Here is a 56,049-nt window from a genome sequence, read left to right as displayed (position 1 = left end):
TGCAGATAATGCACCGCCGGCACGCCGACCCTGCCGAATTCGCCATTAATCCGACCAACCTCGCGCTCGACCTTGACCCGAAGTGCCTGGTAGTGCTCGACCCGCTCGCGGCTCGGCGTGGCCACCTGCACCATGACGGCCTCCGGGACTGTCAGCTTTCCGTCAGCCAGCAGCTCGCGGAAGGCCTTGAGCCGCAACTCGATGCCCTTGGTGTAGTCGAGCCGGTCGACGCCCAGGATGATCGTCTTGGGGTTGCCCAGTTCCTCGCGGATCTCCTTGGCCCGGGCCTGCACCGCCGGGTCGGCGGCCATCCGTTCCATCTCCCGGGTGTCGATGCTGATCGGGAAGGCGCCGGCCTTCACCTGGCGCCCGTCGACCTGGATCATCTGCCCCTCGTAGCGGAGCCCGAGCAGGTGCCGGGCCAGCCGGACGAAGTTCTGCGCGGCCAGCCGCTGCTGGAAGCCGACCAGGTCGGCGCCGAGCAGGCCGCGCAGGATCTCGGTGCGGAACGGCATCTGCATGAACAGCTCGATCGGCGGGAACGGGATGTGCAGGAAGAAGCCGATCCGCAGGTCCGGGCGCAGTTCCCGGAGCATGGCCGGCACCAGCTGGAGCTGGTAGTCCTGCACCCAGACCGTGGCGCCCTCGGCGGCGACGTCCGCCGCGGCCTCCGCGAACCGGGCGTTGACCAGCCGGTACGCCTCCCGCCAGCGCCGTTTGTAGGCCGGCGTCTCCACGGCGTCGTGGTAGAGCGGCCAGATCGTGGCGTTGGACTGCCCCTCGTAGTAGCGCTCCAGCTCCTCGGCGCTGAGCGGCACCGGGTGCAGCCGGATGCCCTCCAGGTCGAACGGCTCCGGGGCGGCGCCCGTGCCGCCGGCCCAGCCGACCCAGGTGCCCTGGTGCTCGGCGAGGACGGGGTGCAGGGCGGTGACCAGCCCGCCGGGGCTGCGTCGCCACTGGCGTCCCTCGGGTGTGCTCACCTCGTCGACCGGCAAGCGGTTCGCCACTACGACAAAGGAGCTGCGGACGGTCACGTTCGGCCACCTCCGGGTGCTGACGGGTCAACCGCATGAGCGTACTGAGCGTAGCTGCGGCGTCTGGGGCCCCGTGCCGGAGTTCCCTACCCGTCCCACCGGCGCCGAACCCTGGAGGTGATCTTGTCAACAGACCGGCCGGCGGACCGCCCGCCGGCACGCCCGCGGCGGGGTGATGTGGGCGTCGCGACGCGTACCTGTCAGGATTGACAGCGGCGTGCGTGCGGCCGGCCCCGGCCGGCGGCCGCGGGTGACGACCAGCCCGCGCCCTCGCCCGCCGGCTCCCAGTCGCAACCTACGGAGGTAGCCCGCACCGTGGCCCAGTACATCTACGTCCTGGAAAAGGCGCGCAAGGCGCACGGCGACAAGGTCGTGCTCGACAACGTGACGCTGAGCTTCCTGCCGGGGGCCAAGATCGGTGTGGTCGGCCCGAACGGCGCCGGTAAGTCCAGCCTCCTCAAGATCATGGCAGGGTGGGACCGGCCGAGCAACGGCGAGGCCCGGCTGATGCCCGGCTACACCGTGGGCATGCTGGCCCAGGAGCCGCCGCTCAACGACGCCAAGACCGTCCTCGGCAACGTCGAGGAGGCGGTCGCCGAGATCAAGGCCAAGCTCGAGCGGTTCAACAAGATCGCCGAGCAGATGGCGACCGACTACTCCGACGAGCTGATGGAGGAGATGGGCAAGCTCCAGGAGGAACTGGACAACGCCGACGCGTGGGACATCGACTCCAAGCTCGAACTGGCCATGGACGCGCTGCGCTGCCCGCCGCCGGACGCCGACGTCACCAAGCTCTCCGGCGGTGAGCGCCGCCGGGTGGCGCTGTGCAAGCTGCTGCTGGAGGCGCCCGACCTGCTGCTGCTCGACGAGCCCACCAACCACCTGGACGCGGAGAGCGTGCAGTGGCTGGAGCAGCACCTGGCCAAGTACGCCGGCACGGTGATCGCCATCACCCACGACCGGTACTTCCTGGACAACGTGGCCGGCTGGATCCTGGAGCTGGACCGCGGCCGAGCCATCGGCTACCAGGGCAACTACTCCACCTACCTGGAGAAGAAGGCGGCCCGGATGGCCGTCGAGGGCCGCCGCGACGCCAAGATGAAGAAGCGCCTCGACGAGGAGCTGGAGTGGGTCCGCTCCAACGCCAAGGCCCGGCAGACCAAGTCCAAGGCCCGCCTCGAGCGGTACGAGGAGATGGCCACCGCGGCCGAGCAGACCCGCAAGCTGGACTTCGAGGAGATCCAGATCCCGCCGGGCCCCCGCCTGGGCAGCACCGTGATCGAGGTCAACAACCTGGTCAAGGCCTTCGGCGACCGGGTGCTGATCGACGACCTGTCGTTCTCGCTGCCGCGCAACGGCATCGTCGGCGTGATCGGTCCGAACGGCGTCGGCAAGACCACCCTGTTCAAGACCATCGTCGGGCTGGAGGAGCCGACCTCCGGCTCGGTGAAGGTCGGCGACACCGTCTCGCTGTCGTACGTCGACCAGAGCCGGGCGGGGCTGGCCGGTGACCGGACGGTCTGGGAGACCGTCTCCGACGGGCTGGACCACCTCCTGGTCGGCAAGGTCGAGATGCCGTCCCGGGCGTACATCGCGGCGTTCGGGTTCAAGGGCCCGGACCAGCAGAAGCCGACCAAGGTGCTCTCCGGCGGCGAGCGCAACCGGCTCAACCTGGCGCTGACGCTGAAGATCGGCGGCAACGTGATCCTGCTCGACGAGCCGACCAACGACCTCGACGTCGAGACGCTCGGCAGCCTGGAGAACGCGCTGCTGGAGTTCCCCGGCTGCGCCGTGGTCATCTCGCACGACCGGATGTTCCTCGACCGGGTCGCCACGCACATCCTGGCCTGGGAGGGCGACGACCAGAACCCGGCGAAGTGGTTCTGGTTCGAGGGCAACTTCGAGGCGTACGAGAAGAACAAGATCGACCGGCTCGGCGCCGAGGCCGCCCGGCCGCACCGGGTGACCTACCGCAAGCTGACCCGCGACTGACGTGGCCGACCGGTTCGTCTACCACTGCACCCTGCGGTGGTCCGACCTGGACGCGTACGGCCACGTCAACAACTCGCGCTTCCTCACCCTCTACGAGGAGGCCCGGGTGGCGTTGATGTTCGCCGGCGGCCGGGCGTGGGGAGTGGGCTCGTTCGCCGACGGCGTGGTGATCCGCCGGCACGAGGTCGACTACCTGCGCCCGGTCGACTACGCCCTGGGCCGGGCCACCGCGGAGACGGCGCCGACCGTCCGGATCGAACTCTGGGTGGAGGAGATCCGGGCCGCCTCGTTCACCGTCGCCTACGAGTTGTACGACGGCGAGGTGCTGGCCAGCCGGGCCCGCTCGGTGCTGGTCCCGTTCGACCTCGACCGGCAGCTGCCGCGCCGGGTCACCGCCGAGGAGCGCCAGTTCCTCCTGGCGTACGCCCCGCAGGGCGCGGCGTGACCGCGGCCGGTCACCCGGTCGACGCCGGTGGGCACGGGATCGCCGACGTCGCCGACGCGGGCGCCTTCCTCGCCCGGCTGGTCCGGCTGGACCGGGGTGCCCTGGTCCGGCTCCGGCCGGCCGGCGCGCCGGGGCGTACCGCCCTCTGGGCCCGCCTGCCGTGGGGGGTGCTGGTGGTGCGCACGGTGGCCGGCACGGCGCCGGGCGACGTCACGGTGGGCGCGGGCGACCTGCTGGCGGCGCTCACCGAGGGGCGGGGGGAGTTGCCGGCGCGACGCGACGCGCAGTGGCGGTGGCCGCTGCCGCCGGCGGCCAGTCGCCGGGTGGAGACGCTGCCCGGTGGTGAGCTGCGCCGGATCGCCGAGGCGGCGGCGGGCACGCTGCGCGCCGCCAGCACCCACGGGGTGGCCGGACGGGCGGTGGGGCAGCGGGCGCTGCGCGACGCGCTGCTCGACCACGTGCCGGTCGTGGTGACCCCGGACGACCCGCCGGGCGAGCCGGTCGAGGTGACCCAGCGGCTGGTCCAGGGGCTGGTCCGGATGGGCTTCCTGGGCGCGCCGGGCGGCGGCTCCGGCGACACCGACGTCCAGGTGCGTACGGCCGGACGTTGGGTCGGCCTGGTGGGACCATACGGAGCGACCTGGTCGCAGACGGCCACTGATCTTGCCGTACGGCCCTCTGGTGGTCATCCGTTCGGCTGACCCCTGGTCATTCTTCTGGTTTGGGGCTCCCGTTGGGGGGATGCTTCAACCCGGCTGTCCGGGTACCGTCCATCCTCGGATCCAACGCACCGTAGGCGACTGGATCCGCTGGGGAGTGAGGTGCGCGAGCGATGCCGTGGTGGTCATGGCGCCCCGGTCCCGCCAACGGCGGCGATCCGGAAACTCGAAGCGGGATCACAGTGGAGGGCACCGTCCGGGTCGGGCCACCGACCCCCCGGCAGCCGGAGGACGACTCCCCGGCCGTCGACCGGCCCGCCATCCCGGAGATGCGAGCCACGGTCGAGCCGGTCACCCTCGGCCGGGTCTGCGAGGCGCTCGACCTGCTCGACGTGCGTTACCTGGCCGACGGTGACGGCAACCTGCTGGCCATGTGGGAGCGGCACGCGGTGCTGGTCACCCTCGAAGGCCCGGAGGACGAGATCCTGGTGATGCGGGCGCGTCCACACGCGACGGTCCCGCCCGACTGGGCCGACCGGGCCTACCGGGTGGTCAACGAGTGGAACCACACCCGCCGGTTCTGCAAGGCCTACGTCGGCGACCCCACCGAGCGCGGCCAGCTGCCCATCTACGCCGAACTCCAGGTGCCCTTCGGTGCCGGGACGCACGACGCGCTCCTGGTCGAGATGCTCGACTGCGGCGCCGCGGTGGCCACCAGCTTCGTCGACTGGCTGCACGACGAGGGCGCCCTGCTCTGACCGCCCGCCCGCCCGGGCCGCGGTCCGCCGGGCGTGGTCGCCTGTCTACCGGGCCGGCCGCCCGCCGGCTGGCCTACCCGGGCGTGGCTGCCGGGTCGCGAGGCGTGCCCGCCGCCGTGCCGACGGCTACGGCGTCCCGGCGGCCGGGTCCTCCATCACGTTGACCATGAAGTACGCGGCCCGCTCCAGGTAGTCCCAGAGCGCGGTGGCGAGCTCCGGCGGCAGGTCGAGGCGGTCGACGGCCGTGCGCATGTGCCGCAGCCAGGCGTCCCGCTCGGCCGCGCCGATCCGGAACGGCGCGTGCCGCATCCGCAGCCGCGGGTGCCCCCGCTGGGCCGAGTAGGTGTTCGGGCCGCCCCAGTACTGCATCAGGAACAGCGTCAGCCGGTCCGCCGCCGGGCCCAGGTCCTCCTCCGGGTACATCGGGCGCAGCAGCGGGTCGTCGGCGACCCCCGCGTAGAACTCGTCGACCAGCTTGCGGAAGGCGGGCTCACCGCCGATCGCCTCGAAGAGGGTCACCGAGGGCCGGGGACGGTCGGACTCAGCAGCGGGATTCACCGTTCCATCCTGCCAGGTGCCCCCGGGCCGAACCCGGGGGAGGGACCGGGGTACGGGTGTAAGTCAGCTCACCGCGTGCCGGGGCCGCCCCGGTTCGCCGGGCCGGCCGGCGACCGGACCGCCGCCCCCGTCCGACGGCCGTTCGCCCGCCCCGCCCTCGCCCCGGTCCGGCGCGCCGCCGGTCTGCTCCACGGTCGGGTCCTCGGCCGGCTCGGCGGCCGCGCCGCTCGCCCGTTCCGCCGCGGTGACCGCCGCGTCGACGCTGGCCCGGCTCGGCCAGCGCAGCGCCACCAGGGCCATCAGCAGGACGCCCGCCGCGCTCCACCACCCGACCACCGCCGGGATCGGGAACCGCTCGGCGAGCAGCCCGGTGGCCAGCACCGCCACGCCCTGGATCACCTGCACCCCGCTCGCCATCACGCCGAACGCCCGGGCCCGGAAGCCGCTGGGCAGGGCGCGCACGAACAGCCCGTTGGCCATCGGCAGCATGCCGGCGACCGCGAACCCGCAGGCGCCGGCGAGCAGGGCCACCACCGCCGGTGGCGGGTCGAACAGGGCGGGCACCAGCACCGCCGGGGCGAGCACCGCGAGCGGCCGCATCAGTGCCAGCCGCCGGTCCGGCCCGAACGCCCGGCCGACCACCAGCCCGCCGAGGATGAAGCCGACCGGGTTGGCGGCCATGATGACGGCCTGCGCGACGCCGGTGTCCATCCCCTCGCCGCCGTGCTCGCTCGCCCAGGCCGCGGCCAGCCCCTCGGGCACGATGGAGAAGAGCATGGCGCTGAACACCAGCACGGCGATGGCCCGCAGCACCGGGGTGCCGAACACGATCTGGAACCCCTGGCCGGTCTCCCGGAGCAGGTGGCTGCGGTGCGCGGCGGTCATCGCCGGCGGCCGGTCGGAGACCCCGAAGCGGGTCAGCGCGGCCGAGACGGCGAACGTCGCCGCGTTGATCAGCAGGGCGACGGCCGGGTTGAACGCCGCCACGGACGCGCCGACGAGGTAGCCGACGACCTGCGCGGCCTGGCCGGCGCTGGCGTTCAGGGAGAGCCCGAGGACGAGCCGGTCGCCGGTGAGCACCAGCGGCATCAGCGCGGACTTCGCGGCCTGGCTGGGCGGGTTGGCCAGGGTGGCGGCGAAGAGCAGCACCAGGATCGCGTTGACCGGCATGTTCGGGATGGCGATGACCGCCATCAGGGCCATCCGGATCAGGTCGCAGGCGACCATCACCTGCCGGTAGCGGTGCCGTTCGGCGAGGGTGGACAGCAGCGGGCCGCCGACCAGCCAGGGCAGGTAGCTGATCGCGAACGCGACGGCGGAGAGCGCCACCGAGCGGGTCTCCCGGTAGACCAGGAGGGTGACGGCCGCCTTGGCGATGTAGTCGCCGACCCAGGAGAGCGCGCTCGCCGCGAAGATCGCCCGATACTCGCGCTGGGCGAACACCTCGTGGAAGGTGGCCGGCCCTTCCCGAGAGGGTCGCTCGTCGGACACCGTCGCCTCCATCGTTTCCCGGGTGCAACCGCTCGTGGCGTACGCGCCCGGGAAACCGTCGTCAGATCTACGGATCAGCGAGGACGTGATCACGTTCCGGGGGGAACGCGTGCCCCGGATTCTGCCCGATCGTCTGACAACTGGCTAGGGCGAACGGCTTGATCGTCGCATCCCCGACTGAACGAACGGACGATACCCGAGGGGCCGGCCGGCCCGCGACCCCATGCTGCTCGGTCACCCGGCCACTCAGGTGGCGCCGCCCTGACCGGTCTCGCCGGGGCCGCCGGCGGCCATTCCCGGGTAGAGGCGGGCGGCCGCGATCCGGGCGGTGATCCCGGAGTTCTCCAGCGCCTCGGTGAGCCGGCGGCGCAGCTCGCGGCCGACCGCGAACTGCCCGTCGGCGGTGGTCTTGACGACGGTGCGGATCACCGCGCCCTCCACCGTCATCTGCTCGACCCCGAGCACCTCGGGCGCCTCGACGATCTCCGGCGACAGTTCCGGGTCGACCGCCACCGACGCGGCGGCGGTGCGCAGCACCGCGGTGGCCTCCTCGGTGCCGGCGAAGCCGATCGGCAGGTCGACCACGACCAGGGCCCAGCCCTGGCTCTTGTTGCCGACCCGGACGATCTCGCCGTTGCGGATGTACCAGAGCACCCCGCGCCCGTCCCGGACGGTGGTCACCCGCAGCCCGACCGACTCCACCACCCCGGTCGCCTCGCCCAGGTCGACCGTGTCGCCCACGCCGTACTGGTCCTCGATGAGCATGAACAGGCCGGCGATCAGGTCCTTGACCAGACTCTGCGCGCCGAAGCCGAGCGCCACCCCGGCGATGCCCGCGCTGGCCAGCAGCGGGGCGAGGTCGAAGCTGAACTCCTTGAGCACCATCAGCAGCGCGATGCCGAAGATGAACGCCGTGGTCAGGCTGCGCAGCACCGACCCGATCGCCTCGGCGCGCTGGCGCCGCCGTTCCGGCACGAACTCGCCCGGCTCGGCCGCGGCGGTGGGGATCCGCTCCCGCAGCGGCCGCAGCATGGTGGGCACCCCGGCGGCCGTGGTGGTGCGCACCAGCCGGCGGATCGTCCGGTGCACCAGCCACCGGGCGGCGACCGCCAGCAGCAGGATCAGCACCACGCGCAGCGGCTTGAGCAGGATCCAGTAACTGCCCTCGGCGAACCAGACCGAGTTGGTGATCTCCCAGGCCGCCTTGCAGAGCGCCTCCTCCAGGCACTGGGGGCTCGGCGTCGGGTCCGGGCTCGGCGCGGGTTCGGCGAGGAACAGGCTGACGGAACTCACCGTGTCTTCGTACCGCACCCCGGGTGGGCTCTCCGCGCCGACCCACCGCCGGGGTGACCGGTGCCGCCGGTACGCCCGCCCGCCGGGTGCGAAACCGGTCATCGTGGCGGGCGCGGAGGAAGCCTCACCGGGGGACCGGCGCCGTCGAGGCGGCGGTGGCCGGCTTCCTCGCCTCGTGCGGTGGCGCGTGCGACGCCGCCGCCACCGACCGGCCGGCGCCGCCGATCCCTACCCCGGCTCGTCGAGCAGCAGCGGCACGTCGTGGACGGACAGGTCCAACCGTGGACGCAGGTACCGGACCCCGTGCCGCCACCGGTGATGCTCGTACGCCGTGTCGACCTCGATCTCCGCCACCACGATCGGTTCCACCTGGGTGTACCGCAGGGGCTCGGGACGGTCGAGCTGGCCGGACCAGGCGGCGGGGAGCGGCTGTGGCCACGGGTGGGTCACCGGGCCGCCCGGACGCCGCGCCCGCGGGGGTGTGAGCAGGGCGCTCAGCTCGCGGCGCTGCCCCTCGCCCAGGGGGTGCGTCCGGCCGGTGTAGCGCAGCCGCCCGCGCCGGTCCAGGCGCCCCACCAACGCGCTCTCCGGAGCGTCGATCGTCCCCGTGACACCGCCGATCACCGCCTCGGTGGTGCAGTAGGCCCGGAACTTCCGCCAGCCCCGCCGGCCCGCCTCGTAGCGTCCGTCCAGCTCCTTGATCATGACGCCCTCGACGCCCGCCGCTGTCCAGTTGCCCAGCCACTCGGCCGCCTGGGCCACGTCGGTCGTCTGCGGCGACAGGGTGATCGCCGGGGGCGCTCCCGCCAGCAGGTCGACCAGGAGGGCACGACGATCGGCGAGCGGGACGTCGAGGAGCGGCCCACCCGGCGGCGCGCTGAGCACGTCGAACACGACGTAGTGAGCGGGGTGGCGGCGGGCGGTGGCGAGCAGCTGCCGGCCCGCGGTCACCCGACGTTGCAGCAGAGCGAAGTTCGTCCTCTCCCGCTCCCAGGCAACCAGCTCCCCGTCGAGCACCACACCGGGCGGTACGGCGGCCGGTACCGCCCGGGTGATGTCCGGGAAGTAGGTGCTGAGGTCGCGGCCGGCGCGGGACTGGAGGTGGACGCCGGCGGCCGAGCGGAAGGCCAGCGCTCGCCAGCCGTCCCATTTCGGCTCGTACGCCAGCCCGGCGCCCTCGGGTACGGCGTCGACCGCCACGGCGAGCATCGGCGTGATGGGCGGTCGTAGCGCCGCGCCGGCGGCCGGGCCCGCTCTGCGCCGGGCCGGGCTCACCGTGCCGGTGGCGCCGCCTGTCGGTCGCGAATCGCTGTCACCCCCGCCTCGGATACTCCAGGGTGCGGCTGCGCTCGCGCTGGTAGATGCGGAAGGTTGGATACCCGGCCCCGGCCACGCGAGCCCGACCCGGGCCGGGGCCGTCGAGGTACGGCGCGCAGCGGTGCGTCGAGGGCGCCACCGGTCGATCAGCGGTCGGTGCGGGACCGGTCCCGGGAGGTGACCCCGGGGGCGCGCTGGCGGTTCACCCGCACGCCGCCGGCTGGTCAGGGTGCCCGCCGGCCGTCGGTGGCGCGCCGGAGCACCTCCGCGGCGGCCAGCCGTCCGGCTGCCCGGTTGATCGCCGCCGACGAGTCGACGTCGTGGACCAGGATGCGGCGCAGCACGACCCGGACCGGGGGCGGCTGTCCGCCGCAGAGCCGGACCAACTCGGTCCGGATCCCGTCGGCGAAGCCGTCGACGCACTCCTGGCGCAGGTCGGCCGGGCCGGGTGGTCGTCCCTCGAACCGTGCGGTGAAGGCGTAGGCCGGATGTGGCTCGACGTCCGCGAGCACGACGGCGATCCCGCCGCAGGCCGTCTGGGTGCCGTGCCGCACGTGCACCGCCCGGATGGGGGTGGTCCAGTCCGGCTGGTCGGTCATCGCCTGATCATCGCAGCGGCCGTCCGGTCGGGGATCGTTCTGTCCGGGGTCATCGGCATCTTCGAGCCCCCTGGCCTGTCGTGGACGGCAGGGCGGCGAGCGAAAGATCATCGGGCCCGGATCCGGCGCACCTGACACCGGCAGGGGGCCGTCGACCGCTGTCCCGTGGCGGAAGAGTTCACCCAGGTCGGCACGGCGATCAGCCGCAGTCCGGATGATCTCTCTACCAGATGAGAGATTAGTACGTGCAATCCCGGTTCCGATCAGGGACTATTGGCGCAACGGATGTCGGTGATCCGGCCGGCGTCGGCCGCGGTGAGCGCTGTGCCCGATCCCGGTCGACGGTGGCGAGTGGGGCCGCTGGACCGGGAGGGTGAGCGCGATGCCTGACATACGACCCACGGTGGGCTCCGGCGCGCTGGTCCTCAACGCCACCTACGAGCCGCTGTGTGTCGTGTCCGTCCGTCGTGCCGCCATCCTCGTGCTCTCCGCCAAGGCCGTCTGCGTCGCCGACGGCGACGGTGTCCTGCACAGCGCCCGCAACGCGTTACCGGTGCCGTCGGTCGTCCGGCTCACCCGGTTCGTCCGGGTGCCCTACCGCACCCACGTCGGGCTGTCCCGCCGGGCCATCTTCGCCCGCGACGGCTGGCGGTGCGCGTACTGCCGGGGGCCGGCGGAGACCATCGACCACGTCTTCCCGCGCAGCCGGGGTGGCCGGCACGCCTGGGAGAACGTGGTGGCGGCGTGCGCCAAGTGCAACCACACCAAGGGCGACAAGACCCCGGCCGAGCTGGGCTGGCGGCTGCACGCGCTGCCGGCCGCCCCGAAGGGCGTCGCCTGGCGGGTGCTGGGCCACCGGGCGCCCGACCCGCGCTGGGCCGACTGGCTCGACCTGCGGGAGCCCGAGGCGGCCTGAGCCCCGCTCACCCGTCGCGCGCCCGCACCAGGGTGGCGAAGACGACCACGTTGTCGGCGTAGCCGGTCTCCCCGCCGACCCAGCGGCCGCCACAGGTGATCAGGCGCAGGTTGGGGCGGCTGAAGTCGCCGTACACCTCGTCCACCGGCAACCGCTCCTTGTCGAACCGCTCCACCGAGTCCACCTCGAAGACCGCCACCGAGCCGTCCTCGCGGCTGACCTCGACCGGGTCGCCGGCGCGCAGTTGACGCAACCGGTGGAACACCGCCGGCCCGGTGCTGGTGTCGACGTGCCCGACGATGACCGCCGGCCCGTACTGGCCCGGGGTCGGGCCCTGGTCGTACCAGCCGGCCTCCTGGGCGCGGTCGGCGTCCGGCACGGCGATGCTGCCGTCCGGGGCGATGCCGACGTTGTGCACGGGCGCCGCCAGGTCGATCGGTTGGCTGCTGATGCCCACCGGCCGGCTCGCCGGCAGCACCGGGAACTTCTTCGGTGGCGGCCGCAGGCTGGCGGTGAACCGGTCGGGCAGCATGCTGATCCCGGTGACCCGCTCCACCCCGAGCATCGCCACGATCAGCACCATCAGCGTGCCGATCACCAGTACCGGCAGGCCGGGGTTGGCCGCGGCCAGCCGTCGACCGGGCGCCCAGCGGTGCCGGGGTCGGGCCGGCAACGGCCGGGTGGCGGGGTCCGGCGTGGCGACGCTGGCCGAGACGGCCTCGCCGGCCACCCGGCGCAGCCGCCGGGTGGTGGCCACCACCGCCCGTCCGGACGCCCGCAGCGCCCGGCGGGCGGCCGCCCGGCCCGGTCGCGGGGTGCGCGCGCGAGAACCGGCCATGGCGGCGGGGGGTCAGGAGCCGGCCCCGGTCCGACGGCGGTTGCCGAACACCCCGAAGGCCACCACCACGGCGACCACGGCGACGCCGCCGACCAGCAGCAGCGAGCCGGTGCCCCGGCCGCCGGCGGTGGCGCCGCCCCCGGTCGCCGGCCCCTTGCTGGGCTGCTCCATGTTCAGCACGGTCAGCGTGGTGGTCGCGGTCTTGCCGTTCTGGCAGCGCAGGTCGACCGGGTAGTCACCGGGCTGTTTGTTGGCCGGGATGGTCGCCTGACCGGTCAGGAAGCCGTTGTCCGGTCGGAGCACCACCCGCCCGAACGCGTCGGAGTGCACCTCCGCCTGCCGGTTGTTGCCGTTGTCGCAGCCGGCCCGGATGCTCACCCGGGTGCCCGCCTGTGCGCTGTTCGGCGTCACCTCGACGAAGACGTTCTCGGCGGCCCGGGCCGGCGTCGCGCCGACCAGGACGAAGGCCCCGATCACGACGAAGACCCCGAGCAGCCGGATGATGGTCGACGGGGCGTGGAGCACGCCTCCGTCCGGTCGCAGACCCCGCATGATCCTCCCTCCCGGCACCGGTGTACCGGTCCTGCTGGGGCGACCCGGCGTGCTTTCCCCCTGGGTGCGGGGCTAACCGGGCCGGTCAGCGGCGCCGGGTGGCGGGGCCGTCGGCGGGCGGCAGCGGGGTGACCGGATGCCAGTCCAGCGGGGTGGAGAGCACCATCGTGCTGGACGGCTGGCCGTACGGGGCGAGCCGGTCGATCACCGCCTCGAACTCGTCGATCGAACCGGCCGCGACCTTGAGCATGCTGCACGCGTCGCCGGTGATCCGGTGGATCTCCAGGATCTCCGGCCACCCGGCGACCTCGGGGTCGTGCAGGATGCACCGGGCGCCGTAGCAGGACATCCGGATCAGCGCGACCACCGTGCGTCCGGCCCGGGTCAGGTCGACGTGCGCGTGGTAGCCGGTGATCACGCCGGACTCCTCCAGCCGGCGGACCCGCTCGGCCACCGCGGGCGGGGAGAGGTGCACCCGCCGGGACAGCTCGCTGAAGGAGAGCCGGGCGTCGGCCTGCAACTCCCGCAGCAGCGCCCAGTCCATGTCGTCCATGAGCAGACCTTACGTTCTCCAACCGGAACCGCCGAACCGCCTTCGCGACGGCAGGTCGTCCCGGCGCAGCGCCGTTGAACAGGCATTCCGTTCGCCGCTGTGACCGGGAGATCATGTCGCCACCCGGCTCACGGAGGAGACGACAGGTGAAGCAGACGGAGCTGCCGGCGCCCGCGCCGGCCGCGGTGGTGCGCCCCACCACCCCGCAGCAGCGGGCCGCTCGGGCGCAGCGCAACGGTGGCAAGCCGACGCTGGAGTTCGCCGAGCGGGTGCCGTACGACGCGTACGTCCGGGCCAGCACCCTGCACCGGTTGCAGGAGCCGCTCAGCGACGACCCGGGCGAGATGTCGTTCCTGGTGGTCAGCCAGATCATGGAGCTGTACTTCAAGCTCACCTGCCACGAGCTGCGGGAGACCCAGCGGCTGCTGCGCGCCGACCGGGTGTGGGACGCACTGGCCCCGCTGCGCCGGGCCGCCCTGCACCTGGAGGGGTTGAACGCGGCCTGGAAGGGGCTGCGCTGGATGACCCCGGCCGACTTCAACCGGTTCCGCAACCTGCTCGGCGAGGGCTCCGGCTTCCAGTCGGCGATGTACCGCCAGCTGGAGTTCCTGCTCGGGCTCCGGGACCCGGCGCTGATCCGGCCGTTCCGCCGGCAGACCGAGGTGTACGCCGAACTGACCGCCGCCCTGGCCGCGCCGAGCGTCTGGGACGACGTGCTCGCCCTGCTCGCCCGGCACGGCCACGACCTGCCGGCCGAGCTGCTGGAGCGGGACGTGGCCGTCGAGCACGAGCCGCACCCCGCGGTGGAGGCGGCCTGGGTGCGGGTCTACGCCGACGCCGGGCCGGAGAACCACCTGCGCCTGCTGGGCGAGGCGTTGACCGAGGTGGCCGAGCAGTTCGGCGACTGGCGGCAGCACCACGTCAAGGCCGTACAGCGGACAATGGGCGCCAAGGTCGGCAGCGGCGGCTCCGCCGGTCTGGCGTGGCTGCAGCGCAGCATGGCCCGGGTGGTCTTCCCCGAGCTGTGGTCGGCCCGGACCGCGATGTGAACCGGAGAACGAGACATGGACACCCCCGCACCCCTCGCCGCCGGTGAGGCCGAGGCGCGCCGCCTCGACGCCGCCGACCGCGGCCACCGCCACCTGTTCCACGTGCCGCCGGCCGAGGGCGGCCGCTACCCCGAGGTGGCCTACCTGGCCGGCAACTCGCTCGGACTGCAGCCCCGGGCCACCCGTACCGACCTGCTCGCCGATCTCGACGCCTGGGGCCGGCTCGGCGTCGAGGGGCACCTGGAGGCGGAGCGGCCCTGGCTGCCGTACCACGAACTGCTCACCGGGCCGGCCGCGCGACTGGTCGGCGCCCGGCCCGCGGAGACCGTGGTGATGAACTCGCTCACCGTCAACCTGCACCTGCTGATGGTCAGCTTCTACCGGCCCGCCGGCGCCCGCACCCGGATCGTCATCGAGGACAGCGCCTTCCCGTCGGACAGCTACGCGGTGCGCAGCCAGGCCCGGTTCCACGGGCTCGACCCGGACGAGACGGTGGTCCGGCTCCGGCCCCGTCCCGGCGAGGACACCCTGCGCACCGAGGACGTCACCGGCTACCTCGCCGCCGAGGGGGACCGGGTGGCGCTGGTGCTGCTCGGCGGGGTCAACTACCTCACCGGCGAGCTGATGGACATCCCGGCGATCACCGCCGCCGGCCGGGCCGCCGGGGCGACGGTCGGCTGGGACCTGGCGCACGCCGCCGGCAACGTGCCGCTGGCCCTGCACGACTGGGACGTCGACTTCGCCGCGTGGTGCTCGTACAAGTACCTCAACTCCGGCCCCGGCGCGCTGGCCGGCGTCTTCGTCCACGAGCGGCACCTCGGCGACCCCGACCTGCCGCGCTTCGAGGGCTGGTGGAGCACCGACGCGGCCACCCGGTTCGAGATGACCCCGGTCTCCCGGCCACCGGCCACCGTGGAGGCCTGGCAGATCTCCAATCCGCCGATCTTCGCGATGGGCCCGGTGCGGACCTCGCTGGAGATCTTCGACGCCGTCGGCATGCCCGCCCTGCGCGAGCGCAGCATCCGGCTCACCGGCTACCTGGAGCGGCTGCTCGACGAGGTGACCGCCACCCGGCCGCTGACCGTGGTCACCCCGCGCGAGCCGCAGCGCCGCGGCTGCCAGCTGTCGGTGCGGATCGGCGCCGGCAGCGCCGCCGAGCTGACCAAGCGGCTGCGCCACGAGCACGGCGTGATCGCCGACGCCCGGGAGCCGGACGTGGTCCGGTTCGCCCCGGTGCCGCTCTACTCCACGTACCACGACTGCTGGCGGGTCGCCGAGGCGCTCGCCGCGACCGTCGGGGAGGTGACCGCATGAGCGAGCGGAGCGCGCGAATCATCAGGCTCAGCGCGATGGCGCCTCATGGTGGCACGCAGCGGAGCGGAGGGCCGGCATGAGCGCCGAACGGGACGAGATCGCGGTGGTCGGCGCCGGCCTGGCCGGCTGTCTGCTGGCCTGCTTCCTGGCCCGGCGCGGCTACCGGGTGGCACTCTACGAGCGGCGGCCCGACCCGCGTACCGGGCGGGTGGAGCGGGGCCGCTCGATCAACCTGGCGCTCTCCGAGCGCGGCCTGGACGCGCTGCGCCGGATCGGGCTGGCCGAGCAGGTGATGGCGGACGCGCTGCCGATGCGCGGGCGCATGATCCACCCGGTGGACGGCGAGCCGCAGTTCCAGTCCTACAGTGCGACCGGCGACCTGGCGATCAACTCGATCAGCCGGGGCGCGCTGAACAACGCCCTGCTGGACGCCGCCGCCGCGCTGCCGGGGGTGCGGATCGCCTTCGACCACCGGCTGGTCGGCCTCGACCCGGCCAGCGGTGAGATGACCTTCGAGACGCCGGCGGGCAAGACGACCGCCAGCGCGCCGGTCGTGCTCGGCGCCGACGGCGCCGGTTCGGCGGTACGCGGCCAGCTGCTCGGTCACGGCCTGCTCACCGAGAGCCTGGACTTCCTCGACTACGGCTACAAGGAGCTGACCATCCCGCCGCTGGGCGGCGACTTCGCCCTCGACCCCGAGGCGCTGCACATCTGGCCGCGCGGCACCTCGATGATGATCGCACTGCCCAACCCGGACCGGTCGTTCACCTGCACGCTCTTCTGGCCCACCCACGGCACCGCGAGCTTCGCCTCGCTGGGCAGCCCGGCCGCGATCGAGCGGCACTTCGCCATCCACTACCCGGACCTGCCACCGCTGGCGCCGAACCTGGTCGACGACTACCAGCACAACCCGGTGGGCGTGCTCGGCACGGTGCGTTGCACGCCGTGGCAGGTGGACGGTCGGGTCGGGCTGCTCGGCGACGCGGCGCACGCCATCGTGCCGTTCTACGGGCAGGGCGCGAACTGCGCGTTCGAGGACGTGGTGGAGCTGGACCGCTGCCTGGACGAGTGCGCCGACGACTGGGCGGCGGCGCTGCCGCTGTTCCAGGAGCGCCGGCGGGACAACGCCGAGGCGATCGCCCGGATGGCGCTGACCAACTTCGTGGAGATGCGGGACAAGGTCGCCTCGCCGGTGTTCCAGCTGTGGCGGCGGGTGGAGCACGCACTGGAACGGGCGCTGCCCGGCCGGTACGTTTCGCAGTACGAGCTGGTCTCGTTCTCCACCACCCCGTACGCGGAGGTGCGGCGGCGGGTGCGCCGGCAGCACCGGGTGCTGGGGGCGGTGGCCGCCGGTGCGGTGGCGGCGCTGGTCGGTGCGGTCGGCGCCGCGGTCAGCCGAGGGAGGCGCTGATGACGGTGGTCTGGGATCCCCGGTTGATGACCGGGCGGGCGCCGGACGGGCCGGGCCTGCTGCGCAACTTCGTCGCCGGCGAGTTCGTCCCGGCCGGGAAGACCTTCACCAAGGCCAGCCCGGTGACCGGGGAGCCGGTCTTCGAGGTGGCCGAGGCCGACCGGTCCACGGTGGACGACGCGGTGGCCGCCGCCCGGGCGGCGCTGCGCGGGCCGTGGGGCCGCCTCGGCGAGCGGGAGCGGGCCGAGGTGCTGCGCCGGGTCGCGGACGAGCTGGAACGCCGCTTCTACGACCTGGTCGCCGCCGAGGTGGCCGACACCGGCAAGGCCATCTCGCAGGCCCGCACCCTGGACATCCCGCGCGGGGCGGCGAACTTCCGGGCCTTCGCCGAGATCGTGGCGACCGCGCCGACCGAGTCGTTCACCACTGTCACCCCGACCGGGGGCCGGGCGCTGAACTACGCGGTCCGCAAGCCGGTCGGCGTGGTGGCGGTCATCGTGCCGTGGAACCTGCCGCTGCTGCTGCTCACCTGGAAGGTGGCCCCGGCGCTGGCCTGTGGCAACGCGGTGGTGGTGAAGCCGAGCGAGGAGACCCCGGCCTCGGCGACGCTGCTCGCCGAGGTGATGGCCGCGGCCGGGGTGCCGGCCGGGGTGTTCAACCTGGTGCACGGCTTCGGCCCGGACTCGGCCGGGGAGTTCCTCACCCGGCACCCGGACGTCGACGCGATCACCTTCACCGGCGAGTCGGCCACCGGCAGCGCCATCATGCGGGCCGCCGCCGACGGGGTGAAGGCGGTCTCCTTCGAGCTGGGCGGCAAGAACGCCGGGCTGGTCTTCGCCGACGCCGACCTGGACGCGGCGGTGGCCGGCTCGGTGCGGTCCAGCTTCACCAACGGCGGCCAGGTCTGCCTCTGCACCGAACGCATCTACGTGCAGCGGCCGGTCTTCGCCGAGTTCACCGAGCGGTTGGCGAAGCGGGCCGGCGAGCTGGCGTACGGGTGGCCGGCCGACGAGGCCACGGCGAACATGCCCCTGATCTCGCACGCCCACCGGGACAAGGTGCTCGGTTACTACGACCTGGCCCGCACCGAGGGCGCCGGGGTGCTGACCGGGGGCGGGACGCCCCGCTTCGGCGACGCCCGCGACGGCGGGGCGTACGTGCAGCCGACGGTGCTCACCGGGCTCGGCCCGGACGCCCGGACCAACCGCGAGGAGATCTTCGGCCCGGTGGTGCACGTGGCCCCGTTCGACGACGAGGACGAGGCGTACGCGCTGGCCAACGGCACCGAGTACGGCCTGGCCGCGACGGTGTGGACCCGGGACGTCGGCCGGGCGCACCGGGCCGGGGCCCGGCTGGACGCCGGGATCGTCTGGGTGAACACCTGGTTCCTGCGCGACCTGCGCACCCCGTTCGGCGGGGTGAAGGCGTCCGGCATCGGGCGCGAGGGCGGCCTGCACTCGCTGGACTTCTACTCCGAACTCACCAACGTCTGCGTGGACCTGTCATGAGCGAGCGCAGCGAGCGAATCACCAGGCGCAGCGCGGTGGAGCCTCATGGCGGCACGGAGCGAAGTGGAGTGCCGACATGAGCGAGCGCAGCGAGCGAATCACCAGGCGCAGCACCGGGGAGCCGAGATGAGCGATTACGAGGCCGCGGCCCGGGAACTGGTCGAGGCGCGGGAGAGCGGCAAGCCCTGCCCGCCGCTGCGCGGGCGGCTGCTGCCCGAGGGGGACGTCACGTCCGCGTACGTGGTGCAGCAGCTCCAGGTGCGGCAGTGGCTGCAGCGGGGGCACCGGCGGGTGGGCGCGAAGATCGGGCTGACCTCCCGGGCGGTGCAGGAGAGCTTCGGCGTCTACCAGCCGGACTTCGGGGTGCTGCTGGACAGCATGGCGGTGCCCGACGGCGCGGAGGTCGGCCTGGACCGGCTGCTCCAGCCCCGGGTGGAGGCGGAGGTGGCCTTCGTGCTCGGCACGGACCTGCCCGACGAGCGGGTCACCACCGCCGACCTGACCCGCGCGGTCGACCACGTGCTGCCGGCCATCGAGATCGTCGACTCCCGGGTGGCCGGCTGGGACATCTCCATCGTGGACACCGTCGCCGACAACGCCTCCAGCGGGCTGTTCGTGCTCGGCACCACGCCGCGCCGGCTCACCGACGTGGACCTGCGGCTCTGCGGGATGGTGCTGGAACACGCGGGGGAGCCGGTCTCGGTCGGTGCCGGGGCGGCCTGCCTGGGCAACCCGCTGCACGCGCTGGAGTGGCTGGCCCGCACGATGGCCCGCTCCGGCGATCCGCTGCGCGCCGGTGACGTGGTGCTCTCCGGGGCGCTCGGCCCGATGGTGCCGGTCACCCCGGGCGCGGCGTACGAGGCCCGGATCTCCGGCCTCGGCTCGGTCCGGACCTGTTTCTCGTCCTCGGAGGGGCATCGTGAGCGCGAGGAGTGAGCTCGCGAGCCCGCAGTCGCGAACAGAGGGAGACACCGCATGACTGTCGGGGTGGCCGTGCTCGGGTCCGGCAACATCGGCACCGATCTGATGATCAAGGTGCTCCGGCTGTCGGAGTCGCTGCGGATGGTGGCGATGGCCGGCATCGACCCCGGGTCGGACGGCCTGGCCCGGGCCCGGCGGCTCGGCGTGGCCATCACCGCCGAAGGCGTGGACGGCCTGGTGGCGATGCCCGAGTTCGCCGACGTCGAACTGGTCTTCGACGCCACCTCGGCCGGCGCGCACCGGCGTCACCACGAGGTGCTGCGCGCGCACGGCCGGACCGTGGTGGACCTGACCCCAGCCGCCATCGGCCCGTACGTGGTGCCGCCGGTCAACCTCGACGAGCACCTGCACGAGGGCAACGTCAACATGGTCACCTGCGGTGGGCAGGCCACCGTGCCGATCGTCGCGGCGGTCGGCCGGGTCACCCCGGTGGTGTACGGGGAGATCGTCGCCTCGATCGCCTCAAAGTCGGCCGGGCCGGGCACCCGGGCCAACATCGACGAGTTCACCGAGACCACCGCCCGGGCGATCGAGGTGGTCGGCGGTGCCGAGCGGGGCAAGGCGATCATCGTGCTGAACCCGGCCGACCCGCCGCTGCTGATGCGGGACACCGTCTACTGCCTCTGCCCGGACGCCGACGCCGACCGGGCCGCGATCGCCGCCTCCGTCGCCGAGATGGTGGCGACCGTCCAGGAGTACGTGCCGGGCTACCGGCTCAAGCAGGACGTGCAGTTCGACCGGGTGGACAGCTACCTGCCGACGCTGGGCCGGCACCTGACCGGCCTGCAGGTCTCGGTCTTCCTGGAGGTCTCCGGCGCCGGACACTACCTGCCCGCGTACGCCGGGAACCTGGACATCATGACCTCGGCCGCGCTGCGGACCGCCGAGCGGCTGGTCGCCCTGCGGGCCGCCGGCACGACGGAGGTGGCCGCGCGATGACCGATCTCTACATCCAGGACGTGACGCTGCGCGACGGCATGCACGCCATCGCCCACCGCTACACCGTCGACCAGGTCCGCACCATCGCGGCCGCGCTGGACGCGGCCGGGGTGGCCGCGATCGAGGTGGCGCACGGCGACGGCCTCGCCGGGTCCAGCGTCAACTACGGCCACGGCGCGGCCAGCGACGCCGAGTGGATCGCGGCGGCCGCCGAGGTGCTGACCAGCGCGAAACTCACCACCCTGCTGCTACCCGGCATCGGCACCATCGCCGACCTGAAGGCGGCGAAGGCGCTCGGGGTGACCAGCGTGCGGATCGCCACCCACTGCACCGAGGCGGACATCTCGGCCCAGCACATCTCCTGGGCCCGGGAGAACGGCATGGACGTCTCGGGCTTCCTGATGATGTCGCACATGTTCGACCCGGCCGGGCTGGCCGGGCAGGCCAAGCTGATGGAGTCGTACGGGGCGCACTGCGTCTACGTCACCGACTCCGGCGGTCGGCTGCTGATGTCCGACGTGGCCGAGCGGGTCGACGCGTACCGGCAGGTGCTGGAGCCGGAGACGCAGATCGGCATCCACGCGCACCACAACCTGTCGCTGGGGGTGGCCAACAGCGTGGTGGCGGTGGAACACGGCCGGATCCTCGGCGCCGGGCCGCTGGGGTCGCCGCACGGCCGGACCGTCCGGGTGGACGCCTCGCTGGCCGGCCAGGGCGCCGGGGCGGGCAACGCCCCGCTGGAGGTCTTCGTCGCGGTCGCCGAGCTGCACGGCTGGAAGCACGGCTGCGACGTGTTCGCCCTGATGGACGCGGCCGACGACCTGGTCCGCCCGTTGCAGGACCGGCCGGTCCAGGTCGACCGGGAGACGCTCTCGCTGGGCTACGCCGGGGTCTACTCCAGCTTCCTGCGGCACGCCGAGCGGGCGTCCGCCAGGTACGGGGTGGACGTCCGGTCGATCCTGGTCGAGCTGGGTCGGCGCCGGATGGTGGGCGGCCAGGAGGACATGATCGTGGACGTGGCTCTGGACCTCGCCGCCAAGGAGGAGTCGTGATCGGGCCGGACATCGCGGGGATCGCCGAGAAGCTGGGTGCGGCCGCCGACACCGCCACCGCGATTCCGCAGCTCGCCGCCGAGACCGGATTGGACGTCGACGGCGCGTACGCGGTGCAGACCGCGCTGCTGCAACGCCGGATCGACCGGGGCGAGCGGCTGGTCGGGCTGAAGATGGGGCTGACCAGCAAGGCCAAGATGGCCCAGGTCGGCGTGGACGAGGTGATCTGGGGCCGGCTCACCGACGTGATGCGGGTGCCCGACGGGGGCAGCGTCGATCCGGCCGACCACATCCACCCCCGGGTCGAGCCGGAGGTGGCGTTCCTGCTGGACCGGCTGCCCCAGCCGGGCGAGCCGGTCGGCGAGTTCCGGGACGCGGTCCGCGCCGTCGCGCCGGCCATCGAGCTGATCGACTCCCGCTACGCGAACTTCACCTTCTCGCTGCCCGACGTGATCGCCGACAACACCTCGGCCGCCGCGTTCGTGGTCGGCCCGTGGTCCCCGGTGCCGGACGGGCTGGACAACCTCGGCGTGCTGCTGGAGATCGACGGCCGGGTGGCGCAGGTCGGCTCGACCGCGGCCATCCTCGGCGATCCCCGCCGGGCGCTGGACGAGGGGATCCGGCTGGCCGGCCGGCACGGGGTGCGGATGCAGCCCGGCTGGGTCTTCCTGGCCGGCGCCGCGACGGCCGCCGTGCCGTTGCGTCCGGGCGCCCACGTCCGGGCGGTCGTCGAGAAGCTCGGCACCGCTTCGCTCCGGGCGGCGTCGTGATCGGGCGGCGCGTCGGGATCGGCGTGGGGGGTTCCGGGCAGCCCACCCGGCTCCGGGTGAGCAGGCTTGATCCCTCCGCCGGGCGGGCTGCCCGGAACCCGGTCGTGGTCGCCGTCCGCGCGTCGGCCGGTGGGCCGCGTCCCCTCGCCGGGCGGGCTGCCCGGAACCCCGTCGTGGTCACCGTCCGCGCGTCGCTGCCAGGTGGTTGGTCATGAGCGGGGTCGAGGCGCGCGTCGTCGCCGGGAAGGCTGTGCCGCGGGGCGCGTTTCCGCACGTCAAGGTGGCCGGTGGGTTCGTCTTCGTCTCCGGTACGTCGTCCCGGCGGCCGGACAACACCTTCGCCGGTGTCGAGGTGGACGGGTTCGGCACCACCAACCTGGACATCCGGGTGCAGACCCGGGCCGTGATCGAGAACATCCGCGACCTGCTGCGGTCGGTCGGCGCCGAGCTGTCCGACCTGGTGCAGGTCACCTCGTACCTGGTGAACATGAACGACTTCGGCGGCTACAACGAGGTGTGGGCCGAGTTCTTCGACGCCACCGGGCCGACCCGCACCACCGTCGCCGTGCACCAGTTGCCGCACCCGCACCTGCTCATCGAGATTCAGGCAGTGGCCCTTCTCCCCTCAGGAGGTCAGTCGTGAGCGAGATCGCCGAACCGTTCAGCTTTCCCGGGTGGATCGCGGAGAACCAGCACCTGCTCAAGCCGCCGGTGGGCAACAAGGAGATGCTGCCGGGCAGCGACGACTTCATCGTCATGGTGGTCGGCGGGCCGAACCAGCGCACCGACTTCCACGTCGACCCGTACGAGGAGTTCTTCTACCAGGTCAAGGGCAACATGCACGTCAACCTGATGACCCCGGAGGGGCCGCGGACGGTGCACGTCCGCGAGGGTCAGATGTGGATGCTGCCGCGCAACACCCCGCACTCGCCGCAGCGGCCGGAGGCCGGCTCGATCGGCATGGTGATCGAGCGGGTCCGCGAGGAGGGCACCCTGGAGAAGTTCCAGTGGTACTGCCAGGAGTGCGGGCACAAGGTGCACGAGGTGGAGCTCCAGGTGCGCGACATCGCCGCCGACCTGCCCCCGGTCTTCCAGGCCTTCTACACCGACGAGAACGCGCGGACCTGCGACAACTGCGGCGCGCTGCATCCGGGGAAGGGCTGATGGCCGCTGCCGTCGAGGGCCGGCCGGGCCGGTCCCCGGTGGTGGACGTGCACACGCACGTCGTACCGAAGGGTTGGCCGGACCTCGGCGCCGCGTGCGGCGGGTCCGGCTGGCCGTGGCTGCGGGTCGACTCCGAACGCGCCGCCATGATCATGGTGGGCGAGACGGAGTTCCGCCCGATCGGCGCGTCCTGCTGGGACGCGCCGACCCGGCTGGCGGACATGGCCGCCGACGGCGTCGACCTCCAGGTCGTCTCGCCCACCCCGGTCTTCTTCGGCTACGACCGGCCGGCCGACCAGGCGGCGAAGGTGGCCCGGATCTTCAACGACCTCACCCTGGAGGTGACCGCGGCCGGCGGCGGGCGGCTGGTGCCGTTCTGCCAGGTGCCGTTGCAGGATCCGGCGGCCGCCTGCGCCGAACTGGACCGCTGCCTGGCCGCCGGGCACGCGGGCGTCGAGATCGGCAACCACGTGGGCGACCGCGACCTGGACGACGGCGGCATCGTCGAGTTCCTCACCCACTGCGCCCGGGTGGGCGCGCCGGTCTTCGTCCACCCGTGGGACATGCCCGGCGGCCCCCGGTTGGACCGGTGGATGGCCCGCTGGCTCACCGGCATGCCGGCCGAGACCCACCTGTCGGTGCTGGCGCTGATCCTCGGTGGCGTCTTCGACCGGGTGCCGGAGACGCTGCGGATCTGCTTCGCGCACGGCGGCGGCAGCTTCCCGTTCTGGCTGGGCCGGGCGGACAACGCCTGGCACCGCCGCGGCGACCTGGTCCGGGGCTCCTCGACCGCCCCGCCCAGCAGCTACGTCGACCGGTTCTGCGTCGACTCGGTGGTCTTCGAGCCGGCCGCGCTGCGGCTGCTGGTGGACACCATGGGGGAGGACCGGGTGCTGGTCGGCAGCGACTACCCGTACCCGCTGGGCGAACGGCCGGTCGGGCAGGTGGTCCGCAGGGCCGACTTCCTCACCGCCGACCAGCGCGACAAGCTCCTCGGCGGCAACGCCCTGCGCTTCCTCGGCCGGTCAGAGTCCGCCTGACCGGTCGTGTCTGCGTGCCCGGCGGCAGGTGGGCGGGCAGGATGAGGGGATGGCCGAGCCGCACGACCTGACCGCGCTGGAGCAGGCCGCCGCGATCGCCGGTGGCGAGCTGTCCAGCGTGGAACTCGTCGAGCACCACCTGCACCGGGTCGCCGCGCTCGGCGACACGGTCGGGGCGTTCGTCACCGTCACGCCGGAACTGGCCCGGGCGGCCGCCCGGGCCGCCGACGCGGTGCCGGTCGAGCGGCGCGGGCCGCTGCACGGCGTACCGACCGCGATCAAGGACCTCACCCTCACCGCCGGGGTGCGGACCACCTTCGGCTCGGCCGCCTTCGCCGACTTCGTGCCGCCGGTCGACGCCGACGTGGTCCGCTTCATGCGCGCCGCCGGGCTGGTCAGTCTCGGCAAGACCACCACCTCGGAGCTGGGCTGTTCGCTCTACTCCGAGGGGCTGGTCGCGCCGCCGGCCCGCAACCCGTGGCACCTGGCGTACACCGCGGGCGGCTCCAGCGGGGGCGCGGCGGCGGCGGTGGCGGCCGGGCTGGTGCCGGTGGCACAGGGCTCCGACGGCGGCGGCTCGCTGCGCATCCCGGCGTCGCTGTGCGGCCTGATCGGCTACAAGCCCAGCCGCGGGCTGGTCTCCGGCGGCCCGCTCGGCTTCGGCGCCTTCGGCCTGCCCACTAGCGGCCCGATCGGACGGACCGTGGCCGACGTGGCGGCCCTGCTCGACGTGCTGGCGCAGCCGGTGCCGGGGGAGCCGTACCTGCCGCCGCTGCCGCCGGCCGGCGGCTACCTGGCCGCGGCCCGGCAGGCCGCCCCCGGCCGGCTGCGGATCGGCCGGTTCACCGCCCCGATGCTCGCCGACGAACCGGTCCACCCGGACTGCGTCGCCGCCGTCGACCGGGCCGCCGCGCTGCTCACCGCGGCGGGCCACGAGGTGGTCGAGGTGCCGCCGCCGCTCGGGCCGGCGGCGTGGCCGCTGTTCGAGATCGTCTGGTACGTGCTGGCGCTCGCCCCGGTGCCGCCGGAGCTGGAGAGCCGACTGCTGCCGCTGACCCGCCACCTGCGGGCCCGCGGCGCGGCGATCTCCGCGGCCACCCTCACCACCACGCTCGGCGAGCTCCAGGCGCAGGTACGCCTCGGTGTGCACCGCACCGCCGGCTGTGACCTGCTGCTCTGCCCCACCCTCGCCGCGCCGCAGGCGCCGGTGGGCTGGTTCACCGAGGGCGGCGACCCGGCGGAGGATTTCGACCGGCAACGCCGGTTCTCGCCGTACTGCGCCATCTTCAACGTCACCGGCGATCCGTCCGTCTCGCTGCCGGTGGGCGTGACCGCCGAGGGTCTGCCGGTCGGGGTGCTGCTGACCGGCCGGTACGGTGACGACGCGCGGCTGATCGCCACGGCTGCGCAACTGGAGGACTCCAGTGGCGGGTGGGATCGCCACCCCGCAATCTGGCGGGCCGTCGGCTCCGCTAACGTGAATGGCAGCGGAGTCGGGCGGTCGGCGCCATGATCGTCCACCCGACCCGGATGCTCTGGTCTCTCTTTCCGCCTGGGGGCGTTGGGATTGTCTGTTACCGAGACGTTGCTGGTCTTCGTCGGCATCCCGGCGGCCGCGGTGCTGGTGATCGCCGGTCTGGCGTACGCCGGTAGTCGTGGCGGCGGTGGCGGCGCCAAGCGCTACCGGCCGGGTCGGCCCTTCGACTTCACTCCGGTCTGGTTCCTGGCCCGTCCGGAGCAGCTGGCCGACTCGGCCGGCACCGCCCTGGCAGCGGGCGCGCAGGCGCCGGCGCTGACCAGCCGCAAGCAGGAGCAGGCCGGCGAGATGGCGCCGGCCGGTGGAACCGGAGGCGCAAGTGACCGTTGGTGAGAAGCAGGCCGGGCCGGACAATCCGCCCCAGGTGCTGGACGGGCCGTTCTCGACCCGACAGCTGCTGCGCATCGACGAGGCGCTCCGGCTGGCCGACCAGAACACCGGGCTGGTCTTCTCGGTCTTCGTCGGCGGTCTCGACGAGCCGATCCGGGAGCACGCCGAGCGGCTGCACCGCCAGCTCGCCGAGCCCGACAAGTCGGTGCTGATCGCGGTCTCGCCCAACCAGCGCCAGCTGGAGATCGTCACCGGCCGCTACGCCCGCAAGCGCATCCCGGACACGTACGCCAAGCTGGCCGCGCTCTCCATGGTCGCGGCGTTCGGCGGCGGCGACCTGGCCGGCGGCATCATCAACGGCCTGGACCAGCTCGCCAGCCACGCCGGCAAGGGCTGATTCCTCCTCGTACGACGAAGCCCGGTCCGCGTTCCACGCGGGCCGGGCTTCGTCGCGTGCGCGGACGGGCTACCGGCTCGGCACTGGCCGTTGCGGGCGATACCTCAGAGTCATATCGATGACTCTGAGGTATCACGCTCGACCCGGGTACGTCTCTGCCGGGCTGCTGCCGCTGTCGAGCAGACCGTTCGGTCAGCGGCCTGGAGACCGGGCCGAACCTCATCGGCCCGGTCTCGGCGACCTCGACCGGGTCGTCCGGCCCGACGGTTCCGAGCGATAGCGGCCGGGGCCGGCGTGGGCTCCCGCCCACGCCGGCCCCGGCCGGTCACGCTGACTCAGGCGCTCTGGGCGTCCCTGGCGCGGGCCTTGAGGGCGCGGACCACGCCGTCGCGGCCCTCGGCGACCAGCCGGCGCAGCGGGCCCGGGTGGCCCTCGGCCGCCAGCCAGGCGTCGGTGGCCGCCACCGTGTCCTCCTCGACCAGGTACGCCGGGTACGCCAACTGCGCGAACTCCTGGGCCGGCTCGCTGTCCCGGCTGGCCCACACCTGGCCCACCGCGGCGAAGTACTTCTCCCGGTAGGGCGCGACCAGCTCGACCTGCGCCGGGTGGGTCAGGCCCTGCAACAGCGCCCGGTGCCGCCAGTTCGGCAGCGCCTCCGGGCCGGTCAGCTGCGCCCAGACGGCTGCCTTGTTCTCCGCCGTCGGCACCAGCGCGTGCGCGTACGCGGCCTCCCGCTCGCCGCTGGCGGTGCGGTCGGCGGCCAGCTCGGCCTCGATCTCCGCCGGGCCGGCCGCGCCGTTGGCCACCAGCGCACCGAGCACCGCCCAGCGCAGCTCGGTGTCGATGGTGAGCCCGGCCGGCACCTCGCTGCCCGCCAGCCAGCCGCGCAGCGTGGCCAGGTCCTCGGCGGAGCGGGCCGCCGAGGCGTACGCGCGGGCCCAGGCGAGCTGGAAGCCGCTGCCCGGCTCCGCGGCGGCCAGCGCCGCCCGGGCGGTACGGGCCAGCTCCGCCCAGCCGGTCGGCGCCCAGGCCGGGTCGGCGTAGAAGGTGAGCGTGGTGGTGGCCTGCCGCAGCGTCGCGGTGACCAGGTTGATGTCGGTCTCGGCGGGCAGCCCGGCCAGCACCAGCGCCACGTAGTCGCGGGCGGCCAGCTCGGCGTCGCGGGTCATGTCCCAGGCCGCCGTCCAGCACAGGGCGCGGGCGAGCGACGATTCGAGGCCGGCGATGTGCTGCACCACCGTCGCCATGGACCGCTCGTCCAGCCGCAGCTTGGTGTAGGTGAGGTCGTCGTCGTTGAGCAGCAGCACGTCGGCGGCGCGCACCCCGCGCAGCTCGGCCAGTTCGGTCCGCTCGCCGGTCACGTCCACCTCCAGCCGCTGGCGGCGCACCAGCCGGCCGTCGGTGAGGTCGTAGAGGCCCACGCCGATCCGGTGGGTCCGCAGCGTCGGGTGCCCGGCCGGGGCCTCCTGCCGGACCACCACCTGCTGGTACGCGCCGTCCGCGTCGATCGTCACCTCGGGACGCAGCGTGTTGACCTGCGCGGTCTCCAGCCACTGGGCGGCGAACTTGCGCAGCTCCCGGCCGGAGGCCGCCTCCAGCTCGGAGAGCAGGTCGTCGAAGGTGGCGTTGCCCCAGGCGTGCTTCTCGAAGTACGTCCGCAGGCCGGCCAGGAACGGCTCCTCACCCACGTACGCGACGAGCTGCTTGAGCACGCTGGCGCCCTTGGCGTAGGTGATGCCGTCGAAGTTGACCTCGACCGCCTCCAGGTCCGGCATCTCGCAGTAGACCGGGTGGGTGGAGGAGAGCTGGTCCTGCCGGTAGCCCCAGTTCTTCCGGATGGACAGGAAGGTGGTCCACGCGTCGGTGAACCGGGTGGCGTGGGTGTTGCACCAGTGGCTGGCCCACTCGGCGAACGACTCGTTCAGCCACAGGTCGTTCCACCAGCGCATGGTGACCAGGTCACCGAACCACATGTGGGCCAGCTCGTGCAGGATCGTGTTGGCCCGCTGCTCGTACTCGAAGTCGGTGACCTGCGAGCGGAAGATGTAGTGCGACTCGGCGTGCGTGACGCAGCCGAAGTTCTCCATCGCGCCGGCGTTGAAGTCGGGCACCCAGAGCTGGTCGTACTTGGGCAGCGGGTAGCGGACGCCGAACTTCTCGTGGAAGAAGTCGAAGCCCTGCTTGGTGATCAGGAAGAGGTCGTCGGCGTCCAGGTACTGCGCCATCGACGCCCGGCAGAACACGCCCAGCTCGATCCCGTCGTGGCTGTCCCGCACCTCGTGGTAGGGGCCGGCGCAGAGCGCGGTGATGTAGGTGCTCATCCGGGCCGACTCGGCGAAGTGGACGGTCTTCAGGCCCTCGCCGGCCGCCTCCTCGCGCGCCACCGGCATGTTGGACACCACCCGCCAGTGCTCGGGGACGGTGGCGCGCCAGGTGTAGACGCTCTTCAGGTCGGGCTGGTCGAAGCAGGCGAAGACCCGCTGCGCGTCGGCCGTCTCGAACTGGCTGTAGAGGTAGGTCTCGCCGTCGACCGGGTCGACCGTGCGGTGCAGCCCCTGCCCGCTGTTGGAGTACGCGAAGTCGGCGTCGACCACCAGGACGTTCTCGCTGTCCAGGCCGGACAGCGTCAGGCCCTTCTCGGCGGACCAGTCGCCCAGGTCGACCGGGTTGCCGTTCAGCGTCGCCGAGCGCACCGAGTCGGCGGCCACCTCGATGAAGGTGCTCGCGCCCGGCTCGGCGCACCGGAACCGGACCTCGGTGGTCGATCGGAAGGTGCGGCCCTCGGCCGCCTGGACGGCGCTCGACAGGTCCAGACTGATGTCATACCCGGTCACGTCGAGCAGGCGGGCCCGCTCGGTCGCCTCGACCTGCGTCAGGTTGCGCACTCCCGGCACGTTCGTCTCCATCCCACTCTCGCCGTACGCCGCGGCGGCGCCCGTCCGCCGACCGCTCGTGGCGGCCGGTCGGATCCGAGTCTTGCATGCACCGGCGGCCCGCGGTGGTCGAGGTCACGCTCTCGTTCCGGTACCACACCCCGGCGCCGGGGGCGAAGATCGGGGTGAGGCGCCGGAACCCCGGCGTCACCCGTCGTGAAGGGACCTCACCGTGACCGAGCGTGCCGCCGTCGACATGTGGTTCGACCCCCTCTGCCCGTGGGCGTGGATCACCTCCCGTTGGCTGCTGGAGGTCGAACAGGTCCGGGACGTGGACATCCGCTTCCACGTGATGAGCCTGTCGGTGCTCAACGAGGGCCGCGACCTGCCCGAGCAGTACCAGGAGCTGATGCGGACCGGCTGGGGTCCGGTGCGGATCTGCATCGCCGCGGAGCAGCGCCACGGCGCGGAGGTGCTGCGCAAGCTCTACACCGCCCTCGGCACCCGGATCCACCTGGGCAAGCAGAACCTCGGGCCGGAGCTGTACGCCGCCGCCCTGACCGACGCCGGGCTGGACCCGGCGCTGGCCGAGGCGGCCGGGAGCACCGAGTACGACGAGGCGCTGCGGGCCAGCCACGAGGCGGGTATGCGGCCGGTCGGCACCGACGTGGGCACCCCGGTGATCCACGCCCCGGGCCCGGACGGCGGCCAGGTCGCCTTCTTCGGCCCGGTGGTCACCCCGGCTCCGAAGGGCGAGGCCGCCGGTCGCCTCTGGGACGGCGTCCTGCTGGTCTCGGCGACCCCCGGCTTCTTCGAGCTGAAGCGCTCCCGCGACCTCGACCCCATCTTCGACTGACCCCCGCCCCGCTCCCGCCCTGTCCGCGTTGACCAAGGGGTTCGGGTCGGATCCGCGCCGGAACCGGACACGAGCCCCTGGTCGACGGCAGGGGCCGGGGAGGCCCTGGGCAGGGGGTAGGGGGAGCGGGTGGGGCAGGGGGCTGGGGCTGGCCGGGAGCGTCACCGGGGTGGTGGGGGGCTCGTTGGCCTCCATGTCCGCCGCAGCGACCCGCAGGGCCGCACCCCGCAGCTCGTGGAGGCATCCCGATGGCCAAGCACCGTGCGTCCGTTGACGATTCCCCGAGCGGTGAGGAGGTGGCCGGCAGCCCCGACGCGGCGTACTGGTCGGTCGACGACTCCCGCTGGCCGGCGCTCCGCCCCGACCTTCCCCCGGACGTGGTCGACCTGCTCGCCCCGCCGATCGTGGTCGGCGTCGCCCGGGTGCCGGCGACCTCCCGGCTGACCCCGCCGGCCGCCGACCGGCCCGCGCCGGTGGCCGCCCGGCCCGCGCCGGCCGGGCCCAGCCGGCCGGCCGTGCCCGCGCCGCTGGGCTCGCCGATCGGCTCGGCGGACCCGGTCGGCCCGGTGGGCGGTCGCCGCGGGCCGCACGCCCCGTCCCCCAGCCACCGCCGGCCGGTCTCCACCGGGCGGCACCGCCGGCAGGCGGGCTCGGCGGAGCGCACCGACTGAGCCGGGGCCCGGCTCTTTCATCTGGTGGACGCGTACGGGTCCGCGGTCGCCGGCCGCCGCGCCCCCGGTAGCGTCAGCGGTCATGACGGTCGTGCATCCGATCGCCCGGGCCTGGATCACCACTGGCGGCACCGGCGCGCAGAACTACGACGAGTTCGCCGACGACGCGGAGATCACCGCGATCATCGAGGCGAACCCGCACAGTGCCCTCGGCATCGAGATGCCGCACCGGGCGCCGGAGAGCCTCGGCAAGTCCTTCCTCGAGGCGCTGCCGGACGCGGTCGCCCGGCTCGCCGAGGCGAAGGCGGACGGCAGTTACACCCCCGCCGAGCAGGTCGTGGTGCTCTACCGGATCAGCGCGCCGGGGGAGGAGTCGGCGTACGGGCTCTTCGCGATGGTGGACACCGACCAGATCTCCACCCGGGCCGACGAGCCCGGTCTGGTGATCCGCAACGAGGACGTCTTCATCGCCAAGGTGCGGGAGCGGGTCGCGCTGGCCGAGGCGCTGGGCCACCTGCTCTCGCCCGTACTGCTGCTGCAGACCGGGCGGGGCGACGAGCTGCACGCCGCGCTCGCGGCCGCCACCGAGGCGGCCGGCGCGCCCGCCGCCACCGACACCGACCAGGCCGGGCGCACGCACGCCATCTGGCTGGTCGGCCCCGGGCCCGAGCAGGACCAGCTGACCGCGCTGGCCGGCGGCGGCGAACTGGTCGTCGCCGACGGCAACCACCGCAGCCTGGCCGCCCAGACCGGCGGGCTGCCGCGCTTCCTGGCGGTGGTCACCACACCCGCGTCGGTGGCCATCCAGCCCTACAACCGGCTGGTCAGCGAGCTGACCACCACGCCGGAGGAGCTGCTCGACCGGTTGCGCGCCGCCGGCGCGCGGGTCACCCCGATCGACGGCCCGGTCGAGGTCCCGGCGACCGGCGGCACCGTGCACCTCCGGCTCCCCGGCCAGGGGTACGCGGTGACCCTGCCGCGGATCGGCGACGGCCGGCTGGAGAACCTCGACCACGCCCTGGTCGAGCGGCTGCTGCTGCGCGACGCGCTCGGGCTGGACCCGGGCGACAAGCGGATCACCTACGTCGGCGGCGACTACCCGGCGAGCTGGCTCACCGGCGAGGTCGACGCCGGCCGGGCCGAGCTGGCCGTGCTGATCGCCCCGGTGACCGTCGACGACTTCGTGGCGGTGAACCTGGCCCGGGAGAAGATGCCGCGCAAGAGCACCTGGTTCACCCCGAAGGCGCGCGGCGGCCTGGTGGCCGCCGAGCTGGCCGGGCAGCTGTGACGAATCCGCCCCCGGACGCCGCCCGCGCGGCGTCCGGGGGCGGCGGCCTGACAGACTGCGCGGTATGCGCGTCTACCTGGGATCCGACCACGCCGGTTTCGAGTTGAAGGTGCACCTGGCCAACCACCTGGCCACGCAGGGGTACGACGTGGTCGACGTCGGCCCGCACGCCTTCGACCCGGACGACGACTACCCGGCGTTCTGCCTGCACACCGGGGACCGGGTGGTGGCCGACGCGGGCAGCCTGGGTGTGGTGATCGGCGGCTCCGGCAACGGCGAGCAGATCGCCGCCAACAAGGTCGCCGGGGTGCGCGCCGCGCTCGCCTGGAACATCGAGACCGCCCAGCTGGCCCGCGAGCACAACGACGCGAACATCGTCGCCGTCGGCGCCCGGCAGCACACCCTGGCCGACGCGACCGCCATCGTCGAGGCGTTCCTCGCCACCCCGTTCTCCGGCAACGAGCGGCACGCCCGGCGGATCGCCCAGGTGGCCGAGTACGAGCACACCCGGACCCTGCCCGCCCTGCCGGCCTGACCGCCGCCGGCCGGGGCGCGGCCAGCCACCCCCGGCCACGGCGGCGGCGTCGCCGGTGGGCTGACCGGCTCAGCGGCGCGGCAGGTCCTCCCGGGGCACCCAGTTGCGGCGCACGATCACCACACGCTCCTCGGCCTCGGCCAGGTCCGCCTCGCCGGGCCGGGCGGCGTCCCGGGCCCGCATCGCGGCGGTGACGCTCACCTGCGACGAGCCGGATCCGACCAGACCCCGCAGACCCCGCTCACCCTCGCGGTCCTCGGGCGGGCCACCCCGCCGCCCGCGGGGCGGATCCCCGCCGTCGTGCACCCCGGCGGTGGTCGCGCTCGGGCCGTCGGCGGCCCCCGTCGCCTCGCCCGGCTGGTGCCGGAGCCGGCGCCGGCGCCGTTCCGCGTCGCCGAGTCGTCGTCGTTCCGCGTCCCCCATCAGCCGACCGTACCGCCCCCGGGATCAGAACACCTCCATGCCGGCCGGGGCGCGGTGCCAGCCGAAGGCCGGTCCGGCGGCGGCCACGGCACCGGGGCGCAGCTCGGCGACCCGGCCCGCGGCGGCCAGCCCGGCCAGCCCCGTCCCGCCGAGGTAGAGCTCCGCGAGACAGCGCACGTCGCAGGCCAGCTCCGCCGGCCGGTCGGTCGGCGCGCACTCCGCGCCCTCCGGGCCGCCGGTCAGCCGCCACCGGCCGGTGTTCTCCGGCAGCAGCTCGTCGGTGACCTCGATCACCAGGTCCACGCCGGTGGCGTACCGGCGGGCGGCGAGCGCGGCCGGCACGTCGACCACCCGCAGCCAGAGCGCGTCGACGAGTTGGGCGCCGAGCCGGCGCGGCTCGTCCACCAGCCGCAGCAGCGGCTCGTCCACCGCCGCCGCCCGGAAGGTGAGCTGCCGGGTCAGGTCGATGGAGAGCAGCATCCGCCACAGCGCCGCGTACGCCCCCGGGGTGGTGGCCACCACCTCGTCGACGAGGGTGTGCCCGCGCGGCCCGGAGCGGTCCCACTCGGCCCGGGTGCGGAACAGCCCGTACCCGTCGACCCCGTCGGGACCCTCGTGCAGCACCACCCGCCGCTCGGTCGCGCCCCCGCGCTGCGTCGCCGGGTCGCCGAGCACGTACCGCCACCAGGCGTCGTTCCGGCTCGACCAGCCCGGCCGGTCCGGGCGCACCCGGTCGTACACCCGGGCCAGCTCGGCCTGGCGCGCGGCCGGGCGGTCCAGGCGCAGCCGGCCCGCGTCCGGCGGCGGCGCGAGCAGCCGCAGCTCGCCGGTGGCGCACTCCAGGGAGAGCCGCTGCGCGGCCAGTCCGTAGCCGAACCGGGGATAGATCCGCCCCTCGCTGGCCCAGAGCACGGCCACCGGCTCCCGGCGGGCGTCGGCCAGCTGCCGCAGCTGGTGGCGCATCAGCGAGGTGAGCAGGCCGCGGCGACGGTGGGTCGGCACCACCCCGACCATGCTGACGTGGGCGGCCGGCACGGTGCCGCCCGGCACGGTCAGCCGGCGGGTGAAGGCGGCGGCGCTGGCCACCAGGTCGCTGCCGTCGCGCACCAGCAGCGCCCGCTCCGGCTCGAAGATGCCGCTCTCGATCTCGTGCGTCTCGGTGTCGAAGCCGCTGTGGAACAGCTCACCGAGCATCCGGGACAGCTCGTGGAAATCCTCGACACGGCCGGGCAGCGGGGAGTTCGTCACGGCTCGTGTCTAACCGACCGGTGCGCGGTCGGCGACCGATTTGCCGGCTGGCTACCCTCGAAACCGGGACGGCGACCGGTGGGCCGCCGCCGGTCCAGGGGAGGGGACGACATGGCAGACCAGACGCAGCCGTGGGCGGAGCGGACCGTCGAGGTGCCGCCGCAGCCGGGGGCCGGGGTGCCGCCGCAGCCCGGCGTCGGGGTGCCCTCGCAGCGCGACGCGTTCCGGCCCGGGGTGGCGTCGGTCGGCCGGCCCCGCACGCCCCGCACCGAGCCGTTCCCGGTGGTCCAGGAGCCGACCGGCACCGGCTGGCCGGGCGAGCCGGCGCCGCGGCGGCCGATGAGCTGGCACCTGGCGCAGTTGCGGCGCGGCGGCGAGTGGAGCGCCGCCGGGGTGCTCTTCGCCTTCGTCTGCTGGGGCATCTGGGCGATCTCCGGCGGCGGTGACCTGACCGGCCCGTTCCTGATCTTCGTGCTGAGCCTGCTGGTGGCGGCCGGGCTCTTCGCGCTCGCCCGGCTGCTCGGCCGGGTGGTGCTGGAGCGGCAACTCGGCCGGGTACGCCGCAGCGCCCGCGGCGCGCACCTGGTGACCGCGGTCTTCCTGGTCGGCCTCGGCGTCGCCTACCTCCAGCAGACCGAGTGGGTCGTGTCGGCCTGGAACTGGATCACCAACAACTGAGCCACCCCCGGTACGCCCCGGGCGGGTCGGCCTGCCGCCGCCCGCCCGGGGGCGTCCGGTCGCGGGCCCCGCGACCGAGGTCGTCTCTCCACCAGGACGGCCGCTGCTTACCCGGCCGGCCGCGGATCATCCGTGGCCGGCCACACCGACCGTGTCGCTGATCGATGGCTCAGTGCGAGCCGCCCTGCCCCTCGGCGTCCGCCTTGGGCGAGGCGACCCGGGCGGCCGGGTCCTCGACGCCGGGCTCGCCGCCGCCCGGTGCCACCATGCCGTCGTAGTTGTAGAGGATGCCGTCCTCGCCGTGCCGCTTCGTGGTCCGCACGTAGCGGTGGATCATCCCGTCGATCTCCAGCTCCAGCAGCGCGCTGTCGCCGGCGTCGTGGGTGCTGCCGTCGCGCGGCCCGCCGACCAGGTGCGCCTTCGTGTTCGTGTCCATGCCGATGCCCTACCCGGGGCGTCCCCCCGCAAAACGGGCGGCCGGCGGCGCCGCGTCGGGTGGTGGGCGGCGCCGCGTCGGGTGGTGGGCGGCGCCGCGTCGGGTGGTGGGCGGCGCCGCGTCGGGTGGTGGGCGGCGCCGCGTCGGGCTCACTGCTCGGCGAACCGGTAGAGCACGTAGTCCTTCTCCGCGCCGCAGACCACCACCGCTGTGTTCCACGAGCAGGTGTCGCTCCGCACGTCCTTGAGCTGCCCCAGCTCGACCACCCTGCCCGAGCTCACCGGCACCCCGGCCACGCTGCGGTCGTCCTCGACCGAGCTGAGCCGGTCGGCGAAGACCAGCAGGTTGCCCGCGTCGATCCGCACGGCCACCCCGTCCCGGTCCTTCAGCACGGTCGGGCCGTCCGGACCGAACAGTGTGCTGGCCGACTCCGGCGAGGTGCGCCGGGCCAGCACATGCTCGCCGAGCGGCACCAGCACGGTCGCCTCCGGCGCCGGCCAGCGCTCCGCCCGCTCCTCGGTGACCGCCACCAGCTCGGCGGTCTTCGCGTCGCCGCCGGCCACCTCGAGCAGGCAGACCCGCCGCTCGCCGCAGGGCACCAGCGCCTCCGGCCGCCGGCCGTCCCCGGCGGTGTAGAGCAGTTCCGGCTTCGCGTCGCTGGTCAGGTCGTACGCCAGCAGCTGGTAGCGCGACTCGTCGTCGGCCACGTAGAGCCGGTCGCCGTGCGCCATCACCAGGTCGTCGAGGTCGGCCGCCCCGGCGCGGGTGCGGATCACGGTCCTGGTGTCGGTGTCGATCAGCCGCACCGAGCGGTCCGCGCCGACCTGCACGATCCGGCGGGCGTCACCCCGCCACGGGTCGCGCGGGGTGCCGTTGGGGTACGCCGGCCCGCCCAGCGCCTCGTCGGTGGTGACCCGGTAGACGTTGGTGCGGGCGCCGCCGTACTCGTCGCGCGGGTTGGGCAGGGTCCACGCCTCGGCCCCGTCGTCCAGCCGCAGCCCGACCAGCCGGTCCAGGGTCCGGTCCACGAGCACCGCGACGTTCTCGGCGAAGAGCACGTCGTCGTCGCCCCGGATCGGCTCGTCCCACCGCCGGTCGCCGGACGCGCCGTCCAGGACGATCAGATCCCGCGGGGTGTCGGAGGAGGTGGCGTCGGCGAAGACCGCGACCGCCCCCGGCAGGGCGACGATCCGGTCCCACCGCTGCCCGGAACCCCCGACCTGCCGGCGCCACCGCTCCCCGCCCGTGCGGGTGTCGATCGCGACCACCTCCAACCGGCCGTCGGGCAGCGGGTGGGCGAGGTAGCCGCGGTCGTCGAGAACCGCTGTGAACATCTCCGTCGGGCGTTCCTCCCCGGCGGGCACCCGGTTCACCTCGGCGACCGGGTTCTGCCACTCCAGGCCGGGATAGCGGTCCCGGGTCAGGTACAGCACCGCCGCGACGGTGACGCCGGCGAGCGCGAGCACGGCACCGAGCGTGATCCACACCGCCCGGCGCCGGAAGAGACCCGGGCCGCCGGGTGGTGGCGACACCGGCGCGGCGGAGACGGGCACGCCCCCCGGCCAGCCCGGCCCCGCCGCGGGTACGCCGGGCGCGCCGGCGATCGGCGGCCGCGGCTCGGCGAGCGTGGCGGGTGGCGGGGGCGGGCCGACCAGCGTTGCCGCGGGCGGCGCGCCGGCCCCGACCGCCGGCACGGTCGGTGCTGTCGGGGCCGGGCCCGGCGTCGCCGGGAGGCTCTGCTGGGCCGGTGCCCCGCCGGCCGGGACCGCCGGCGGTGTGGCCGGGCTGGTCGGCTGCGCGGGAACGGTCCGCGGCGCCGGTCCGGCCGGCGTGGCCGGGCTGGTCGGGTGCGCGGCGGGCACGGTCGGCGGCGCCTGTCCGGGGGCCGGCGCCGCCGGAACCGTCGCCGGCGGCGCGGCGGGGCTGACCGGGTGCGGTGCCGCCGGGGTGGTCTGCGCCGGAGGGGCGGCGGGCACGGTGGGCCCGTCGCCCGGCGGCGACACGGGGGTCGGGATCGGCGGGGCGGCCCCGGGTGGGACGGGCGGCGGGGCGAGCGCGGGCGCGCCGAAACCGGCCGCCACCCGGGCCGGCCGGGGGAGCGGCAGATCGGTCAGCGCGCCCTCGGCGACCGGTAGCTCCGGCTGCTCCAGCACGGTCGGCGCCACCCCGAGTTCGGCGTGCAGCAGCCGGGCCACCAGCGGGGTGCGGGTGGCGCCGCCGACCAGGAAGAGACCGGCGAGCTGCTGCGGGTGCAGGCCCGCCGCGTCGAGCACCTCCCGGGTGACCGCCACGGCCCGGCGCAGCAGCGGGGTGGCCACCCGTTCCAGGTCGTCCCGGGTGAGCGGGACCGCCGCCTCCACCCCCGGTACGGCGACCGGCGCGACCGCCGCCCGGGACAGCATCTCCTTGGCGCCCCGGACGTTCTCCCAGAGCTGGTGGCGCTCCCGCCACTGGGTCGTCGACTCCGGCCGGGTCAGCGCCGCCCAGCGGCCCGGATGCGCGCCGGCGACCAGCTCGCCGAGCCGGTCGAACAGCGCGGCGTCCACGTCCAGGCCGCCGAGGTCCGCGGCGCCGCCCGCGGTCACCACGGTGAACCCCGAGTCGCCCCACGGGTCGGCGCCCTCGTTGCGCAGCACGGCGACGTCCAGCGTCCCGGCGCCGAAGTCGAAGACCGCGATGACGCCCCCGACCGGCACCGGCCGCCGCAGCACCTGCGTGTAGTAGCGGGCGGCGGCCACCGGTTCGCGCAGCAGCCGGGTCCCGGGCGGGGTGGGGCCGGACATCGTGTGCTCGGCCGCCGACGGCCACCCGGCCAGCGCCAGCGCGTCGCTGAGCACCTGACGGCGCGGCGCGTCCCAGGTCGCCGGGCAGGTGAGCACCGCCGGAGGCAGGAAGCCCACCGCCTCGACCGCGGCCCGGGCCACCGCGTGCAGGGTGGCGGCCAGCAGCTCGGCCGGGGGATAGCGGCGGTCGCCCAGGGCCACCGCGGGTTCGTCGATCCGGCGCTTCGGGTGCGGTTCGTACCGGCCCGGCTCGGTGCGGGCCAGCCGCTGGGCGTCCCGGCCGGCGTGCAGCACGCCGTCCGCGTCGGCGTACACGCCGGAGGGGATGATCGGCTGGCCGTCCACCAGCAGCGGGCGGGTCTGCCCGTCCGGGCGGCGGAGCACCGCCACCGTGTTCGACGTGCCCAGGTCGACGCCGAGGGCGTACCCCTCGTGCTGGCCTGCCATCTGCCGATACCTCCGCGGGACGAGGGGATGCCCGGTCCCGCATGGTACGCAGCCCACGCCGCCACCGGGTCGGCCGGTCGTCCGGCGCGCCGGCCGGTCGTATGACCGAGGCGGGATGACATCTATATATTGCAATTCATCGATTCAGTTGCGTACGCTCCCGCCATCACAGCTACGGGGCGGTCACGAGCCGCGCCGTCGAGGCTTGGAGGGACCAATGGTGCGTTGGCGCAGACTCGTCGGCCGGTTGGCGGCCGTGTTGGCGGTGGTCACCGCCGGAACGTTCGTGGCGGCCGTGCCGGCCAACGCGGCGCCGGAGGACGGCATGACCCCGTACGTCGTCGGCGGGACCCGGGCCGCGCAGGGCGAGTTCCCGTTCATGGTCCGGCTCTCGATGGGCTGCGGCGGGTCGCTCTACAGCCCGCGGCTGGTGCTCACCGCGGCGCACTGCGTCGGCCGCACCGGCACCAACACCAGCATCACCGCCACCCTGGGCGTGGTCGACCTCCAGTCGTCGAGCCGGATCCAGGTCCGGTCCAACTACGTCTACCGGGCGCCCGGCTACAACGGCGCCGGCAAGGACTGGGCGCTGATCCGGCTCGCCACCCCGGTCACCTCGCTCAGCACCCTGAAGATCGCCAACACCACGGCGTACGACAACGGCACGTTCACCGTCGCCGGCTGGGGCGCGGCCCGCGAGGGCGGCCCGCAGCAGCGCTACCTGCTGAAGGCGACCGTCCCGTTCGTCGACGACACCACCTGCGACAACTACTACGGCGGCGACATCATCCCGAGCGAGGAGATCTGCGCCGGCTACGCCAGCGGCGGCGTCGACACCTGCCAGGGTGACTCCGGCGGCCCGATGTTCCGCCGGGACGCGACCAACGCCTGGATCCAGGTCGGCATCGTCAGCTGGGGCAACGGCTGCGCCCGGCCCAACTACCCCGGCGTCTACGCCCAGGTGAGCACGTTCGCCTCGGCCATCGCGTCGGCCGCCGCCAGCCTCGGCGGCTGATTCGAGGGTCGGTGGCCCGGTCGTGTCGGCGGCCGGGCCACCGGCGTACCGGGCCGGCGGGACGCCGGCGCGATGCCCGCCCGACCTGCGGGCGCAGGGAAAGCGGGCCGGTCCGGCGCGTGGCCTCAGTCCGCCGGGCCGATCACCCGCGCCCGGCGCAGCCAGTCGGCGAACCCGTCCTCCTCGACGCCGCCGGTGCTCTCGCCGGCCGCGGCGAGCACCTCCGGGTGCGCGTCCGCCATCGCGACGCCGAGCCCGACGGCGGCGAACATCGGCAGGTCGATCGGCATGTCGCCGAACGCGACGGCGCACTGGGAGGGCACGTCCAGCACGGCGAGGGCGCGCAGCACACCGCTGGCCTTGTCGACCCCGGCCGGCGCCACCTCGACGGCGCGCGCGCCGGCCTGGCCGAAGGTCGCCGCGACCGGCGGGGTGCCGGCGGCGGACAGCGCGGCGATCAGCGCGGGCGGATCGAGGCCGGGGTGGCAGACGGCCGCCACGCAGGCGTCGACCTCGGGCAGCCACCGGCGCTCCACCACCGCTCGTGGTCCGAAGTGGTCGGCTCCCCGGATGGCCCGGTAGGCCGCGGTCATGAACCACGCCCGGCCGTCGTAGACCGCCAACTCCGCGTCCGGCAACTGCCCGGAGAGGCGGTCGAGCAACCCGGTGACGGTCTCGCGCGGCATCCGTTCCCGCCACAGCAGCCGGTCACCGACCGGGTCGTAGCCGATCGCGCCGGTGCAGCAGACGGCGACGCTGAGCAGCGGCGCGAGGGCGCCCAGCGCCCGGATTCCGGCCGGCGTCCGGGCGGTGGCGGCCACCAGCGGGATCCCGGCCGCCCGCAGCGCCCGGCCGGCCGCCAGGGTCGCCTCGCTCACCGTGCCGTCGGCCCGGACGATGGTGCCGTCCAGGTCGGTGACCACGGCCCGTACGTCACGTCTCCCACCCACGAGCCGGATCCTGCCACCCGCGCCCGGTCGGCGCGGTCGGCGTCGCCGGCCCGGGGGCGAGCCGGCGCGGGCGGAATCCGGTCGTCACCGCCAACCGGCATGGGCAGACTGAGCCGGTGACCAACGCGCAGGTACGGGTGGCCCGCCGCGGTGAGTACGTCGACGAGGCGGCCACGATCTGGGCCGAGGCGACGGCCGCCCGCGACGGCGACCCGGAGGCGGCGCCACTGGACCAGGCTCGACCGGTCATCCAGGCGGTGCTCGACGGCTCGCCACGGTCGATGCTGCTGGTAGCGCTCGACGCCGGTGACCGGGTGGTCGGCTTCGCCGCCGTCGAGCCGGGGGACGCGGCGACCGCCGAGATCCGCTACCTCGGCGTGCGCCCCGACAGTTGGGGCCGGGGTGTCGGTCGGCACCTGCTGCTGGCACTGCCGGGCCAGCTCGCCGGCGCCGGCTTCGTCCGGGGTGAGCTGGCCGTCTACCTGGACAATCCGCGGGCGGTCGCACTCTACGAGAGCGCCGGGTGGTCGCCGTACGGCGACGCCACGCCGCACCCGCGCAGCGGTCGCCTGGAACAGCGGTACCGCCTCGACCTCTAGCCCGCACCGCCGATCCGCCCCGTTGGACGGCGCCGGCGACGTGCGCGCCAGCTAGGTTGTTGCGCTAGCTAGATGGCGGCGCTAGGGTCTTTTCGTGATCTTGCCAGCGGGCCGCGGCGGCGCGCGATGAACCAGGAACGGCGGGCGCAGTGGCTGCGCGGCGTGCTCGACCTCTGCGTCCTCGGGCTGCTCAGCCGCGGGGAGTCCTACGGCTACGAGCTGTCGCAGGCGCTGAAGACCAGTGGGCTCGGGGCCGTGCAGGGCGGCACCCTCTACCCGGTGCTGCTGCGGTTGCAGCGCTCCGGCCTGCTCACCGCGCACTGGCGGGAGGGCGAGACCGGCCCCGCCCGCAAGTACTACCGGATCAGCCCGGCCGGCAGCGCGGCGTTGCGCACGGCCGCCACCGACTGGACCGCCTTCGCCGCGAGCGTCGGCGCGATACTGCACGAGGAGCCGAACCGGTGAACCACAACGCCTGGCTTGCCGCCCTCACCGGCGAACTGCGCCGGCACGGTGTCGGACCGGACCTGACCGGACACGTCGTCGCCGAGGCCGCCACCCACCTGCGCGAGAGCGGGGAACCGCCGCTGCGGGTCTTCGGGCCGCCCGACGTGTACGCCCAGGCGGTCGCGGACAGCCTCGGCGGCCCCGACCAACGCCCACCCCACCGGCAGCCGGGCCTGGTCCGGCTCGCCGCCCAGGGCATCAGCAAGCGCTACCGGGGACGGACCGTCCTGGACCGGGTCGACCTCACCGTCCGGGCGGGGGAGATCGCCGCGGTGGTGGGCGCCAACGGGGCTGGCAAGAGCACCTTCCTGCGGATCTGCGCCGGAATGCTGAGCCCGGACGCCGGCACCGTGCGCGTGCACGGCACGCTCGGCTACTGCCCGCAGGCCGGCGGCACCGCCGAGTTCCTCGACCCGGACGAGCACTTCGTGCTGGTCGGCGCGGGCCGGGGCCTGGACCGGGCCGCCGCCCGGCGGGCCGGCCGGGCCGGGGCCGCCGTGCTGGACTGGAGCCCGCCGGCCGGCACCCAGGCCCGGCACCTCTCCGGCGGTACGCGGCAGAAGCTGAACCTGGTGCTGGCCCAGCTCGGTGAACCGGACGTGCTGCTGCTCGACGAGCCGTACCAGGGGTTCGACCGGGGGACCTATCTCGACTTCTGGCACGAGGTGTGGCGGTGGCGCGACGCCGGCAAGGCGATCGTCGTCGTCACCCACCTGCTCAACCAGCTGGACCGCGTCGACATCGTGCTCGACCTGACCGCCGCCCGGGAGCCCCGCGCATGACCAAGATCCTCGTGGTGGCCGAGAGCGCGCTGCGCGAGCTGCTGCGCCGCCGTTCCGTGCTGCTCATCCTGCTGCTGCTGCCGCTGGCCTTCTACCTCAGCCGCCGCGGCGACCACCTCGGCCAGTCGATCCGGTTCGTCTGTCTCGGGCTGGGCTGGGCGTTGAGCACCGCGGCGCTCTTCGCCGGCAGCGCGGCGCGCGGGATGGAACCCCGGCTGCGGCTGTCCGGCTACCGCAGCCTGCACCTGGTGCTCGGGCGGTTGCTGGCCCTGTGGACGGTCGGTGCGCTGCTGTCCGCGCCGTACTTCGTGCTGATCCTGGTCGACCAGCACGACGTCCGGTACGGCGCGATCGCCCTCATCATGGTGCTGACGGTGGCCGTCGCCACCCCGTTCGGCCTCCTGCTCAGTGCCGCGCTGCCCCGCGAGTTGGAGGGCACGCTGGTGCTGCTGACCATCGTCGGCCTGCAGATGGTGATGGACCCGGCCGACACCGCCACCCGGGCGTTGCCGTTCTGGTTCAGCCGGGAGATCGGCACGTACGCCATCGACCACACCGACGGTGGCTACCTCACCCGGGGCCTCACCCAGGGGCTCGCGTTCGCTGTCGCGCTCACCGTGCTGGTCGTCGTCGCCGCCGCGGTCCGGCTCCGCCAACGCCGGCACCTGCGGTTCGCGTAGCCGTGATCCAGGCCTTCGCGCTCACCAAGACGTACGGCGGCGTGCGGGCCGTCGACGGCGTCAGCTTCACGGCCCGAGCCGGCCGGGTGACCGGGTTCCTCGGGCTGAACGGCGCGGGCAAGACGACGACGTTGCGGATGCTGCTCGGTCTGACGCGACCGACCTCCGGCAAGGCGTTGATCAACAACACCAGGTTCCAGGACCTCGCTAACCCGCCGGCGCAGGTCGGTGCGGTCCTGGAACAGGGCCTCAGCCATCCGGGGCAGACCGGCCGGGCGCACCTGGTCGCCCAGGCCCTCGCGGCGGGTGTGCGCCGGTCGCGCGCGGACGAGCTGCTCGACCACGTCGGGCTGGCGCACGCCGCCGACCGGCGCAGCGGCGACTACTCGCTGGGGATGCGGCAACGCCTGGCGGTGGCCACCGCGCTGCTGGGAGACCCACCGGTGCTCGTGCTCGACGAGCCGGCGAACGGCCTCGATCCCGAGGGCATCGCCTGGCTGCGCCGACTGCTGCGCGAGCACGCCCGCCAGGGCGGGACGGTGCTGATCTCCAGCCACCTGCTCTCCGAGCTGGCGCAGCTCATCGACGACGTCGTCATCATCGCCAACGGGACGATCAGGTGTGAGGCGCCGCTGGCCAGCCTGTACGGCACCTCCGGGCACCAACTGCGGATCCGCGGCCGCGACCCACGCCGGCTGTGGCAGGCATTCGAGAGCTTCGGAGCCCGCGTCACCACCGACGGACACACCCTGGCGGTGGTGGGACTGACCCCCGAGCACGCGGGTGACATCGCCTTCAACGCGGGGGTGCCGATCTACGAGTTGACCGTGGACAAGCCGAACCTCGAACAGATCTTCCTCAACCTGGCGGCCGGCTGATGATCGCACTGGTGAGCAGCGAGCTCTACCGAGCCCTGACGATCCGGTCCAGCCGGATCTCCATCGTCGGGTTCGGCGTGCTCGGCATGCTGTTCGGCGCGCTGAACATCGACGCCTGGGGACTGCTGGCCGGGATGGGCGCCTTCGGGCTGGCCGTCATGATCGTGGCCCAGCACTATCAACACCGTACGGTCGTCCTGCTCTACCTGGCCCGACCACAACGGGTGCTGGTCCTGGTCGGCCAGGTCGTCACCAGCGTGGTCGTGGCCCTGGGCTTCGCGGCGATCAGCGGCGTCACCGTGGTCGCCAGGGGCGAGGCGAGCCGCTACCAGGACATCCTGACGGTCGTGCCGATCATCGCCGTGTTCGCCGCCGCCAACGCGGCGGTCGTCCGTCGTCCCACCTGGCTGTTCCTGGGTTACGCCGGATGGTTCGTCTTCGTCGAGGGCCTGGTCGCCAGGTTCGAGGCACCCCTGCCGTTCTCCGCCTTCCTGGGCGGCGGCACCGGCGATCAGCGCAGCCTCCTCATCGCCGCTGCCTGGACGGCCCTGGCCTGCACAGCCGCGGCCGTCGCCGTCCGCCGCGACCTACCGAGCGACTGACGGCCGCCGGGCCGCGTTCCCGGTCGCGAGACGGCACCGGCGTGATCCTGTTACCGCCGGGCCAGCACGTGCCGAGATCAGAGTGGGGAAGCGGCGCTCCCGGGCCGTGCTGTCATGACCCACGCGCCGGCCAGGGCTCCGGCAGCGGCGGCGTCGGCGATCACGCACCACATGAGGGCGGCGGAGAGCTGAGGTTGAGGATCGAACAACGAGCCCTGGTCGGCCACCCACCACACGAAAAGCGCGATGGCAGCTGCCGTCGCCGCAAGTGGAGACAGCAGGTCGGGCTTGCGCAGCAGCCCAAGTGTGACCACGACGGCGATGGGCAGCGTCAGAGCGTAATAGGGCAGATAGACCAAGAGATTGACGGCAAACCGCCCACCGGCCTCCAGCTCGCCCCATGCCTGTTGGTCGTGTGCGGAGAAGATCAGGCCGTAGCCCAGGGCGCCCCAAGCGGCTGCGACCATGGCAGCGGCCAGTCCTCGCCACACCCGTGGGAGCGCGAGGCTCGTCGGTGACTGCCGCATGCGGGCACCCTAGCTGTCGATCGGCCGGCACGCGTGGGGCCAGCAGCGGAGCTGCGTCCGTCTCGTGCCCGCCCATGACCGCTGCCACGGTTACCGGGCCGTGGACGGGGTCAGCCGAAACCGGGCCGCGAGGTCATCGACGAGGGCGTTCCGGGGAGGTAGGCGCTCGGTGAAGGGTGCGCCGCTACCTTCCGGCAACCTCGGCCGGGCAGTGAGGTGGACCAGGACGATCGCCTCGGTGGGCCTGTCCGGCTTCCATCTCCACGACCTGCGGATGGCACGGGGACCTGGCCAATGCGAGATCACGACGGGCGACCCGGGCTCGCGCGGGCCTCTGGTGTGGATCTCGAGGGCTACGCTGTGCCGCACCATCACCAGGGGAGGGTCGGTGCGACATCGGCTGCGGGGCGTCGCGATGCTGCTGCTCGGCGCGGTGCTCCTGGGCACGGCCGGCCTGAGCATCGGCTCGTGGTACGGCGGTCGCGGCACCGTACCCCTCAGCCCCGACCGGGCTCGGGCCGTGGCGGCAGAGCTGCTCCCCGAGGCCGAGCCGAACGCCAACACCATGGTGGTCCGCGCCTACCGGTACGGCGTCTTCCTGGCAGCTGATGATCTCGGTTCCGCTCGCGCTGACTTCCACTACCGCGGCCGCGCGAACTGTGCGCTCTCCGACCAGCTACGGCGCAACGCCGAATCGCTGGGGTGGCAGGATCTCCATCGCGTTCCGGGCGACCCGTGCGACGGCTGGCGCGCCGAGGCAAACGGTGTGATGGTCACCCTCACTCACCGGGCGACCTGGTCGACGCTGAGCGTCGTGCCGGCCGCGCCGGACAGGTTCCTCGCCTCCGCGCTCATCGGCACCCTCCTCGGCGCTGCTGCCGGTGCGGCGCTGTTCTGGGCGGTGGCGCGGCGACGTCCGCCCGTACCGTGGCTGGTGCGCACGCTGGTGACGGTCGCCCTGCTCCCGGGCGCCGCCCTCACCTGGGCCGACCTGTTCCCGGACGGGCTCGCCGAACCGGTGTGGCCCGCCTGGTGGTCACTCGTTCCCCTGCTGGTGCCGCTGTGGCTCGCACTTCTACTGACCGGACTGTTCGTTCTCACCAGGCGACCGAGCCCGACCGGCCCCGCCACCGAGGCGACGGCCGCCGTGCACGGAACCAGCCCACGTGCCAACAGCGGTGGCTAGCAGGCTGAGGACCGGGTGCCGCGATCATGCGGTCTACCCGGGCCTTCTTAGGTGGAGCGGGCGACGGGAATCGAACCCGCACCGTCAGTTTGGAAGAGCGTGCTCAAGCGGTCGTGATGCCCGAAACGCCTGCGGCCGGCGGTCCGCCGGGTTGCGTCTCGTGCCCGCTCGTGCCCGCTGCGCGCCACGGTTACTGGCCCACGGATGGCCCATGCCGGCCTTGGACTGCGGAGGCAAACCCGGATCAGGCGAATCACTCGTCGCCACGGATACGGGCGTGCAGGTGCATGTCGTGCCGGCCGTCGGAGTGGATGGCGTCGCTGCGTTTGGTGCCCTCCAGTAGGAACCCGGCTTTGACGGCGACACGGCAGGAGGCATGGTTGCGGGTTGAGTGATCTAGGTGCAGACGATGGAAACCGGCCTCGCCGAGTGCCCAGACGCTCAGGGCCGTCAGCGCCCGGGAGGCCACGCCTGCTCCGCGAGCGGTCGGGAGCACCCAATATGCGCACCCTGCGACACCGTCATCGAGATTCATACTGCCCATGGCGATGCGCCCCAGCACCTCACCGCCGCCGCGCGTCACCGCCCAACTCGCGCCCGTCTCCTGCTCCCAGGCCTGGCGATACTGTTCGAACCACTCACGGACCTGGTCCTCAGATGCGGGTTGGCGAGTGTGCCAGTGCTGGATCTCGGGGTCCCGGTACGCAGCGAAAAAGACCGAAGCATCGGAAGGCTCCCAAGGTCGCAAGAGCAGGCCACCCAGGGCGGAAAGCATCGGTTGCGGACCTGCGGCGAGGGCGCCGGCGGGAATAGCAGGTGGCGTCGAAAGGGAGGACCGCACCCGCTTATCCTCTCCTGGCGACGATGACCTGCGTCAAGTTCCCAGGCCTAGACCGTCCAGCCTCCCTCGCGGAAGGTGGCCGCCAGACTGCCCCCATCCCCCGGATAGGTGCCAAGGACTGCGGCGCCCGGTCGGCGTCAAGGGTGGCCGAAGGCCATCGGCGTGCCGACGCGCAGCGCCCTTGACGCCGGCCGGGTGACGTAGAGGATCGGGCACCCGGGGGATGGGTCACGCCCTGGTCCTCGTCGTCATCAAACCGCGGGCGGTGCCCACCAGACTCCGGGGGCAAGCAGCTCCGCTGCGCGGCAGCGATCGCCCCGACTGTCGACGGGGAGCAACCCCGCCCGGCGATCGTCCCGCCTCAGCCCTCGTCTTTATGGTCCCGTCAGCGTGGCCGGCCGGCCCGGCCGATGCCGGCCGGAGGTCGCCAGCAGGCCGGGGCCGGGCCGGCGCGGCCCGCTTGCGGGCCGCCTTGACCTACGGGCAGCGGTGGATCGCTGAACGCAAGCTCGCCCCAAGGACGCGGCAGGGTTACGAGTTCCTGTTCGCGCGGCAAGTGGTGCCGTACCTCGGGCACCTGATGCTTGGCGGGATCAAGCCGGCGACGATCCGGGCGTGGCGTAAGAAGCTCTTGGATGCCGGCGTGCCGGAGCCCCAGGCGGTCAAGGCGTATGCGCTGCTGCGGGCCATCCTCAACACGGCGGTGCGTGAGGACGAAATCATTCGGCAGAACCCGTGCCGGATCAAGGGCTACGACCAGTACCACACCCCGGAACGACCGACGGCCACGATCGCCCAGGTCTACGCCCTGGCCGACGCGATGCCTGCCCGGTTCTCGGCGCTCGTCGTGGTCGCGGCACTCTCCGGTCTGCGGTGGGGCGAGCTGGTCGCGCTTCGCCGCCGGGACATCGACCTCGACGCCGGCACCGTCCGGGTCACCCGCAAGCTCGCCGCGCTCCGGAGTCATCTGGAATTCGGGCCGCCCAAATCGGCGGCCGGGGTCCGGGTCGTCGCCCTGCCGGCCGCCGCCGTGGAGGCCCTGCGGGAGCATCTGGCCGAGTTCACCGCCGCTGACGCTGACGCCCTGGTCTTCACTGGCGACAAGGGCGCACTACTGCGATCCGGCAACTTCGGCCGTGCGGTCAAGTGGACGCGAACAGTCGCAGCGCTCGGACTGCCCGGCTTCCACTTCCACGACCTGCGGCACACGGGGAACACCCTCGCCGCAGCCTCTGGCGCGAGCACTCGCGAGCTGATGCAGCGGATGGGGCACGCGAGCATGCGCGCGGCGTTGATCTACCAGCACGCGACCAGCGAGCGGGACCGCGAAATCGCCTCGGCAATGGACCGGCGGATCGTCCGGCAGGCGCGGCGCAAGGGCGGCCAGAGCAGCTAATGGCCCGTGGATGGCCCGCAAGATCGGAGCGGGGGAGTGGCCGACCGGCCCGGGTTCGGGGGATGCAACCTCTGACCTGGGTCGGAGGCCGTTGGAGCGGGCGACGGGAATCGAACCCGCACCGTCAGTTTGGAAGACTGAAGCTCTGCCATTGAGCTACGCCCGCGTACGCCCCGACAGCACAGGGCGCGCCGACAGCGTACCCAATCACTCCACCGCGCGCGCAGCCGCGGCCCGCGCGTCGATCCCCAAGATCCGCACAACTTCAGGGAAAGAGTGGCCTCCCGTCGCGCGGAGGCCACTCTTTCCCTGAAGTTGTCGCCAGATCCCGCCCCCGCCCCGCCCCGCGCCCCGTCGCGGGGGGCGGGGCGGGGCCCGGGAGACGCGAGCCCGGTGTCCGGTTGGTATGCGTTCGGCGGGTTGGGGGAGGACCCGACACGTCCGGTGGGGCGCGACGGCATACACTTCTCGTCGCCACGGGGTGTGGCGCAGCTTGGTAGCGCACTCGCTTTGGGAGCGAGGGGCCGTGGGTTCAAATCCCGCCACCCCGACTGTCGTCCGCGGCCGGTGCCACCGGGCCCGCCGTTCGTGCGGTGCCCGGGCGCTGCCGGCGTGCCCGGCCGGCTCGCCTACACTCGATGGGCTAATTGCGCCCAGACTCAAACCGAGATCCGTCAAGGAGTACGCCTGTGAAGAGCACCGTCGAGACTCTGAGCCCGACGCGCGTGCGGCTCGCCATCGAGGTGCCGTTCGTCGAGCTCGAGCCGAGCCTCAAGAAGGCGTACCGGGAGATCGGCCAGCAGGTCCAGGTTCCCGGCTTCCGCCGTGGCAAGGTGCCGGCCGCCGTGATCGACCAGCGGGTGGGTCGGGGCACCGTCCTCAACGAGGCGGTGCAGGAGGCCATCCCGCAGAACATCCTCGCCGCGGTCCGCGAGCACGACCTGAAGACCCTCGGTCGCCCCGAGGTCGAGATCACCGAGTTCAACGACGGTGACTCGCTGAACTTCACCGCCGAGGTCGACGTCCGGCCGGAGATCACCCTGCCGGACCTGTCCACCGTCGAGGTGACCGTCGACGAGCTGCAGATCGACGACAGCGAGATCGAGGAGCAGGTGAAGAACCTGCGCGAGCGGTTCGCCACCCTCAAGACCGTCGAGCGGGCCGCCCAGGAGGGCGACTACGTCCAGATCGACCTGAACGCGACCGTCGACGGCGAGGACGTGCCGGGCGGTTCGGCGAGCAACATCTCCCACGAGGTGGGCAGCAAGCAGCTGCTGCCGGGCCTGGACGAGGCCCTCGTCGGCCTGGCCGCCGGCGAGAGCACCACCTTCACCACCCAGCTCGTCGGCGGCGACTTCGCCGGCCGCGACGCGGAGGTGGCGGTGACCGTGCGCACCGTCAAGGAGAAGGAGCTGCCGGAGCTCAACGACGAGTTCGCCCAGATGGCGAGCGAGTTCGACACCATGCAGGAGCTCCGCGACGACCTCCGGGAGCGGGTCGCCCGCGGCAAGCGGGTCGAGCAGATCTACGCCGCCCGCGACAAGGCCCTCGAGCAGCTGGTCGAGGCCGCCGACGTGCCGGCGCCGGAGGGGGTCGTCCGCGAGGAGGTCGAGAGCCGCAAGCAGGCGATGGTCGACCAGCTCGAGCGGATCGGCGCCTCGCTGGAGGAGTACCTCGCGGCCGAGGAGAAGACCGAGGAGCAGATCGACACCGAGCTGACCGAGGCGGCCACCCAGGGCGTGAAGATCCAGCTGCTGCTGGACACCCTCGCCGACGCCGAGGACGTCCAGGTCTCCGACGACGAGTTCGGTCACGAGATCGTGCACCGGGCCCAGCGCGCCGGGATGGCTCCGCAGCAGTACTACGACCAGCTGGTGCGCTCGGGCGCGGCCGGCGCGGTCTTCGGTGACGTCCGGCGCGGCAAGGCGCTGGCCTCGGTCATGGAGCGGATCAAGATCACCGACACCGCCGGCAACGAGGTCACCCTCGACGCGCTGCGCGCCGCGAACGAGGCCGAGCACGACCACGAGCACTGATCGTCGGGGCGGAGGCCGCCGTCCGCCGCTCGCGGTGGACGGCGGCCGAAACCCTTTCCGGGGTACGCATTCGGCGCAGCTGCGCTGAGAGCGAACAGTGCCCCGACCGGGACTCTGCGGCCCGGTCGAGCGGTTAGTGTCGGGTAGGACGGTACGGAGAGCGAAGGGCTGCCATGACCGACATGCACATCCCAGCGAAGCCGCTCCGGGCGATCGAGGCCCGCGGTGGCGACAACATTGGCAACCTCGACGACTCGGTCTACAACCGGTTGCTCAAGGAGCGGATCATCTTCCTGGGCAGTGAGGTGACCGACCAGGTCGCCAACCGCATCTGCGCGCAGCTGCTGCTGCTCGCCGCGGAGGACCCGGACCGCGACATCAACCTCTGGATCAACTCGCCGGGTGGCTCGGTCTACTCCGGCATGGCGATCTACGACACCATGCAGTTCATCGACAACGACGTGTCGACCGTCGCCATGGGCATGGCGGCCTCCATGGGCCAGCTGCTGCTCTGCGCCGGCACCAAGGGCAAGCGCTACGCCCTGCCGCACGCGCGGATCATGATGCACCAGCCCTCCGGCGGCCTGGGCGGCACCGCGTCCGACATCGCCATCCAGGCGGAGCAGATGCTCTACACCAAGCGGATGTTCCAGGAGCGGGTCGCGCACCACACCGGCCAGAGCCAGGCGCAGATCGAGGCGGATTCGGACCGCGACCGCTGGTTCACCGCCCAGGAGGCCATGGACTACGGCTTCATCGACAAGGTGATCATCGGGGCCGCCCAGGTTCCGGATGGCGCCGGGACCCTGAGCTGAGGAGCTGACGATGACCGATCTGAGCCTGCCGCCCCAGTTCGCGGCCGTGCACAACCGCTACGTCCTGCCGTCGTTCGTCGAGCGCACGTCGTACGGGGTCAAGGAGTCGAACCCGTACAACAAGCTCTTCGAGGACCGGATCATCTTCCTCGGCGTCCAGGTCGACGACGCGTCGGCCAACGACGTGATGGCGCAGCTGCTGACGCTCGAGGGCACCGACCCGGACCGCGACATCATCATGTACATCAACTCGCCGGGCGGTTCGTTCACCGCGATGACGGCGATCTACGACACCATGCAGTACGTCCGGCCGGACATCCAGACGGTCTGCCTGGGCCAGGCCGCGAGCGCGGCGGCGGTGCTGCTCTCCGCGGGCACCCCGGGCAAGCGGATGGCGCTGCCCAACTCCCGGATCATCATCCACCAGCCGGCCACCGAGGGCGGCTACGGTCAGGGCTCGGACATCGAGATCCAGGCCCGGGAGATCCTGCGGATGCGGACCCAGCTGGAGGAGATGCTCTCCCGGCACTGCAACCAGCCGATCGAGAAGGTTCGCAAGGACATCGACCGTGACAAGATCATGACGGCCGAGGAGTCCCGTGAGTACGGGCTGGTCGACACGATCCTGACCAGTCGCAAGAAGGGGCTGCTGGCCGCCAACGCCGCCAGCTGACCGGTTCCGGGTCGGAGGTCGGTCGGGGGATCGCTCCCGGCCGACCTCTGACACACCCGTTTTGGGGGTCGGAGAAACCCCCGCCAGCGGGTAACGTCGGGTCTGTGCCGCTTCGCCGGTGGATCCGGCGGGGTGAAGGAGACGGACGGAGCACAGCGTCCGCAGGTCAGGGCCGGGGTTCCGGCCGATGAGTGCAGGGAGAACGTAGGTGGCACGGATCGGTGACGGCGGCGACCTACTGAAGTGCTCCTTCTGCGGCAAGTCGCAGAAGCAGGTCAAGAAGCTCATCGCGGGCCCCGGGGTCTACATCTGCGACGAGTGCATCGATCTCTGTAACGAGATCATCGAAGAGGAGTTGGCCGAGTCCGGCGAGGTGAAGTGGGAAGAGCTTCCCAAGCCGATGGAGATCTGCCAGTTCCTCGACAACTACGTCGTCGGGCAGGACCAGGCCAAGAAGGCGCTCTCCGTCGCGGTCTACAACCACTACAAGCGGATCCAGGCCGAGGCGGCCGGCGCGCCGGGCTCCGGCAGCGACGCCGTCGAGCTGGCCAAGTCCAACATCCTGCTGATCGGCCCGACCGGCTGCGGCAAGACCCACCTGGCGCAGACCCTGGCGCGGATGCTGAACGTGCCGTTCGCCATCGCCGACGCCACCGCGCTCACCGAGGCCGGCTACGTCGGTGAGGACGTGGAGAACATCCTCCTCAAGCTGATCCAGGCCGCCGACTACGACATCAAGCGCGCCGAGACCGGCATCATCTACATCGACGAGGTCGACAAGATCGCCCGCAAGTCGGAGAACCCGTCGATCACCCGCGACGTCTCCGGCGAGGGCGTCCAGCAGGCCCTGCTCAAGATCCTGGAAGGCACGGTGGCCAACGTGCCGCCGCAGGGTGGCCGTAAGCACCCGCACCAGGAGTTCATCCAGATCGACACGACCAACGTCCTCTTCATCTGCGGTGGCGCGTTCGCCGGCCTCGACCAGATCATCGAGGCCCGCACCGGGCAGGGCGGCACCGGCTTCGGTGCGCGCCTCCGGTCGGTCTCCGAGCGGTCGACCGACGACATCTTCGGCCAGGTCATGCCGGAGGACATGCTGAAATTCGGCCTGATCCCGGAGTTCGTCGGCCGCCTCCCGGTGATCACCAACGTGCGCAGCCTCGACCGCCAGGCGCTGGTGCGGATCCTCACCGAGCCGCGCAACGCCCTGGTCCGGCAGTACCAGCGCCTCTTCGAACTCGACGGGGTCGAGCTGGAGTTCGACCAGCCGGCGCTGGAGGCGATCGCCGACCAGGCCATGCTGCGGGGGACGGGCGCCCGAGGGCTGCGGGCCATCATCGAGGAGGTCCTGCTCTCCACGATGTACGAGGTGCCGAGCAACCCGGACGCCGCCCGGGTGCTGATCACCCGCGAGGTCGTCCTGGAGAACGTCAACCCGACCATCGTCCCGCGCGAGTTCACCGGCCGGCGCGCCCGGCGGGACCGCGAGGAGAAGTCCGCCTGACCGGCCGGCCGCCGTCGACCGGGCGGCGGTTGTCGACCACGCCGTCGCGCCAGCCGACGCTGTCGCGGTAGCCGCTGCGCCCGTACGCTGAACGCCATGCGTGTCGCCGTCTGCCAGCTCAACGCCCGCGACGACCGGAAGGCCAACCTCGCCGCCGCGGCGGCCCTGGTGGAGCGCGCGGCGGCCGCCGGCGCGGACCTCGCGGTCCTGCCCGAGTACGTCGACTACCTTGGCCCGGCGGCCGGGCTGCCCGAGCCGGAACCGGTCGACGGTGAGGTCGGCTCGTTCTTCGCCGACCTCACCCGGCGGCTGGGCATCTGGCTGGTCGCCGGCTCCTTCCACGAGGCCGGCCCCGACCCGGAGCACACCTGGAACACCTCACTGGTGTTCGACCGCTCCGGCGCGCTCGCCGCCAGCTACCGGAAGATCCACCTGTACGACGTGGAGATCCCCGGGCGGGTGTCGTACCTTGAGTCGGCCACCGTGGCGCCGGGTGACCAGCCGGTGGTGGTCGACGTCGAAGGGCTCCGGGTCGGCCTGTCGATCTGCTACGACCTGCGCTTCCCCGAGCTGTACCGGCAGCTCGCCACCGAGGGCGGGGCCCATCTGCTGGTGGTGCCGGCGGCCTTCATGCTGCACACCGGGCGGGACCACTGGGAGGTCTTGCTGCGGGCCCGGGCCATCGAGAACCAGTGCTTCGTCGCCGCCGCCGGGCAGACCGGCGACCACGAGCCGGGCCGCACCTGCTTCGGACGCAGCATGGTGATCGACCCCTGGGGGATGGTGCTCAGCCAGGTGCCGGACGGCCCGGGCTTCGCCGTCGCGGACCTCGACCTGGAACGGCTGCGGACCATCCGCGCGGAGCTGCCGAGCCTGGCCAACCGCCGGCTCTGACCCCCGTCACCCCTGCAGCAGTACGCCCACCAGCGCGAAGCCGGCGATCGCGGCCGCCGTGACGAGCAGGGCGGTGCTCATCCGGGAGGGCCCGCGCCGCGCCAGCCGGGCCACCGAGACCAGGACGACGAAGAGCACGAAGGCGCCGATGACCAGCTGCCAGAACGGCAGCAGCAGGCCGAGCAGCGCCTCTTCGGCGAGCACCGTCGCCGCCGGCCGGGACACGTCATCCATGCCGAACACTCTGGCACGTCGGAGCCGCTCGCGGGACCGGTGCGCCGGCCAGTACCCGGAGCCGGCGCGGTGCCCGGGGGCATGCTCCGCCCGGACCGGGCGTTCCGATCCTCGGGTAGCCACCAGCAGGGGTGGCACCGGGAGCGGCGCGCGGAGGCGCGTCGTTGTCGACGGCCGGAACACCCCGGCGCTGCCGGTGGCGGCCGAATCGGCGCCGCACCCGGGCCGCCTGCGTCACCCGGACTTCCGGTGCGGCCTCCGGCGTTGGGACCCGTAGAGCGGGCTTTGCGCCGCAAGGGTCACCCGGAACACACCCGTGGGCCTCGGTGTTGGGAGCCGTAGCGGGTTTCCGCCTCGGGCCTCACCTGGAATGCCGGTGCGGACGCCGGCGTTGGGATCCGTAGCGGGCGTTGCGCCGCAGGGGTCACCTCGAATGCGCCGGTGGGCCTTGGTGTTGGAGCCCGTAGCGGGCTTCCGCCGTGTGGTCACCTGGACCGCCGGGTGCGTTGGGACCTGTGGCGGGCTTCCGGCGACGGACGCCGCCCGGAATACCCGGGTGGACCCTGTCGTTGGGACCAGAACCGGGGCTTCCGGCACGGTGCGCCAGCCCCATTGGCTGGCGTTGATTTGCCTTCCGGGACCCCGCCGCGTAACTTTCTCTCTGCACGCGGGAGGCCGGGCAAACCGGCCGAGAACGGGCGCCAGGCTCGTGGCGGAGACGCCGAGCGAGACTGGGATCGGGCGGTGCGGGTGACCTCGAGAGAAACGGGGTTGCGATCGCGAAGCCGACCGGGTAGAGTTCTGAAGCCGGCAGGAGCCGGGCGGATGGCCGCGAAGCGGCGATCGGCCGGTCTGCGGCTTCCCACGACAGAAACGACCGCCGGCAACGGCGTGCGTCGGCGTGGGTCCGGAACGAGCCAAGCTGATCACTTCAGACCGAGGTTGACGGTGCGGAACGGACCGGGTAGGTTTGAGAGGTTGCCCCAGACGGGGTCCCAGATAGTGGGATTTCGGATGGTGTGTGGTTGTTCTTTGAGAACTCAACAGGGTGCTTGATAAGCCAGTGCCAATTGATTTATACCCCGGACTGGCTGATCCTCTTTGGGGGGTTGGTTGGTTGGGATTCCTTTGGCAACACTTTTGTTGTCGGGATTGCTGTTCGACAAGTTTTTGTTGGAGAGTTTGATCCTGGCTC

General features: G+C 73.3%; 56 protein-coding genes and 2 tRNA genes (1 of these 58 only partly in view). 39 read left to right on the top strand and 19 right to left on the bottom strand.

The window, feature by feature from the left end:
- Positions 1–1,034, bottom strand: partial view of an alpha,alpha-trehalose-phosphate synthase (UDP-forming) gene (locus tag SM577_RS11880; RefSeq protein ID WP_302919101.1) — the 5' portion only. The gene continues 367 nt to the left of window position 1, outside the view; the window shows 1,034 of its 1,401 coding nt (coding positions 1–1,034); it begins with the start codon at positions 1,032–1,034; the stop codon falls past the left edge of the window.
- A 315-nt stretch (positions 1,035–1,349) separates the two neighbouring features.
- Here SM577_RS11880 and ettA point away from each other — a divergent pair, with 315 nt between their 5' ends.
- The 4 genes from ettA to SM577_RS11860 all read left to right on the top strand — a co-directional run bounded on the left by ettA (position 1,350) and on the right by SM577_RS11860 (position 4,888).
- Positions 1,350–3,026 carry an energy-dependent translational throttle protein EttA gene (gene ettA / locus SM577_RS11875; protein WP_302919100.1) on the top strand — a complete coding sequence of 559 codons (1,677 nt, stop codon included), beginning with the start codon at positions 1,350–1,352 and terminating at the stop codon, positions 3,024–3,026.
- A gap of 1 nt (position 3,027) precedes the next feature.
- Complete coding sequence (locus SM577_RS11870; RefSeq protein ID WP_302919099.1) at positions 3,028–3,471, top strand: acyl-CoA thioesterase; 444 nt, start codon at positions 3,028–3,030, stop codon at positions 3,469–3,471.
- Complete coding sequence (locus SM577_RS11865; protein ID WP_474586898.1) at positions 3,468–4,172, top strand: DUF8185 domain-containing protein; 705 nt, start codon at positions 3,468–3,470, stop codon at positions 4,170–4,172. The genes SM577_RS11870 and SM577_RS11865 overlap by 4 nt, the downstream gene beginning before the upstream one ends.
- A 131-nt stretch (positions 4,173–4,303) precedes the next feature.
- Positions 4,304–4,888, top strand: a complete 585-nt coding sequence (locus tag SM577_RS11860) for a type III secretion system chaperone family protein (protein WP_167179355.1) — start codon at positions 4,304–4,306, stop codon at positions 4,886–4,888.
- Positions 4,889–5,014: 126 nt separating this feature from the next.
- Here SM577_RS11860 and SM577_RS11855 read toward each other — a convergent pair whose 3' ends face one another.
- The 5 genes from SM577_RS11855 to SM577_RS11835 all read right to left on the bottom strand — a co-directional run bounded on the left by SM577_RS11855 (position 5,015) and on the right by SM577_RS11835 (position 10,146).
- Positions 5,015–5,446 carry a globin gene (locus SM577_RS11855; RefSeq protein WP_302919097.1) on the bottom strand — a complete coding sequence of 144 codons (432 nt, stop codon included), beginning with the start codon at positions 5,444–5,446 and terminating at the stop codon, positions 5,015–5,017.
- A gap of 63 nt (positions 5,447–5,509) precedes the next feature.
- A complete protein-coding gene (locus tag SM577_RS11850; RefSeq protein ID WP_302919096.1) occupies positions 5,510–6,949 on the bottom strand; it encodes an MFS transporter in 1,440 nt (479 codons plus the stop codon).
- 234 nt (positions 6,950–7,183) lie between these two features.
- Entirely contained in the window at positions 7,184–8,332 is a 1,149-nt protein-coding gene (locus SM577_RS11845; protein ID WP_302919095.1) for a mechanosensitive ion channel family protein, read from the bottom strand.
- 126 nt (positions 8,333–8,458) lie between these two features.
- The gene (locus SM577_RS11840) at positions 8,459–9,439 is read right to left on the bottom strand and encodes an ATP-dependent DNA ligase (protein WP_474586897.1); all 981 of its coding nucleotides are present in this window, start codon (positions 9,437–9,439) and stop codon (positions 8,459–8,461) included.
- Positions 9,440–9,771: 332 nt separating this feature from the next.
- Positions 9,772–10,146 (bottom strand): hypothetical protein, encoded by a 375-nt coding sequence (locus SM577_RS11835; RefSeq protein ID WP_474581926.1) that lies wholly within the window; start codon positions 10,144–10,146, stop codon positions 9,772–9,774.
- Between the two features lie 382 nt (positions 10,147–10,528).
- Here SM577_RS11835 and SM577_RS11830 point away from each other — a divergent pair, with 382 nt between their 5' ends.
- On the top strand, positions 10,529–11,062 hold the full coding sequence (locus SM577_RS11830; RefSeq protein ID WP_109902624.1) for an HNH endonuclease: 534 nt from the start codon (positions 10,529–10,531) through the stop codon (positions 11,060–11,062).
- 7 nt (positions 11,063–11,069) lie between these two features.
- Here SM577_RS11830 and SM577_RS11825 read toward each other — a convergent pair whose 3' ends face one another.
- From SM577_RS11825 to SM577_RS11815, 3 genes are all read right to left on the bottom strand, one after another.
- Positions 11,070–11,900, bottom strand: coding sequence for a class F sortase (locus tag SM577_RS11825; protein WP_302919092.1), 831 nt, complete (start codon positions 11,898–11,900; stop codon positions 11,070–11,072).
- A gap of 12 nt (positions 11,901–11,912) precedes the next feature.
- Entirely contained in the window at positions 11,913–12,452 is a 540-nt protein-coding gene (locus tag SM577_RS11820; RefSeq protein ID WP_474586896.1) for a hypothetical protein, read from the bottom strand.
- Positions 12,453–12,537: 85 nt separating this feature from the next.
- Complete coding sequence (locus tag SM577_RS11815; RefSeq protein ID WP_302919090.1) at positions 12,538–13,005, bottom strand: Lrp/AsnC family transcriptional regulator; 468 nt, start codon at positions 13,003–13,005, stop codon at positions 12,538–12,540.
- Positions 13,006–13,151: 146 nt separating this feature from the next.
- On the opposite strand from SM577_RS11815, the gene SM577_RS11810 reads away from it, so the two are divergent.
- From SM577_RS11810 to SM577_RS11745, 14 genes are all read left to right on the top strand, one after another.
- Positions 13,152–14,054 (top strand): tryptophan 2,3-dioxygenase, encoded by a 903-nt coding sequence (locus SM577_RS11810; protein WP_474586895.1) that lies wholly within the window; start codon positions 13,152–13,154, stop codon positions 14,052–14,054.
- Between the two features lie 15 nt (positions 14,055–14,069).
- Positions 14,070–15,368 (top strand): kynureninase, encoded by a 1,299-nt coding sequence (gene kynU, locus SM577_RS11805; RefSeq protein ID WP_302919088.1) that lies wholly within the window; start codon positions 14,070–14,072, stop codon positions 15,366–15,368.
- 76 nt (positions 15,369–15,444) lie between these two features.
- Positions 15,445–16,779: an FAD-dependent oxidoreductase gene (locus SM577_RS11800; RefSeq protein ID WP_474586894.1), complete on the top strand. Its 1,335-nt coding sequence runs from the start codon at positions 15,445–15,447 to the stop codon at positions 16,777–16,779.
- A gap of 26 nt (positions 16,780–16,805) precedes the next feature.
- Complete coding sequence (locus SM577_RS11795) at positions 16,806–18,287, top strand: 2-hydroxymuconic semialdehyde dehydrogenase (protein WP_474587060.1); 1,482 nt, start codon at positions 16,806–16,808, stop codon at positions 18,285–18,287.
- 126 nt (positions 18,288–18,413) lie between these two features.
- Entirely contained in the window at positions 18,414–19,223 is an 810-nt protein-coding gene (locus SM577_RS11790; RefSeq protein ID WP_474581921.1) for a 2-keto-4-pentenoate hydratase, read from the top strand.
- Positions 19,224–19,262: 39 nt separating this feature from the next.
- Positions 19,263–20,207, top strand: coding sequence for an acetaldehyde dehydrogenase (acetylating) (locus SM577_RS11785; RefSeq protein ID WP_474581920.1), 945 nt, complete (start codon positions 19,263–19,265; stop codon positions 20,205–20,207).
- Entirely contained in the window at positions 20,204–21,259 is a 1,056-nt protein-coding gene (dmpG, locus tag SM577_RS11780) for a 4-hydroxy-2-oxovalerate aldolase (RefSeq protein ID WP_474586893.1), read from the top strand. Before SM577_RS11785 ends, dmpG begins: the two co-directional genes overlap by 4 nt.
- Complete coding sequence (locus tag SM577_RS11775; protein WP_474581918.1) at positions 21,256–22,029, top strand: 2-keto-4-pentenoate hydratase; 774 nt, start codon at positions 21,256–21,258, stop codon at positions 22,027–22,029. The genes dmpG and SM577_RS11775 overlap by 4 nt, the downstream gene beginning before the upstream one ends.
- A 211-nt stretch (positions 22,030–22,240) precedes the next feature.
- Complete coding sequence (locus SM577_RS11770) at positions 22,241–22,672, top strand: RidA family protein (RefSeq protein ID WP_474586892.1); 432 nt, start codon at positions 22,241–22,243, stop codon at positions 22,670–22,672.
- Positions 22,669–23,193 (top strand): 3-hydroxyanthranilate 3,4-dioxygenase, encoded by a 525-nt coding sequence (locus tag SM577_RS11765; protein ID WP_474581917.1) that lies wholly within the window; start codon positions 22,669–22,671, stop codon positions 23,191–23,193. The genes SM577_RS11770 and SM577_RS11765 overlap by 4 nt, the downstream gene beginning before the upstream one ends.
- Entirely contained in the window at positions 23,193–24,233 is a 1,041-nt protein-coding gene (locus tag SM577_RS11760) for an amidohydrolase family protein (RefSeq protein ID WP_474586891.1), read from the top strand. The genes SM577_RS11765 and SM577_RS11760 overlap by 1 nt, the downstream gene beginning before the upstream one ends.
- Before the next feature lie 49 nt (positions 24,234–24,282).
- Entirely contained in the window at positions 24,283–25,746 is a 1,464-nt protein-coding gene (locus SM577_RS11755; protein ID WP_302919079.1) for an amidase, read from the top strand.
- A gap of 48 nt (positions 25,747–25,794) precedes the next feature.
- A complete protein-coding gene (gene ctaJ, locus SM577_RS11750; RefSeq protein ID WP_446723590.1) occupies positions 25,795–26,103 on the top strand; it encodes an aa3-type cytochrome oxidase subunit CtaJ in 309 nt (102 codons plus the stop codon).
- Positions 26,090–26,497, top strand: coding sequence for a DUF5130 family protein (locus tag SM577_RS11745; RefSeq protein WP_302919078.1), 408 nt, complete (start codon positions 26,090–26,092; stop codon positions 26,495–26,497). The genes ctaJ and SM577_RS11745 overlap by 14 nt, the downstream gene beginning before the upstream one ends.
- Before the next feature lie 335 nt (positions 26,498–26,832).
- Here the strand turns inward: SM577_RS11745 and pepN are convergent, their stop codons facing one another.
- Positions 26,833–29,382, bottom strand: coding sequence for an aminopeptidase N (pepN, locus tag SM577_RS11740; protein WP_474581970.1), 2,550 nt, complete (start codon positions 29,380–29,382; stop codon positions 26,833–26,835).
- A 244-nt stretch (positions 29,383–29,626) separates the two neighbouring features.
- Between pepN and SM577_RS11735 the strand changes: the two genes are divergently transcribed.
- The 4 genes from SM577_RS11735 (at position 29,627) to SM577_RS11720 (ending at position 32,720) form a co-directional block, all read left to right on the top strand.
- Positions 29,627–30,226, top strand: a complete 600-nt coding sequence (locus SM577_RS11735) for a mycothiol-dependent nitroreductase Rv2466c family protein (protein ID WP_474581969.1) — start codon at positions 29,627–29,629, stop codon at positions 30,224–30,226.
- A gap of 248 nt (positions 30,227–30,474) precedes the next feature.
- Positions 30,475–30,897, top strand: a complete 423-nt coding sequence (locus SM577_RS11730) for a hypothetical protein (protein WP_302919076.1) — start codon at positions 30,475–30,477, stop codon at positions 30,895–30,897.
- Between the two features lie 82 nt (positions 30,898–30,979).
- Positions 30,980–32,185 carry a DUF1015 family protein gene (locus SM577_RS11725; protein WP_474586890.1) on the top strand — a complete coding sequence of 402 codons (1,206 nt, stop codon included), beginning with the start codon at positions 30,980–30,982 and terminating at the stop codon, positions 32,183–32,185.
- A 64-nt stretch (positions 32,186–32,249) separates the two neighbouring features.
- Positions 32,250–32,720 carry a ribose-5-phosphate isomerase gene (locus SM577_RS11720; RefSeq protein WP_302919074.1) on the top strand — a complete coding sequence of 157 codons (471 nt, stop codon included), beginning with the start codon at positions 32,250–32,252 and terminating at the stop codon, positions 32,718–32,720.
- A gap of 69 nt (positions 32,721–32,789) precedes the next feature.
- Here SM577_RS11720 and SM577_RS11715 read toward each other — a convergent pair whose 3' ends face one another.
- Positions 32,790–33,143, bottom strand: a complete 354-nt coding sequence (locus SM577_RS11715; RefSeq protein WP_302919073.1) for a hypothetical protein — start codon at positions 33,141–33,143, stop codon at positions 32,790–32,792.
- A 24-nt stretch (positions 33,144–33,167) separates the two neighbouring features.
- Positions 33,168–34,391: a GNAT family N-acetyltransferase gene (locus SM577_RS11710; RefSeq protein WP_474586889.1), complete on the bottom strand. Its 1,224-nt coding sequence runs from the start codon at positions 34,389–34,391 to the stop codon at positions 33,168–33,170.
- 111 nt (positions 34,392–34,502) lie between these two features.
- Between SM577_RS11710 and SM577_RS11705 the strand changes: the two genes are divergently transcribed.
- Positions 34,503–35,069, top strand: a complete 567-nt coding sequence (locus tag SM577_RS11705; protein WP_302919071.1) for a cation:proton antiporter — start codon at positions 34,503–34,505, stop codon at positions 35,067–35,069.
- Between the two features lie 169 nt (positions 35,070–35,238).
- Here the strand turns inward: SM577_RS11705 and SM577_RS11700 are convergent, their stop codons facing one another.
- Together SM577_RS11700 and SM577_RS11695 are read right to left on the bottom strand one after the other, a co-directional pair.
- The gene (locus tag SM577_RS11700) at positions 35,239–35,505 is read right to left on the bottom strand and encodes a hypothetical protein (RefSeq protein WP_302919070.1); all 267 of its coding nucleotides are present in this window, start codon (positions 35,503–35,505) and stop codon (positions 35,239–35,241) included.
- 149 nt (positions 35,506–35,654) lie between these two features.
- Positions 35,655–38,735, bottom strand: a complete 3,081-nt coding sequence (locus tag SM577_RS11695; RefSeq protein WP_474586888.1) for an Hsp70 family protein — start codon at positions 38,733–38,735, stop codon at positions 35,655–35,657.
- Between the two features lie 217 nt (positions 38,736–38,952).
- Here SM577_RS11695 and SM577_RS11690 point away from each other — a divergent pair, with 217 nt between their 5' ends.
- Positions 38,953–39,750 (top strand): S1 family peptidase, encoded by a 798-nt coding sequence (locus SM577_RS11690; protein ID WP_474586887.1) that lies wholly within the window; start codon positions 38,953–38,955, stop codon positions 39,748–39,750.
- 125 nt (positions 39,751–39,875) lie between these two features.
- Here SM577_RS11690 and SM577_RS11685 read toward each other — a convergent pair whose 3' ends face one another.
- Positions 39,876–40,700 carry an HAD family hydrolase gene (locus SM577_RS11685; protein WP_474581913.1) on the bottom strand — a complete coding sequence of 275 codons (825 nt, stop codon included), beginning with the start codon at positions 40,698–40,700 and terminating at the stop codon, positions 39,876–39,878.
- 116 nt (positions 40,701–40,816) lie between these two features.
- Between SM577_RS11685 and SM577_RS11680 the strand changes: the two genes are divergently transcribed.
- The 6 genes from SM577_RS11680 to SM577_RS11655 all read left to right on the top strand — a co-directional run bounded on the left by SM577_RS11680 (position 40,817) and on the right by SM577_RS11655 (position 44,748).
- Positions 40,817–41,299, top strand: coding sequence for a GNAT family N-acetyltransferase (locus tag SM577_RS11680; RefSeq protein WP_302919066.1), 483 nt, complete (start codon positions 40,817–40,819; stop codon positions 41,297–41,299).
- Between the two features lie 126 nt (positions 41,300–41,425).
- Entirely contained in the window at positions 41,426–41,764 is a 339-nt protein-coding gene (locus tag SM577_RS11675; protein WP_474586886.1) for a PadR family transcriptional regulator, read from the top strand.
- Positions 41,761–42,588 (top strand): ATP-binding cassette domain-containing protein, encoded by an 828-nt coding sequence (locus tag SM577_RS11670; protein WP_474586885.1) that lies wholly within the window; start codon positions 41,761–41,763, stop codon positions 42,586–42,588. Before SM577_RS11675 ends, SM577_RS11670 begins: the two co-directional genes overlap by 4 nt.
- Positions 42,585–43,268: an ABC transporter permease gene (locus SM577_RS11665; protein ID WP_302919063.1), complete on the top strand. Its 684-nt coding sequence runs from the start codon at positions 42,585–42,587 to the stop codon at positions 43,266–43,268. The genes SM577_RS11670 and SM577_RS11665 overlap by 4 nt, the downstream gene beginning before the upstream one ends.
- 2 nt (positions 43,269–43,270) lie before the next feature.
- A complete protein-coding gene (locus SM577_RS11660) occupies positions 43,271–44,146 on the top strand; it encodes an ATP-binding cassette domain-containing protein (protein WP_474586884.1) in 876 nt (291 codons plus the stop codon).
- An 11-nt stretch (positions 44,147–44,157) separates the two neighbouring features.
- Positions 44,158–44,748, top strand: a complete 591-nt coding sequence (locus tag SM577_RS11655; protein ID WP_474586883.1) for a hypothetical protein — start codon at positions 44,158–44,160, stop codon at positions 44,746–44,748.
- Positions 44,749–44,825: 77 nt separating this feature from the next.
- Here SM577_RS11655 and SM577_RS11650 read toward each other — a convergent pair whose 3' ends face one another.
- On the bottom strand, positions 44,826–45,275 hold the full coding sequence (locus tag SM577_RS11650; protein ID WP_474586882.1) for a hypothetical protein: 450 nt from the start codon (positions 45,273–45,275) through the stop codon (positions 44,826–44,828).
- A gap of 415 nt (positions 45,276–45,690) precedes the next feature.
- On the opposite strand from SM577_RS11650, the gene SM577_RS11645 reads away from it, so the two are divergent.
- A complete protein-coding gene (locus SM577_RS11645) occupies positions 45,691–46,461 on the top strand; it encodes a hypothetical protein (RefSeq protein ID WP_474586881.1) in 771 nt (256 codons plus the stop codon).
- Positions 46,462–46,714: 253 nt separating this feature from the next.
- On the opposite strand, the gene SM577_RS11640 is transcribed toward SM577_RS11645, so the two are convergent.
- Entirely contained in the window at positions 46,715–47,236 is a 522-nt protein-coding gene (locus tag SM577_RS11640; protein WP_474586880.1) for a GNAT family N-acetyltransferase, read from the bottom strand.
- Positions 47,237–47,774: 538 nt separating this feature from the next.
- On the opposite strand from SM577_RS11640, the gene SM577_RS11635 reads away from it, so the two are divergent.
- Positions 47,775–48,698 (top strand): tyrosine-type recombinase/integrase, encoded by a 924-nt coding sequence (locus SM577_RS11635; RefSeq protein ID WP_474586879.1) that lies wholly within the window; start codon positions 47,775–47,777, stop codon positions 48,696–48,698.
- 92 nt (positions 48,699–48,790) lie between these two features.
- Here the strand turns inward: SM577_RS11635 and SM577_RS11630 are convergent.
- A tRNA-Gly gene (locus tag SM577_RS11630) sits at positions 48,791–48,864 on the bottom strand.
- 311 nt (positions 48,865–49,175) lie between these two features.
- Between SM577_RS11630 and SM577_RS11625 the strand changes: the two genes are divergently transcribed.
- From SM577_RS11625 to SM577_RS11600, 6 genes are all read left to right on the top strand, one after another.
- A tRNA-Pro gene (locus SM577_RS11625) sits at positions 49,176–49,249 on the top strand.
- 138 nt (positions 49,250–49,387) lie between these two features.
- Complete coding sequence (gene tig / locus SM577_RS11620) at positions 49,388–50,734, top strand: trigger factor (protein ID WP_302919058.1); 1,347 nt, start codon at positions 49,388–49,390, stop codon at positions 50,732–50,734.
- A 173-nt stretch (positions 50,735–50,907) separates the two neighbouring features.
- Positions 50,908–51,549 carry an ATP-dependent Clp protease proteolytic subunit gene (locus SM577_RS11615; RefSeq protein WP_088992361.1) on the top strand — a complete coding sequence of 214 codons (642 nt, stop codon included), beginning with the start codon at positions 50,908–50,910 and terminating at the stop codon, positions 51,547–51,549.
- Between the two features lie 10 nt (positions 51,550–51,559).
- Positions 51,560–52,222, top strand: coding sequence for an ATP-dependent Clp protease proteolytic subunit (locus tag SM577_RS11610; RefSeq protein WP_088992362.1), 663 nt, complete (start codon positions 51,560–51,562; stop codon positions 52,220–52,222).
- A 208-nt stretch (positions 52,223–52,430) separates the two neighbouring features.
- Positions 52,431–53,726, top strand: coding sequence for an ATP-dependent Clp protease ATP-binding subunit ClpX (gene clpX, locus SM577_RS11605; RefSeq protein WP_109900974.1), 1,296 nt, complete (start codon positions 52,431–52,433; stop codon positions 53,724–53,726).
- Between the two features lie 96 nt (positions 53,727–53,822).
- Positions 53,823–54,620 carry a carbon-nitrogen hydrolase family protein gene (locus tag SM577_RS11600; protein ID WP_474586878.1) on the top strand — a complete coding sequence of 266 codons (798 nt, stop codon included), beginning with the start codon at positions 53,823–53,825 and terminating at the stop codon, positions 54,618–54,620.
- 6 nt (positions 54,621–54,626) lie between these two features.
- Here the strand turns inward: SM577_RS11600 and SM577_RS11595 are convergent, their stop codons facing one another.
- The gene (locus SM577_RS11595; RefSeq protein WP_302919056.1) at positions 54,627–54,854 is read right to left on the bottom strand and encodes a hypothetical protein; all 228 of its coding nucleotides are present in this window, start codon (positions 54,852–54,854) and stop codon (positions 54,627–54,629) included.
- Positions 54,855–56,049 lie beyond the last annotated feature (1,195 nt).

The organism is Micromonospora desertarenae (genome assembly GCF_056150265.1).
Note: the sequence above shows the minus strand (reverse complement) of the source record. Positions and strands in the feature narration are given on the sequence as shown.

Excerpts from the sequence above, each read along its gene's own strand:
- SM577_RS11860 (WP_167179355.1), top strand. The coding sequence starts at position 4,304 with ATGCCGTGGTGGTCATGGCGCCCCGGTCCCGCCAACGGCGGCGATCCG.
- SM577_RS11850 (WP_302919096.1), bottom strand. The coding sequence starts at position 6,949 with ATGGAGGCGACGGTGTCCGACGAGCGACCCTCTCGGGAAGGGCCGGCC.
- SM577_RS11845 (WP_302919095.1), bottom strand. The coding sequence starts at position 8,332 with ATGACCGGTTTCGCACCCGGCGGGCGGGCGTACCGGCGGCACCGGTCA.
- SM577_RS11840 (WP_474586897.1), bottom strand. The coding sequence starts at position 9,439 with ATGCTCGCCGTGGCGGTCGACGCCGTACCCGAGGGCGCCGGGCTGGCG.
- SM577_RS11835 (WP_474581926.1), bottom strand. The coding sequence starts at position 10,146 with ATGACCGACCAGCCGGACTGGACCACCCCCATCCGGGCGGTGCACGTG.
- SM577_RS11830 (WP_109902624.1), top strand. The coding sequence starts at position 10,529 with ATGCCTGACATACGACCCACGGTGGGCTCCGGCGCGCTGGTCCTCAAC.
- SM577_RS11825 (WP_302919092.1), bottom strand. The coding sequence starts at position 11,900 with ATGGCCGGTTCTCGCGCGCGCACCCCGCGACCGGGCCGGGCGGCCGCC.
- SM577_RS11820 (WP_474586896.1), bottom strand. The coding sequence starts at position 12,452 with ATGCGGGGTCTGCGACCGGACGGAGGCGTGCTCCACGCCCCGTCGACC.
- SM577_RS11815 (WP_302919090.1), bottom strand. The coding sequence starts at position 13,005 with ATGGACGACATGGACTGGGCGCTGCTGCGGGAGTTGCAGGCCGACGCC.
- kynU (WP_302919088.1), top strand. The coding sequence starts at position 14,070 with ATGGACACCCCCGCACCCCTCGCCGCCGGTGAGGCCGAGGCGCGCCGC.
- SM577_RS11800 (WP_474586894.1), top strand. The coding sequence starts at position 15,445 with ATGAGCGCCGAACGGGACGAGATCGCGGTGGTCGGCGCCGGCCTGGCC.
- SM577_RS11795 (WP_474587060.1), top strand. The coding sequence starts at position 16,806 with ATGACCGGGCGGGCGCCGGACGGGCCGGGCCTGCTGCGCAACTTCGTC.
- SM577_RS11790 (WP_474581921.1), top strand. The coding sequence starts at position 18,414 with ATGAGCGATTACGAGGCCGCGGCCCGGGAACTGGTCGAGGCGCGGGAG.
- SM577_RS11785 (WP_474581920.1), top strand. The coding sequence starts at position 19,263 with ATGACTGTCGGGGTGGCCGTGCTCGGGTCCGGCAACATCGGCACCGAT.
- dmpG (WP_474586893.1), top strand. The coding sequence starts at position 20,204 with ATGACCGATCTCTACATCCAGGACGTGACGCTGCGCGACGGCATGCAC.
- SM577_RS11770 (WP_474586892.1), top strand. The coding sequence starts at position 22,241 with ATGAGCGGGGTCGAGGCGCGCGTCGTCGCCGGGAAGGCTGTGCCGCGG.
- SM577_RS11760 (WP_474586891.1), top strand. The coding sequence starts at position 23,193 with ATGGCCGCTGCCGTCGAGGGCCGGCCGGGCCGGTCCCCGGTGGTGGAC.
- SM577_RS11755 (WP_302919079.1), top strand. The coding sequence starts at position 24,283 with ATGGCCGAGCCGCACGACCTGACCGCGCTGGAGCAGGCCGCCGCGATC.
- SM577_RS11735 (WP_474581969.1), top strand. The coding sequence starts at position 29,627 with ATGTGGTTCGACCCCCTCTGCCCGTGGGCGTGGATCACCTCCCGTTGG.
- SM577_RS11730 (WP_302919076.1), top strand. The coding sequence starts at position 30,475 with ATGGCCAAGCACCGTGCGTCCGTTGACGATTCCCCGAGCGGTGAGGAG.
- SM577_RS11725 (WP_474586890.1), top strand. The coding sequence starts at position 30,980 with ATGACGGTCGTGCATCCGATCGCCCGGGCCTGGATCACCACTGGCGGC.
- SM577_RS11720 (WP_302919074.1), top strand. The coding sequence starts at position 32,250 with ATGCGCGTCTACCTGGGATCCGACCACGCCGGTTTCGAGTTGAAGGTG.
- SM577_RS11715 (WP_302919073.1), bottom strand. The coding sequence starts at position 33,143 with ATGGGGGACGCGGAACGACGACGACTCGGCGACGCGGAACGGCGCCGG.
- SM577_RS11705 (WP_302919071.1), top strand. The coding sequence starts at position 34,503 with ATGGCAGACCAGACGCAGCCGTGGGCGGAGCGGACCGTCGAGGTGCCG.
- SM577_RS11700 (WP_302919070.1), bottom strand. The coding sequence starts at position 35,505 with ATGGACACGAACACGAAGGCGCACCTGGTCGGCGGGCCGCGCGACGGC.
- SM577_RS11695 (WP_474586888.1), bottom strand. The coding sequence starts at position 38,735 with ATGGCAGGCCAGCACGAGGGGTACGCCCTCGGCGTCGACCTGGGCACG.
- SM577_RS11690 (WP_474586887.1), top strand. The coding sequence starts at position 38,953 with ATGGTGCGTTGGCGCAGACTCGTCGGCCGGTTGGCGGCCGTGTTGGCG.
- SM577_RS11675 (WP_474586886.1), top strand. The coding sequence starts at position 41,426 with ATGAACCAGGAACGGCGGGCGCAGTGGCTGCGCGGCGTGCTCGACCTC.
- SM577_RS11665 (WP_302919063.1), top strand. The coding sequence starts at position 42,585 with ATGACCAAGATCCTCGTGGTGGCCGAGAGCGCGCTGCGCGAGCTGCTG.
- SM577_RS11650 (WP_474586882.1), bottom strand. The coding sequence starts at position 45,275 with ATGCGGCAGTCACCGACGAGCCTCGCGCTCCCACGGGTGTGGCGAGGA.
- SM577_RS11645 (WP_474586881.1), top strand. The coding sequence starts at position 45,691 with ATGCTGCTGCTCGGCGCGGTGCTCCTGGGCACGGCCGGCCTGAGCATC.
- SM577_RS11640 (WP_474586880.1), bottom strand. The coding sequence starts at position 47,236 with ATGCTTTCCGCCCTGGGTGGCCTGCTCTTGCGACCTTGGGAGCCTTCC.
- SM577_RS11615 (WP_088992361.1), top strand. The coding sequence starts at position 50,908 with ATGACCGACATGCACATCCCAGCGAAGCCGCTCCGGGCGATCGAGGCC.
- SM577_RS11610 (WP_088992362.1), top strand. The coding sequence starts at position 51,560 with ATGACCGATCTGAGCCTGCCGCCCCAGTTCGCGGCCGTGCACAACCGC.
- SM577_RS11600 (WP_474586878.1), top strand. The coding sequence starts at position 53,823 with ATGCGTGTCGCCGTCTGCCAGCTCAACGCCCGCGACGACCGGAAGGCC.
- SM577_RS11595 (WP_302919056.1), bottom strand. The coding sequence starts at position 54,854 with ATGGATGACGTGTCCCGGCCGGCGGCGACGGTGCTCGCCGAAGAGGCG.